The organism is Ruegeria sp. CDSA021 (assembly GCF_059612325.1).
On the sequence record NZ_JBXWQJ010000025.1, the window covers coordinates 1 to 40,973 of the forward strand.

Here is a 40,973-nt window from a genome sequence, read left to right on the forward strand (position 1 = left end):
GAAGCCGAAGCCGAAGCCGAAGCCGAAGCCGAAGCCGAAGCCGAAGCCGAAGCCGAAGCCGAAGCCGAAGCCGAAGCGCCAACGGAAGAGACCGTTTCGGTCGAAGACAAGACTGTTGAGCGTGTGGTGGAAAAACGCGGTGGCTTTGTGCCCGTTTTGCTGGGTGGAGCGATTGCGGCCGCTGTTGGGTTTGCGCTGGGCAATGGCGGGCTGTTGCCGGGTGGAACGGACAACTCGGAAGCCCTGGCCGCGCTGGAATCGAAACTGGCGGATCAGTCGGATCAAATCGCCAAGCTCTCACAAGCACTGACAAACAGCCCGGATACCTCTGGCTTGACGGATCAGATCAAAGCGCTGTCGGACAAACTGACCCCGGTCGAAGGTGACCTGAACGCGGTCAAGTCCTCGGTTGAGACGCTGTCTGGTCAAGTCTCGCCATTGTCGGATCGGATCGCAGCACTTGAGAAAGCCCCAATTGAATCCAATACGTCACCTGAAGCCACAGCCGCATTTGAGGCTGAACTAAAAAAGCTTCAAGACTCGCTAGCCGCGCAACGGGCTGAGGTTGAAAAGATGGTGTCGGATGCGCAGGCTCTTGAGGCGAAAGCATCCGCCGACGCGCAAGCTGCGACAAACGCCGCGGTTTTGTCTCGTCTGCGTGGGCAGTTGGACGCGGGCCAACCCTTTTCCGAACTGGTTGCTGAACTGAAAGCGGGCGGCGTAGATGTGCCGGATGCTTTGACTGGGCCGGCGGAAAAAGGCGTGGAAACCTTGTCTTCTTTGCGGGCGTCTTTTGACCCTGCAGCCCGGACTGCGCTGGCGAACGCGCGCGATGCGGATAAGGGCACGGGCCTGATCGCGTTCCTGCAAAGGCAAACGGGTGCACGTTCGGTCACGCCTCAAGATGGGGATGGGCCTGACGCTGTCCTGTCACGCGCGCAGTCTGCGCTGGCGGATGGAGATCTATCCAAGGCGCTGAACGAACTGAAATCACTTCCCGAAGCGGCGCAGACCGCGATGGCCGATTGGGAGCAGGCGGCCCAGACACGGGTCTCTGCCGTCGATGCGGCGAACTCATTGGCTTCCAGCCTGAACTCGAACTGAAGGACCTGCCATGCTGTGGTCACTGTTTAAGATCCTTGTTTTTGTTGCGATTATCGGCCTGCTGGCGCTGGGCGGTCACTTCCTGATGCAGACCAGCGGCGGGGTGCAGATCACCGTCGCAGGCACGGAATTTACGCTTGGGCCATTGCAGTCCGTGATTACGCTGGGTGTACTGGTGTTTGCGGTCTGGCTGTTCTTCAAGTTGCTCAGCCTGCTGGTCGCCACGTTGAAATTCCTCAATGGCGATGAAACGGCCCTGTCGCGGTATTTCGACCGCAGTCGCGAACAGCGCGGGTATCAGGCGCTGGCAGATGGTCTGATGGCATTGGCTTCGGGTGAAGGGCGCGCAGCGATGACCAAAGCCAACAAGGCCGAGAAGTTGCTGAACAAGCCGGATCTGACCAATCTGCTGGTGGCGCAAGCCGCTGAGATGACAGGGGACACCAAGAAAGCAGCTGACACTTACAAGAAACTCGTGACCAACAACGCGACTCGTTTTGTCGGCGTGCGCGGGATCATGAAGCAGAAACTGGCTGAAGGTGATGACGAAACCGCCCGCAAGCTGGCCGAAAAAGCGCTGGCGATCAAACCGCGCCATGAAGAAACGCAAGACGTTCTTTTGAACCTTCAGACCAAGGCGCAGGATTGGGCCGGGGCACGATCGACACTGACCTCTAAGTTGAAAGCGGGGTATCTGCCGCGCGACGTGTTCAAGCGTCGTGATGCGGTTCTGGCACTGTCCGAAGCAAAGGTCATTCTGGATGAAGACGCGAGCCTGGAACAACAAGAACACGCGATCGAAGCCAATCGTCTGTCGCCTGATCTGGTACCTGCCGCGGCCATGGCGGCCCGTGCGTATATTGCCAAAGGCAAACCCCGGCTGGCGACAAAGATCCTGAAAAAGGCATGGGAGGCGCAACCGCATCCTGACCTTGCCCACGCTTTCGCCGAGATTGCGCCGGATGAGACCCCGGACCAGCGGATCAAACGGTTCACCGCGCTGACCCGTATTCACCCTGAGAATATGGAAACCCGTTTGATTCTGGCCGAATTGAACATTGTGGCTGAAGACTTCCCCGAAGCCCGCCGCGCGCTGGGGGATGTGGTCGAAAAACAGGGTGATGCGCGGGCTTATACGTTGATGGCTGCGATTGAACGGGGTGAGGGTGCCTCGGACGCTGTTGTGCAGGGCTGGCTGGCCAAAGCGTTGAATGCGCCGCGCGGTCCGCAATGGGTATGCACCAATTGCCATGATATCCAACCTGAATGGGGGCCGGTCTGTCTGAATTGCGGCAGTTTCGATACGCTCATCTGGCAGACGCCTCAAACGCCCGAGATCGCAAGCGCGACTGGCGTACACATGCTGCCTTTGATCGTAGGTGCGCTTGAGGATCAATCAGAAGTGCCCGAGGTTGTGGAGCCTGCGGAAGAAGAAGACGTGGTCGAAGTGACAGCGGATGCTGTTGAGGTTGCGGAAGAGGCCGAGGCTCAAAAGCAGGCCTGAGGCCTGCAAAATCCAACTGTGAATTGTCCCAGCCGAATCCGTTTGCTAACGTCGCCTTCACGTCGGGGAGGGCGCTCAAACCGAAATGCTGGACTACTCGCATAACGCCTGGTTGGTGGCGGCATCGCTTGCCGTGGCCGTGATGGCCGGGTTCACCGGTCTGTACCTGACGCATGGCGCATCAAAGCTGGACAGTCAGCGGCGCAAGCTAGTGGTGGCCTTGGCCGCTGTCGTTCTCGGCGGTGGCATCTGGTCGATGCATTTTGTGGCGATGCTGGGTCTGCAACTGCCAATCCTGTTTTATTACGATGCCTTGATCACACTCATGTCGGCGCTGGTTGCGATCCTAATGGTCGGGTTGGCGCTTTTGCTGCTGCATTTCAGACCCCGATCGGTGCAAACGATGATTGGGTCCGGGGTGATTGTGGGGCTGGGTATCGTCGTGATGCATTATGTCGGCATGGCGGGAATGCAGCTGTGTCGTCCTGTGTACAATGTGTTCGACGTTGTTCTGTCCACTTTGGCATCGGTGATGTTGTCCGTGGCCGCTATTTGGGTCGCTTATGGCAACCGAACCCAACGCAACATACTTCTGGGCACGGTTTGTTTCGGGCTGGCAGTGTTTACCATGCATTTTGTCGCCACGGGCTTGACCGATTTTGTTGCAAGTGAAAGCCCAGGTGGTGCGGGCCCTGCGCTGGACAATCAGGTGTTGGCGATGGGGGTGACCGTATCGGTCTTCCTGATCTGTGGCGCCTTCTTGCTGACCGGTATCACGTTCATTGAACCAACACCCGAGGCCGAGCCTGCCGCTCCTGCCCCGGAACCCATGCCCGAACCAACGCAGATGCGCGCCGGTGTCCCGTTTGAGCGTGAAGGTCAAACTTTCTTTGCTGATCCTTCCCGGATTGCCGCCATTCGGGCCGAGGGGCATTACACCGTCCTTTATATGGGTGCAGAGAAACTGTTCTGCCCATGGTCGATCACCGATGCGGAAACGCGACTGCATCCCGAAGGGTTCTTGCGGGCGCATCGCAGCTATCTGGTGAATCCCAAACATGTCTCGAGTTTCGAGCGACACAAGGACAACGGCACCTGTTACTTCGATGGTGTGGATGCGCTGACCAAAGTGCCGGTCAGCCGATCCCGTCTAACGGACATTCGCGAGGCGCTGGGCCTTTGATCGCAACTCGTGCCGCCCATTCGCATTTCGTGAAACAAGCTGCGCGCCCCGTTTTCCTTAACTGGATCGGCTAGATCCGCCGCTCTTTCCTTCCCTCAGGTCCCCCAAGGCATACCGCTCGGACCCAGGGAGGAAAAACATGATACCAGCCGGTTTTGAGTATCACAGGCCAGGCGATATTGCCTCGGCCATTGGCATTCTACAGGAGCACGGAGACGAGGCCCGCGTGATTGCGGGCGGTCACAGCCTGATCCCCATGATGAAACTGCGCATGACTGACATGAGCCATCTGGTTGATCTTCAGGCTATCGAGGAACTCAAGGGGATCGAGATCGAGTCAGACACCGTGACTTTGGGCGCGATGGTGACGCAGCACGAGTTGATCACGCATGACGGGCTGGCCTCGGCGATTCCTCTGATCCGCGAAGCCGCGCTGCAAATCGCTGATCCTCAGGTGCGCTACGTGGGTACCGTTGGCGGCAATGTGGCCAATGGTGATCCGGGCAATGACATGCCGGGGCTGATGCAATGCCTGAATGCCACCTTCGAACTGTCGGGGCCGGACGGCAATCGCAGCGTAGCAGCGCGGGAATTCTACGAGGCGGCATATTTCACGGCCCGCGAGGAGGAGGAAATCCTGACACGGATTTCTATTCCAAAGCCGGGCGCGGGAATTGGCCAGGCTTATGAAAAGCAAAAGCGCAAGATTGGCGACTACGCTACTGCAGCTGCCGCGGTGATGGTCGGCAACGGCACTGCTTCGGTCGCAATGACCAATCTGGCCGACACGCCCATTTGGTCCGAAGACGCGAGCAATGCACTGGCTGGTGGGGACGTCGAAGGTTGCGTGGCCGCAATGCTCGATGCGATCGATCCGGTTGCTGACAATCGCGGACCCGTCGAATTCAAGAAACACGTGGCCGCCGTAATGTTGCGCCGCGCCATCGACCGCGCTCAGAACCGCGCGGGTTGAGGGGAGGACATCATGTCGAAAATGCACGTCAAACTCACCGTGAACGGCAAACAGGTCGAAGGTCTGGCCGAGCCGCGCACGTTGCTGATCCACTTCCTGCGGGAAGATCTGAAAATCACGGGTCCTCATATCGGATGCGAAACCAGCCATTGTGGCGCTTGCACCGTGGATATCGATGGCAAGTCCGTCAAATCCTGCACGACCTTCGTGGCGCAGGTGAATGGGGCCGATATCACAACCGTCGAAGGGTTGACCAATGACGATGGCAGCCTTGGTGTGCTGCAAGAGATGTTCCGCGAACATCACGGGCTGCAATGCGGTTTCTGCACGCCGGGTATGATCACCCGCGCGCATCGCCTGTTGCAGGAAAACCCGAACCCGACCGAAGAAGAAATCCGTTTCGGTATGGCCGGGAACTTGTGCCGCTGCACCGGATACCAGAACATCGTCAAAGCCATCTCGGCCTCGGCTGACATGATGAACGCTCAGAAGGAGGCTGCGGAATGAACGATCAGACTCTGACCCCCGAAGAACGCGCCGCCAATCTCAAAGGTATGGGCTGCGCCCGTAAACGCGTCGAAGACGTGCGCTTTACCCAGGGCAAGGGCAACTACGTTGATGACATCAAGCTGGATGGGATGCTGTTTGGCGACTTTGTGCGCTCCCCCTACGCACATGCCCGCGTTGTCAGTGTAAACAAAGAGGCGGCCTTGGCCGTACCCGGAGTGGTCGCCGTTCTGACCGCTGAGGATCTGGCCCCGCTGGGATTGCACTGGATGCCGACTTTGGCCGGTGACAAGCAGATGGTGCTGGCGGACGGCAAGGTGCTGTTCCAAGGCCAGGAGGTAGCTTATGTCGTGGCCGAAGACCGTTATATCGCAGCGGATGCTGTGGAACTAGTCGAGGTTGAATACGAAGAGCTGCCCGTCATCACTGACCCGTTCGAGGCGCTGAAATCCGACGTGGTGCTGCGCGAAGATCTCGAAGGTCAGACCGAAGGCGCGCATGGTCCCCGCAAGCATCACAATCATATTTTCACCTGGGAACAGGGCGACAAGGAAGCGACTGAGGCCATTCTGGCCGAAGCCGACGTGGTCGCTGAAGAGATGGTGTATTACCATCGCACCCACCCGTGCCCGCTGGAGACCTGCGGCTGCGTGGCTTCGATGGACAAGGTGACAGGCAAGCTGACGCTTTACGGCACGTTTCAGGCCCCTCATGCGATCCGAACTGTTGTGTCGCTGATCTCGGGTCTGGCCGAGCACAATATCCGCGTGATTAGCCCTGATATTGGCGGTGGATTCGGCAACAAGGTTGGGGCTTATGCAGGCTATGTCTGCTCGGTCGTGGCCTCGATTGTGACCGGCAAGCCGGTAAAATGGGTTGAGGATCGGATGGAGAACCTGATGTCCACCGCCTTTGCCCGCGATTACTGGATGCAGGGCAAGATCGCAGCCACCAAAGACGGCAAGATCACCGGACTGTGGTGTCACACAACTGCCGATCATGGTGGGTTCGACGCCTGTGCCGACCCGACCAAGTTTCCAGCTGGGTTCATGAACATCTGCACCGGGTCCTATGACATCCCCACCGCTTATCTGGCTGTTGATGGTGTCTACACAAACAAGGCTCCGGGTGGGGTGGCCTACCGTTGTTCCTTCCGCGTGACAGAGGCCGCCTATTTCATCGAACGGATGATCGAGGTTTTGGCCATCAAACTGAACATGGACGCGGCCGAGCTGCGCCGGATCAATTTCATCAAGGCCGATCAGTTCCCGTACCAGTCCGCGCTGGGCTGGGAATACGATTCAGGCGATTATCACACCGCTTGGGACAAGGCACTGAAGGCCGTGAACTATGAAGAGCTGCGGGCCGAACAGGCGCAGCGGCTCGAGGACTTCAAGGCTGGCAAAACCCGCAAGCTGCTGGGGATTGGTCTGACGCATTTCACCGAGATTGTCGGGGCAGGGCCAGTCAAGAATTGCGATATCCTCGGGCTTGGCATGTTTGACAGTTGCGAAATCCGCATTCACCCGACGGGATCTGCCATCGCGCGACTGGGGACGATCAGTCAGGGTCAGGGCCATGCCACGACCTTTGCCCAGATCATCGCCACCGAGATTGGCCTGCCTGCTGATGACATCACGCTGGAGGAAGGCGACACCGACACCGCGCCCTACGGTTTGGGCACCTATGGGTCCCGGTCAACGCCTGTGGCTGGTGCGGCGACCGCTATGGCCGCACGCAAAATCCGCGCCAAGGCGCAGATGATCGCGGCCTATTTGCTGGAGGTCCATGATAACGACGTTGAATGGGACGTGGACAGGTTCGCTGTAAAAGGCGCACCCGAGCGGTTCAAGACGATGAAGGAGATCGCCTTTGCAGCCTATAATCAGGCCATTCCCGGGTTGGAACCGGGTCTGGAGGCCGTCAGCTATTATGATCCGCCGAACATGACCTATCCGTTTGGGGCCTATATCTGCGTCATGGAAATCGACGTGGATACCGGCGAATGGGAGGTTCGGAAGTTCTACGCACTGGACGATTGCGGCACCCGGATCAACCCGATGATCATCGACGGGCAGGTCCATGGTGGTGTAACCGAAGCGCTTGCCATCGCGATGGGTCAGGAAATTGCCTATGATGAGATGGGTAATGTGAAGACAGGCACGCTGATGGACTTCTTCCTGCCGACCGCGTGGGAGACGCCGAACTATATCACCGACTTTACGGTGACGCCGTCTCCGCACCATCCGATTGGTGCAAAGGGGGTTGGGGAAAGTCCGAATGTTGGCGGCGTACCTGCGTTCTCGAACGCGGTGCATGATGCGTTCCGGCCCTTTGGCTTGGTGCAAAGCCACATGCCGCATGATCATTGGCGGATTTGGAAGATCGCCAATGGGTTGGGGATGCACGGGTAACCTGTTTCGAACCGGCTTTGCCGGTCCGACCAAACGGAGGGGGCTCTGCCCCCTCCGAACCTCCCCAGAGATATTTTTGGCCAGATGAAGATTGGATCCTGGTTTTGACTCTGAAGGACGTACAGAACGAATTGGCCGCGCAGGGCTATGTCGCCGATGATCGTTTGTCTATGGCGCTGCATCTGGCACAGACCTTGGGGCGGCCCTTGTTGCTGGAAGGTCCGGCCGGTGTTGGCAAGACCGAGGTCGCCAAAGCCATGGCGGGGTGGATGGACACGCGTTTGATCCGGCTGCAGTGTTACGAAGGGTTGGACGCCAGCCACGCGATCTATGAGTGGAATTACCAGCGGCAGTTGCTGGCGATCCGTGCGAGTGAGGCGCGGGGAGGAACCGATGAAACTCAGCTTTTTTCAGATGAATATTTGCTCAAAAGACCTTTGTTAGAAGCTATATCTGAAGAAAATCCACCGGTTTTATTGATTGATGAGATTGATCGTGCGGATGAGGAGTTCGAGGCGTATTTGCTGGAAATCCTCTCTGACTTTCAGATCACCATCCCGGAACTGGGAACCGTAAAAGCGCAGGTGAGGCCCATCGTAATCCTGACTGCCAACGGGACGCGGGATTTGTCGGATGCGCTGCGCAGGCGGTGCCTTTACAGTTTCCTTGATTATCCATCGAAGGAAACAGAGATGGCGATCTTGAGGGCGCGGATGCCTGAGGTTGAGGGTGTTTTGGCCCGTCAGATTATCGGCGTCGTCCAAGCGCTGCGGAGCGAAGACCTTGAGAAAACACCGGGCATTGCAGAAATGCTCGACTGGGCGGCTGCACTGTCTGGCTTGGGGGTCAATGACCTCGCCAAATCCCGCGATGAGGTTCAGTCCACTCTGGTTTGCTTGCTGAAGACTGCTGCCGATTATGACGCGGCCCCGCCCGAGGTCATGGACCGCCTAATCGGAAAGGTCGCGTGATGAGAGTAACGCACTTTCCCTCTCGGGCTGCGGGGCTGGCAGATCGCATGTCGGGGTTCGTCGAGCATTTGCGCATGAACGGGCTGCGGGTCGGGCCAAAGGAAACTGGGGATGCGTTAGTGGCCTTGTCAGCAGTGAAGGCGACGGATGCCGAGCGGGCGCGTCAGGCGTTGTGCGCGGTTTTGACCGGGGATGCTGAGGAATGGCGGCGATTTGATGAGTTGTTCGACGCGTACTGGTTCAACGCAGGAAAGCAGCGTGCGGGCGTTGCGCAAAATGCTCATGTTCAGGTGCAATCTGCGAAGCCCATGATCTGGCAGAGCCAAGATCAGGGAACAGGCACCTCGCAGAGTGATACCGGGAACGCCACCGCTCCGGATCCGGGTGATGGGGCGGCCGAGGGGATGGACGGGAAGCTGATCGCGACCCGAACGGCCAACCTGTCGCGCCGGGATTTGCGTGAGTTGATGGACGAAGAGGCTTTAAAACAAGCCGAAACGGCTGCATTGGCCTTGGCACGCGCCATACGCGATCGCCGGTCGCGCCGCCGTAAAAAAGCAATGAGAGGTCCCGCATTGGACATGCGCCGAATACAACGGGCCAGCCTGGCACGTGGTGGCGAGCCGTTGGATTTGTATCGCCGCGCGCGCCCCCCGCGTCCAATGAGAATTGTTGCGTTGTGCGATGTGAGCGGTTCGATGACCGTGTATTCCCGTGTGTTCCTGGCCTTTTTGAAAGGGTTGATCGGCAGCGGGACCGAAGCCGATGCCTATCTGTTTCATACGCGACTGATGCGCGTAACCGATGCCCTGCGGGATCATGATACACTGCGGGCGGCGGGACGCTTGTCATTGATGGCCGAAGGATTTGGTGGCGGCACCGATATTTCTGGCAGTCTTGATCGATTTCTTTCGGGTTATGGTGCGCGGGCGCTCAATGGGCGGACGGTGGTTCTGATCCTCTCGGATGGGTATTGCAGTTCCAACCCACAGGCGCTTGGTGATGTGCTGGCACGGATCAAGCGCAAGGCGCGGCGGATCGTGTGGCTGAACCCACTGAAAGGCTGGAAGGAATATCAGCCTATCGCGGCGGCGATGCGGGCGGCGGAACCTTATCTGGACGCCCATTTGCCCGCGAATACTCTTGACGCTTTGGCGGCATTGGAGCCGCAGTTCCGAAAGTTATGAAAGGAGTCTAACAATGGCGAATTTCGATATTTTTGACACAATAGAGCAGCTTCGCGGAACTGGTGAAGCCTTCTGTGTGGCGACGGTGCTGCGCACGGCGGACGCAACTTCGGCCAAGGCTGGCGGCAAGGCGGTCATCACGCGGGACGGTCAGATCCTGGGTCATCTTGGGGGGGCTTGTGTGCAACGCGCGGTTCGAATTTCGGCACAGCAGGCGTTGGTCAGCGGGGCGCCGCAGATGATCCGTGTCAAACCTTCGGAAAAGGTGGTGAACATGACGGACCCGGACGGGGTGCAAACCTTCAAAAGCGGTTGCCCCTCCGGTGGCACTGTCGATCTTTTGGTAGAACCCTATAAACACGCGCCACGGCTGGTCATTTTTGGTGACGGGCTGATTGCCACCGCCTTGGCAGCACATGGGGCGCTGGCGGGGTTCCGTACCGCTATCGAAAGCGGGGCTGAGGTCGCCGGTGATCACATACGATTCAATCCGGATCAGGTTGAGGCGCTGGGTGTCGAACCGCAGGATTTTGTGGTAGTGGCGGCACAGGGGCGCAAGGATGCGGCGGCACTGAACGCGGCGCTGGAAACCTCGGCAGCGCGCGTGTCGATGGTGGCCAGCCGCCGCAAAGCCGAAACGCTTACAGCAAAACTGATTACGCAAGGCATGGATCCCTCAAAAGTCGCGCGTCTGAAATCGCCAGCGGGGTTGGATATTCACGCCATCGACCCGCATGAAATCGCGTTGTCGATCTTGGCCGAGATCGTGATGTGGCGGAACAGCGACAAATCGACGGAGGTTTCTCATGATGAAAAGCTGGCTTGAACGCTTGCGCAGCAGAAAACATGCGCGCCCGGAACTCACTGCGCAGGAGGCGGCAGAGGTCGCACTTCGCGTATTCCCAAGATGTTGTTGATCAAAGGATAAACTGAATGGAACTGACCGACGAAATCCGCATCTCTGCGCCCCGTGACGTGGTCTATCGTGCTCTTAATGATCCCGATATTTTGAAAGATTGTATCCCTGGCTGTGAAGAGCTGACCCAGAAATCGCCAACCGAGCTTGAGGCAAAGGTGGTTCTTAAAATCGGCCCCGTCAAAGCGCGTTTTGCCGGAGAAGTCACGCTGGATACGGCGAATGCTCCGGAAGGGTTCTCACTGGCCGGTGAAGGCAAGGGTGGGGCGGCTGGATTTGCCAAGGGCGGTGCAGAAGTGACCTTGACCGAAGAGGGGACCGAGACGGTTTTGTCCTACACCGCCAAGGTCGATGTTGGCGGCAAGATCGCTCAGCTGGGCAGTCGACTGATCGCAGGCACGGCCAAGAAACTATCCGGCAAGTTTTTCACGCGCTTCGGAGAAATCGTTTCGGAACAACCTGTTGCCTGATTGGCGAGATTCGATAGAAGCGCTCATTGATGGCGCTTCACTTCTTTAAGAACGCGATCAGATGCAACCGCTTACGAGTCCGGCGGGGTGTCTGGCTGTTTGTGTCTGGAAAAAGTCAAAACCGTCAAACCATTTTGGCCTAAGGGATATGGTGCCCAGGAGAGGACTCGAACCTCCACGTCCATACGGACACTAGCACCTGAAGCTAGCGCGTCTACCAATTCCGCCACCTGGGCAGGTGTCGTGGAGGGGCGTTTAAGCCCAGTGGCGGAGGGCGTCAACCAGATTCGGGGAGATTTTTGAAAGTTTTTTGAATTTGCTCCCCGCCCCGCTTTTCACGCCTGAAAATTTCAACACCCTCGCGGCGAATTAGCGCCTTGTTTGGAGGGGCTGCGGGCGTTAGGTCTAGGGCGCAATTTCTCAGCAGGAGCCCTCTCATGTCGAAACTTGTGACGATTTATGGCGGATCGGGGTTTGTCGGTCGCTACATCGCGCGGCGCCTGGCGAGTGAGGGGTGGCGCGTTCGTGTGGCCGTGCGCCGCCCGAACGAGGCGATGTTCGTGAAACCCTATGGTGTGGTTGGTCAAGTTGAGCCGGTGCTGTGCAATATCCGCGATGATGCGTCCGTTGCGCAGGCCATGCACAGTGCAGATGTTGTAGTCAACTGTGTCGGCGTGCTGAACGAGATGGGTAAAAACGACTTTGGTGCCGTACAGGCCGAAGGGGCTGAGCGCATCGCGCGATTGGCGGCGGATCAGGGGATTGAACGGATGGTTCATATCTCGGCCATTGGCGCGGATGCCAATGCCGCCAGCGAATATTCTCAGACCAAGGCGCAGGGCGAAGCGGGCGTGCTGAAACATATGCCAAATGCAGTGATCCTGCGGCCATCTGTGGTTTTTGGCACAGAAGATCAATTCTTCAACCGCTTTGCCGGAATGACGCGCATGGGGCCGTTCCTGCCGTTGGTCGGGGCTCAAACAAAGTTCCAGCCGGTTTATGTGGATGATGTGGCCCATGCAGCGGTCAAAGGTGTTCTGGGACAGGCCGAACCCGGCGTGTATGAACTGGGCGGGCCCGAGGTCAAAACCTTCCGCGCTTTGATGCAGCAGATGCTGGAAGTGATCCACCGTCGTCGTGTCATCATCGGAATGCCGTTCTTCGCCGCGCGAGTCATGGCGGGTGTTCTGGATATCGTGAAGTTCGTCAGTTTTCAGTTGTTCCCGAACAACATTCTGACCCGCGATCAGCTCAAGAACTTGCGGAACGACAATGTTGTGTCCGATGGTGCCAGATCTTTTGCCGATCTCGGGATCACGCCGGCCACGCTGGAATCGGTGCTGCCGGAATACCTGTGGAAGTTCCGCCCCTCTGGTCAGTATGACGACATTCAGAATTCGGCCAAAAACCTGCGTACTGATCAGCTGTAGGCGATGAATAACAGGATCGCGCCAAGAATGACGCGGTAGATGACGTAGGGCGTGAAGCTAACGCTGCGCAGTAACCGCATCATCAGGCTGAGCGCCAGAAGGGCGGAAAAAAACGCAAACGCTGCGGCAATGGCGCCGTCGCGCGCCAGCTGCGCATCGGCGTCGCGTATCACATCCAATGCCAGCAATGTGCCAGATGCCAGAATCGTCGGAATCGACATCAGCATGGCAATCCGCGCGCCATCTTCTCGGGTGTAACCCAATTGACGTGCACCGGTGATAGTGATCCCGGATCTGGAAGTACCTGGGATCAAGGCAAGAATCTGCCACAACCCCATTATGAATGCATCGCGCACCCCCCAATCGGCGGCTTCTTTGGTTTGGGGGCCTTTCTGATCCATCCAATACAGCAACAGACCGAATCCCAGCATGGTCCAGCCGATTACAGAGATCGAACGCATGGCATCGCTCAACCCTGTCAGATGCAGGATCAAGCCTGCGATCACGGTCGGGATTGTAGCGATGATCAGGCCCAGGGCCAGGCGTGCTTGTGCGGTATCTGTCCGGCCGATCAGGGCATGCGGCAGGCCGGCAAGGGCGTGTTTGACGTCCGACCAGAAATACAGAACGACCGCGCCCAGGGTTCCTACATGAACCGCAACATCTATGGCTTGTCCCTGATCCTCAAGGCCCGTGAGGTTTGGCAGAAGGATCAGATGACCGGATGAAGAAATGGGCAAAAACTCAGTGATTCCCTGAATGATTGCTACGAGAATCAGGTGGAAAAGACTCATCTGCCCTGCCGATTTGCGGTCACATTATACTTGCGAATTATGGGTATAAGGGTGGTGGGGAAAAGGAAAGCGAACATATAGGTCCGATTCGGAGCTAAAAAATCAAGAATTTCTCAATAATTTAGCTCGCTGCAACCAACTTTCTCAATTTAGGTCAGTGTATTTGACTTTTAATCCCCTATCGTATCCCTTAGAGAAACCAGACCAAGCCAATTCATGGAGTCTGACCCGTGGCCAAGCAACCGATGCTGAAATTTGTGCAGATCGACCGTGTCATGCCGGAAAAGCGTGCTGCAAGCGACCGCAAGGAAGACTTTGACGAAATCTATGCAGAGTACGCCGCCGAGAAAGCCGCCGAACAAGCCAGTCGCTGCAGCCAATGCGGCGTGCCGTATTGCCAGTCACATTGCCCGTTGCACAACAATATTCCGGATTGGCTGCATCTGACCGCTACTGGTCGCCTGGAAGAAGCCTATGAGACAAGCCAGGCTACAAATACCTTCCCCGAGATCTGCGGACGCATCTGCCCACAAGACCGTTTGTGCGAAGGCAACTGTGTCATCGAGCAATCGGGTCACGGCACAGTCACCATTGGCACCATTGAGAAATACATCACGGACACTGCTTGGGACAAAGGCTGGGTGAAACCTGTCGCGCCCGCTGCAGAACGTAGCGAGAGCGTGGGCATCATCGGAGGTGGCCCCGGTGGGTTGGCTGCGGCGGATATGCTGCGCCGCGCCGGAATCCAGGTGACGGTTTATGATCGTCATGACCGTGCGGGTGGCCTGTTGATGTACGGCATTCCAGGTTTCAAGCTTGAAAAGGACATCGTGCAACGACGTAATGACCTTTTGGCTGACGGCGGTGTCCGGTTCGAGCTGAATTGTGACGTTGACGCCACCAAGTTTGATGAAATTCGTGCCCGGCACGACGCGGTAATTGTTGCAACCGGCGTGTATAAGTCCCGCGACCTGTCTATGCCGGGAAGCGGTCTGGCCGGGATCGAAAAGGCAATAGACTTCCTGACAGCTTCGAATCGCAAAAGTTTTGGTGATGTCGTCGAAGATTTCGACAATGGCCGCCTGAATGCCGAAGGTAAAAAGGTGGTCGTGGTCGGTGGCGGTGATACCGCCATGGACTGCGTGCGCACCTCGATCCGTCAGGGCGCGACCTCGGTCAAGTGCCTGTATCGCCGCGACCGGGTTAATATGCCGGGCTCGCAGCGTGAAACGCAAAATGCCGAGGAAGAAGGCGTTGTTTTTGAATGGCTCAGCGCGCCAAAAGGATTCACCGGTGATGATATGGTCACCGGCGTGATGGTGCAAAAGATGCGTCTGGGGCAGCCCGACGCGTCGGGTCGTCAGGCTCCCGAGGTCATCGAAGGTGCGGACTATGTGGAAGAGGCCGATCTGGTCATCAAGGCGCTGGGTTTTGAGCCCGAAGACCTGCCCGCTCTGTTCGGCCAACCAGATCTGCCCGTGACCCGCTGGGGCACTGTCAAGGCGGCGTTCCAAACTGGTGAAACCGAAATGGACGGCGTCTATGCCATCGGTGACATCGTGCGCGGGGCCTCTCTTGTGGTTTGGGCGATCCGGGACGGTCGCGACTGTGCCGACGCGATCATCGACCGTTTCAACGCCAAGGCGGCTATCGCTGCCGAGTAACCCAACGCCCAACGACAGGAGGGTTCGATGCCCGAATTGCAAGGCCAATGTATGTGCGGCGCGGTCACTGTAACCGCCACTCCGGCGAAGGACGCACTCGGTGCATGCCATTGCGACCAATGCCGTCGCTGGACCAGCTCGATGTTGGTGACATTTCCGGCGGAAGCGGGATACGCCGCGTTGGGACCGGTCAAAAACTATACCTCATCCGACTGGGCCGAGCGTGCCTTTTGTGCCGATTGTGGTTCGGCGCTTTGGTACCGGATCACCCTTCCGGGTGAGATGCACGGACATACTCAAATGGCAGCGGGCCTGTTCAACGACACAGGCCATCCGCTGAAACTGGAACTTTATATCGACAAAAAGCCCGACGGGTATGCGTTCGCAGGCGAACGCCGGCAGATGACCAAAGCCGAGGTCGAAGTCATGTACGCCCAGCCGGAAGAAGGAGACAGCCAATGACCAAATATGATGCCGATTGGGTGCGGGCCGAAGAAGCCAAGCGCAAATGGATGGCGGAAAACGGTCTCTATTCTGAGCAAGAAGAGCATTCTTCCTGCGGGGTAGGCCTTGTTGTATCCGTCGATGGCAAGCCTTCACGCAAGGTGGTGGACGCGGGGATCGATGCGCTCAAGGCGATTTGGCACCGGGGTGCGGTTGATGCCGATGGTAAAACCGGTGACGGCGCGGGCATCCACGTGCAGATCCCAGCTCCTTTCTTCTATGACCAGATACGCCGCACTGGTCACGAACCCAATATGGATGAGCTGATCGCCGTTGGACAGGTGTTCCTGCCGCGCACCGATTTTGGCGCACAGGAACAGTGCCGGACCATCGTGGAAACCGAAGTGCTGCGCATGGGCTATTACATCTATGGCTGGCGTCACGTGCCGGTCGATGTGACGTGTCTGGGCGACAAAGCCAACGCCACGCGACCCGAGATCGAGCAGATCCTGATTTCGAACTCAAAAGGCGTGGATGAAGAGACATTTGAGCGTGAGCTTTATGTGATCCGCCGTCGCATTGAAAAAGCCGCTGCTGCTGCGGGGATTTCGGGGCTTTATCTCGCGTCATTGTCTTGCCGCTCGATCATCTACAAGGGCATGATGCTGGCCGAGCAGGTGGCCGTGTTCTATCCCGACCTGATGGATGAACGTTTTGAATCGGCGTTTGCAATATATCACCAGCGCTATTCTACGAACACCTTCCCCCAATGGTGGCTGGCCCAGCCGTTTCGGATGTTGGCCCATAACGGCGAGATCAACACGCTGAGAGGTAACATCAACTGGATGAAAAGCCACGAGATCCGGATGACTTCGGACAGTTTTGGCGACTATGCGGAAGATATTAAACCGATCATCGCGAGCGGATCATCGGATTCGGCTGCATTAGACTCTGTTTTTGAGGTCCTGGTGCGTGCTGGCCGCTCGGCCCCGATGGCGAAAACCATGTTGGTGCCGGAAAGCTGGTCCAAACAGGCGGTCGAACTGCCGCAAGCCTGGCGTGACATGTATTCCTACTGCAACTCGGTGATGGAACCATGGGACGGCCCCGCCGCGCTGGCCATGACCGATGGTCGCTGGGTCTGCGCCGGTCTGGACCGGAACGGTCTGCGCCCGATGCGTTACGTGGTGACTGGCGATGGTCTGGTGATTGCGGGCTCTGAGGCCGGCATGGTCCCGATCGACGAAGCCTCCGTAACCGAAAAAGGCGCGCTTGGTCCTGGTCAGATGCTGGCTGTGGATATGAAGAAGGGCAAGCTGTATCGCGACACCCAGATCAAGAACAAACTGGCGCGAGCGTTGCCGTTTGGTGAATGGGTCGGCAAGATCAACGATCTGGACAACACGCTGGCGGGCGTAACTGAGGCTCCAATCTTCGCGGGTGAAGAGCTGCGCAAGCGTCAGATCGCGGCGGGTTATTCGGTTGAGGAGCTGGAGCAAATCCTGACTCCGATGGCTGAAGACGGCAAAGAAGCGCTGGCTTCCATGGGGGACGACACACCGTCTGCGGTTCTGTCCAAGCAATACCGCCCGCTCAGCCATTTCTTCCGCCAGAACTTCAGCCAGGTCACCAACCCTCCAATCGACAGCTTGCGTGAATACCGCGTGATGTCGCTGAAGACACGCTTTGCCAACCTCAAGAACGTGTTGGACGAAGACAGCAGCCAGACCGAGATCGTGGTTCTGGAAAGCCCCTTTGTCGGCAACGCGCAGTGGGACAAGCTGGTCGAGAGCTTTGATGCCCCGCTGGCGGAAATCGATTGCAGCTTTGAACCCGGTCGCGGCGCGCTGAGTACCGCTTTGGCTCGTGTTAGAGCCGAATCAGAAGAAGCCGTGCGGTCCGGTGCAGGGCATATCGTCCTGTCTGACATGAGCTCGGGCGCTGGTCGGATAGCAATGCCCATGATCCTGGCGACCAGCGCGGTTCACTCGCATCTGACTCGCCAGGGTCTGCGCACATTCTGTTCCCTGAGCGTACGTTCTGCAGAATGTGTCGACCCGCATTACTTTGCCGTCCTGATTGGATGCGGTGCGACTGTAGTGAACGCTTATCTGGCCGAGGATTCGCTTGCTGACCGCATTGGCCGCGGCCTGCTGGACGGCACCCTGACCGAAAACGTCGCACGGTATCGTGAAGCCATCGACCAGGGTTTGCTCAAGATCATGGCCAAGATGGGGATTTCGGTGATCTCGTCTTATCGTGGCGGTCTGAACTTTGAGGCCGTGGGCCTCAGCCGTGCGATGGTGGCCGAGTATTTCCCGGGCATGACCAGCCGGATCTCGGGAATCGGTGTGACCGGTATTCAGGCCAAGTTGGAGGAAACCCACGCCAAGGCTTGGGACGGCGGCTTGGATGTATTGCCCATCGGTGGTTTCTACAAAGCGCGGAAATCGGGTGAGACCCACGCGTGGGAAGCGACCTCGATGCACATGATGCAGATGGCCTGTAACCGCGCCTCTTACGAGTTGTGGAAGCAGTATTCGGCGAAGATGCAGTCAAACCCGCCGATCCACCTGCGCGATCTGATGGATTTCAAACCGCTTAGCAAGCCGGTGCCGATTGAAGAGGTCGAGTCGATTACCTCCATCCGCAAACGCTTTGTCACGCCGGGTATGTCGCTGGGGGCGCTGTCGCCTGAGGCGCATAAGACGCTGAACGTGGCGATGAACCGGATCGGCGCGAAATCGGACTCGGGCGAGGGCGGCGAAGACCCCGCGCATTTCGTGCCAGAGCCCAATGGCGATAACCCTTCTGCCAAGATCAAACAGGTGGCCTCGGGCCGGTTCGGTGTAACCGCCGAATACCTGAACCAGTGTGAAGAGCTTGAGATCAAGGTCGCCCAAGGCGCGAAACCCGGTGAGGGTGGCCAGTTGCCTGGCATGAAAGTTACCGACCTGATCGCGCGTCTGCGGCATTCGACAAAAGGCGTGACGCTGATCTCGCCGCCGCCGCACCACGACATCTACTCGATCGAGGATCTGGCGCAGCTGATCTATGACCTCAAGCAGATCAACCCGCGCTGCAAAGTGACGGTCAAGCTAGTAGCGTCCTCGGGCGTGGGCACGATTGCGGCCGGTGTGGCCAAGGCGAAAGCGGATATTATCCTTATTTCGGGTCACAATGGCGGTACGGGCGCGTCACCCGCGACCTCAATCAAATATGCCGGTCTTCCGTGGGAGATGGGCCTGACCGAAGCGCATCAGGTTCTGGCGATGAACAACCTGCGCGACCGTGTGACCCTTCGGACCGACGGTGGCCTGCGCACCGGACGTGACATTGTTATGGCCGCGATGATGGGGGCCGAAGAATACGGCATCGGCACCGCCGCCTTGATCGCTATGGGTTGTATCATGGTGCGTCAGTGCCAGTCGAATACCTGCCCGGTTGGCGTCTGCACACAGGACGAAAGCCTGCGCGCCAAGTTCACCGGTAACGCGGACAAGGTCGTCAACCTGATCACCTTCTACGCGCAGGAAGTGCGCGAACTGCTGGCCAGCCTCGGCGCGCGGTCGATTGACGAGATCATCGGCCGGGCTGATCTGCTGGCGCAGGTCAGCCGTGGTTCGGCGAATCTGGATGATCTGGATCTCAATCCGCTGCTGATCACGGTCGATGGTGCGCATGACATCGTCTACAACCGTGACAAAGATCGCAACGCGGTACCGGATACACTGGACGCCGAGATTGTCCGCGATGCGGCCCGGTTCCTGAAAGACGGTGAAAAGATGCAGCTGTCCTATGCGGTGCAGAACACGCATCGGACCGTTGGCACCCGTGTTTCCAGCCATATCGTGCAGAACTTTGGTATGCGGAACACGTTCCAGGACGACCACCTACATGTGAAGCTTCAGGGCTCCGCTGGTCAGTCTTTGGGGGCATTCGCTGCTCCGGGACTGAAACTGGAAGTGTCAGGCGACGCCAACGATTATGTTGGCAAGGGTCTGTCGGGCGGTACGATTGTTGTGCGCCCGCCGCAGGTCAGCCCGCTGAAGGCGGATGAGAACACGATCATCGGCAACACAGTCCTGTATGGGGCCACAGATGGACACCTGTTCGCGGCAGGTCGCGCAGGTGAGCGGTTCGCCGTGCGTAACTCGGGTGCAAAAGTTGTGGTCGAAGGCTGCGGTTCGAACGGGTGTGAATACATGACGGGCGGTGTGGCCGTGATTCTTGGTACTATCGGCGCCAACTTTGGTGCTGGTATGACCGGTGGCATGGCCTATCTTTACGATCCCGAAGGCAAAGCCGAAGCGTTGATGAACAATGAAACACTGGTCACCTGCCCGGTTTTAGTCGCGCATTGGGAGGAGCAGTTGAAAATGCTCATCACACGCCACGCTGAGGAGACCTATAGCCGGAAAGCCGCAGATATCCTGCAACACTGGGATGTGGAAAAAGGGAAATTCCTTCAGGTTTGTCCCAAAGAGATGCTGAACAAGCTGAGTCATCCGCTAACCACCGAAGCCACCGCAGTTCCGGCGGAATAAAGTCTTCCGCGAAGCTTCGCAGGCTGAAACGCACGAAAAACTAGCCCCGCGTGTCATTTCCACCACGCGGGGCTTGGTTTGTTTACGCTGTTTTTGCGCGATTCTTGCCTGAACACGTGAATTTCGCCAATCTCCCTCCACGTTCCAACGAAAGCCATCGACCGTTGAAGCGGCTGTATGGTGTGAAAATGGGGACAGTTTGATGCCAACAACGTATCGCGATCAGTTTTATACCTTCGATCCTGCGAATCCTCCTCCGGCGGGGACTGCGATCACGGTCACCAGTCTGGATCTGACAGATGTAAATGATGACGGCGAAATTGACGCGCCCAGTGGAGATACGGTCAACGGCCAGGATGTCACGAATTCCTGGCCCGGAGACACTGTAACAGTCAACGTGTCAGGCGTTGGGAATGTTACCTATGTAGGAACAACATTTTATCTGGCTGACGGATCTCGGGTTTTCACCCCGACGGACGGGCAGGTGTTGCAGCCAGGAACACTCGTATCAACCACGTTTGTTAACACACAAGGCCCGCTGCCGGTCGGAAGCCTTGGCCCTCCGTGTTTCACATCTGGAACTATGATCGCGACCCCCGAAGGCGAATGCGCGGTGGAAGATCTGAAAGCTGGCGACATGGTCATAACGGTGGATCACGGGCCGCAGCCTTTGATCTGGGTCGGACGCTCAGTGGTTGCTGCGGAAGGTAAACTGGCCCCAATCCGGTTGGACGCCGGTGTGTTTGGTCTGGATCGCCCTTTGCTGGTATCACCTCAGCATCGGATGCTGGTTGAAGACTGGCAGGCGTCATACCTGTTCGGCCATGCCGAAGCGCTGGTTCCGGCACACACCCTTGTCAATGGCGACACGGTAACACGGGTCGAAGGCGGTGAAATCGAGTATTTCCACCTCTTGTTCAAGCAACATGAGATCGTCTTCGCCAACGGAGCGAAAAGCGAAAGCTACTATCCTGGGCATGCGTTGTCGGCCTCGGATCGTGAAACGCAAAGCGAAGTGCTGCATCTGTTTCCCGAACTGGCCGGGACGGACCCGATGTCGCTGGAAACCGCGCGTCCGGTAATTCATCCGCGCGAGGCACGCGCCTTCGCAATTTAGGCCGTTTCAAACCCTGACGACGCGTCGTATAGCTGAAACATGGCGAAGAAAGCAGCCCGCACATCAGGCGGTAAGAAAAAAAAGGCATCCAGGAAGAAAACACCAGTGGCGCAGCAGATTCGCCGTTGGATGACACTCGCCGTTCTTGCGGTTGTGGGGGTCGTTCTGGCGCTGGTCTTGCTCTACTCAGTTGTGAACCCCCCGGTAACCCACACGATCTGGTCGGAATGGCGGCGGTTGGGCAAGGTTGAACGCGAGTGGGTCCAGATTGAAGACATCTCTCCAATTATGGCGCGATCAGTGGTTGCTGCGGAAGATGCGAATTTCTGTCTGCACTGGGGCTTCGATGTCGAGGCCATCCGTGACGCGCTTGAGGGTGGCGGCAATCGTGGTGCATCGACCATCACGCAACAGGTGGTGAAAAACGTGTTCCTATGGCAGGGGCGCAGTTGGGTCAGAAAAGCGATGGAAACCTCGATCACCCCGGTGGTTGAGATTTTCTGGAGCAAGCAGCGCATTCTTGAGGTCTATCTGAACGTTGCAGAAACCGGGAATGGCGTGTTTGGCGTCGAGGCTGCAGCGCAGCGTTACTTCAACAGAAGTGCTGCGCAGTTGACCTCGGTTCAGGCGGCGCGGATTGCTGCCATTCTGCCATCCCCGCGCAATCGTTCGGTCACGGATCCAAGCGTGCGCACGCGCAGGCGTGCGGCTGCGATTCTGGATGGGGCGGCCACCATCCGCGCAGATGGTCGCGCAAATTGTTTCGAGGATTGAAACCCGTCGCCCTCAAGGGCTAAATCAGTCGGGTACTCACTGGTTCGATTGGAAGCCCATGGCGCGTCTGTTTCACGTTCCCCTCTCACCGTATTGCCGCAAGGTCCGTTTGTCTCTGGGAGAGAAGAAGATCGAGGTTGAATTGGTCGAGGAGCGATACTGGGAACAGGATCCGGACTTTCTGCGCCGCAACCCGGCGGGTAAAGTGCCGGTGCTGCGTCTGGATGGGCAAATCATGTCGGAAAGCGCAGCAATCTGCGAGTACATCGAGGAAACCCGTCCTGAACCGCCTTTGATGCCGAAAAACCCCGAAGCCCGCTTTGAAGTCCGGCGGCTTGTGGGCTGGTTTGATGACAAGTTCCATCACGAGGTGACATCGAAGCTGCTGTATGAGCGGGTGAACAAGAAGGTGATGGGACAAGGATACCCGGACAGCAAGAATGTCAAACAGGGTGCCAAGGCGATCAAGTATCATCTGGATTACATGGCGTGGCTGCTGGATCACCGCCGTTGGCTGGCCGGGGATCAGATGACATTGGCTGATTTCGCGGCTGCGGCGCATTTGTCGGCGCTAGATTATATTTCGGATGTGGATTGGAATCGCAGTCACGTGGTCAAGGACTGGTACGCGAAAATCAAATCGCGCCCGGCGTTTCGGTCGATTCTAGCGGATCAGGTGCCAGGGTTTCGACCACCGGCTCATTACGCCGATCTGGATTTCTGATAGGGTGCAACTGGGGGGGCTTTCTGCCCCCCATCGCGCCGGTGCGCGATTCCCCCCGAGGATACTTTTGGCCAGATGAAGAGCGGACCGGATCTTAAGGAAAAGTTGGTGCTACAAGCTCTGGCAGAGGGGTTTGTGGCCTGTCGTGTGTGTCGTCCGTGGGATGTTCCACAAGTGCCCGAGCGCCTGGGGGCGTTTTTGGATGCTGGATATCATGGGCAGATGGGGTGGATGGCCGAGCGCGTGCATTGGCGCGCTGATCCGGCTGCCCTATGGCCCGAGGCGCGGTCAGTGATCATGTTGGCCGAAAGTTACACGCCAGAGCATGATCCGACAGGGGTTCTGAATCACCCGGACCGGGGTGCGATTTCGGTTTATGCGCAAAACAAGGATTACCATGATCTGGTCAAGAAACGGCTCAAGCGATTGGCGCGGTGGCTGATTTCTGAATCCGGGGGTGAGGTGAAGGTTTTTGTCGACACCGCGCCGGTCCCGGAAAAGGCTTTGGGGCACGCGGCAGGTCTTGGATGGCAGGGTAAACACACCAATCTTGTGAGTCGTGAATGGGGAAATTGGGCTTTTATAGGCTCTGTTTTTACAACAATTGAGCTACCGTCGGACGAACCGGAAGTAGACCACTGTGGCTCGTGTCGCGCTTGCTTGGACAGCTGCCCGACCGATGCATTTCCAGCCCCGTATCAGTTGGATGCGCGGCGGTGCATATCGTATCTGACCATTGAACATAAAGGTCCGGTGGAGACTGAGCTGCGTGAGAAGTTGGGCAACCGGATCTATGGTTGCGATGATTGCTTGGCGGCTTGTCCCTGGAACAAGTTTGCCGTTGCCGCAAGTGACATACGTTATGCCGCCCGGGACGATCTGAAAGCGCCTGCCCTGGCCGAATTGGCCGCGCTGGATGATGCGTGTTTTCGCGCGAAGTTTTCAGGTTCCCCCATCAAACGCATCGGACGTGATCGATTCGTGCGGAATGTGCTTTATGCCATTGGAAACTCGGGGCAGCCGGGTTTGAGGTCTGTCGCTCAGGCGCTGACGGAAGACCCGGACCCTACCGTGGCCGATGCGGCGCGCTGGGCGGTGGAACAGCTGTCATAAATGCCGCAAACAGGCTGGACGCGTCGCGCATAACCGCTACACCCATTCGCAGCGAACAGTAAGGAGGACCCGATGACGCTGTCTTTGGGGGTGGATACAGGCGGGACCTATACCGACGCGGTGTTGATCCGGGATGAGAAAGAGGTGATTGCTTCGGCCAAGTCTCTGACCACACGCGCGGATTTGGCAATTGGCGTAGGCAATGCGATTTCGTCTGTGCTGGAAGAGGCGCAGGTTGCACCGGATCAGATCGCTATGGCGTCATTGTCCACTACACTGGCCACAAATGCCCTGGTCGAGGGGCAGGGTGGGCGCGTGGCTCTGATCTATATCGGGTTCAAGGACAGCGATCTGCAAAAGCATGGCTTGAAGGACGCACTAAAGGACGACCCGGCCCTTGTGATTGCGGGTGGTCACACACATTCCGGAGGCGAGGCCGCGCCACTGGATGCCGCCGTTCTGGAGGCGTTTTTAGACACTCATAAAGGGATTTCGGGCTTTGCTATTGCGGCTCAGTTCGCAACCCGTAATCCGACGCATGAGCTGGAGGCGGCGCGGATCGTATCGGAAAAGACCGGCGCGCCGGTGACATGCTCGCACCACCTGTCGGCCAAGTTGAACGGTCCGAAACGCGCTGTGACGGCTGTTCTGAATGCGCGGCTGATCGGCATGATCGACCGTCTGATCGGTCGGGCGCAAGATCAATTGCGTGCCTTGGGGATCTCGGCCCCGATGATGGTGGTGCGCGGCGATGGCGCATTGATGAGCGCCGAGCAGGCGCGAGAACGTCCGATTGAGACGATTCTCAGTGGACCGGCGGCCTCGATTGTGGGCGCGCGGTGGCTGACCGGGGCCGACAATGCGCTGGTGTCCGACATTGGGGGAACCACAACCGATGTGGCGCTGATCCGGGATGGCAAGCCTGCAATTGATCCGGCCGGTGCGCAGGTTGGTGGGTTTCGAACCATGGTCGAGGCTGTGGCGATGCGCACCCATGGTCTGGGCGGCGACAGCCAGGTTCATGTGGTGGCTGAGGGGTTGCAGGGCGGTGTGTTTCTGGGGCCACGGCGTGTTCTGCCCGTGTCTTTGATCGCAGCAGAAGCCCCTGAGGTTGTTCACGCCATTCTGGACGAACAATTGCGGGCCACAACAGTGGGCGAGCATGACACCCGATTTGTGCGCCAAGTCCCCGGCATCCATGCCGATGGTATCGGCGCACGGGAAGAGATTCTGTTGGAGCGTCTGGGCGATCAGGTTCTGCCTCTTGGCGCATTGTTGCGGTCTCGGATGGAGAATGGCGCACTGAACCGCTTGGTCGATCGCGGGATCGTTCAGGTCTCGGGCGTGACGCCATCGGATGCGAGTCATGTGTTAGGGCGGGTCGATGCTTGGGACGTCGAGGCGGCGCGCAAGGCCTTGGAACTGGTGGCGCGTAAACGGGTCGGCTCCGGGGACATGCTGGCAAATTCGCCTGAAGCATTGGCGCAGATGATCGTGGATCAATTGACGGAACAGACCAGTTTGACCTTGTTAGAGGCTGCTTTTGACGAAGAGCAGGACGGGTTTGGCCTGCCGCCACATGACTTGGCGCGCCATGTGCTGACCCAACGCGGACTGGCTCAGCATCGTGGTTTGCTGTCGCTGAGTGCTGCTTTGAATGTAGATGTAGTCGGTCTTGGGGCGTCAGCCCCCAGCTATTACCCTGCAGTTGGTGAGCGCTTGCATTGTCGCATGATCCTGCCGGAACACGCGGGTGTGGCCAATGCAATCGGAGCTGTTGTTGGCCGGCTGACCATGCGGCGTTCGGGGACTGTCACATCTCCGTCTGAGGGTCGGTATCGTGTGCATCTGGGGGACGGACCGCAGGATTTCGCGGCGTCTGAGGAGGCCCTGGATTTGTTGGAGCGTGTTCTCAGATCCGAGGCTGAGGGCGCGGTAAGAGAAGCTGGCGCGGAAGATATCCGGGTGATCGTTGAGCGTGATATCAAAACGGCGCGGGTCGAGGCCAAGGATGTTTTTGTCGAGGCCATGATTACGGTCGAGGCAAGTGGGCGACCGCGGGTGGCGGCAGGCTAGCCCCTCTGAAATGTTCAGAGGGGCCGGGTAGGTGGTGCATTACTCTGCAGCGCTGGCACGCTTGGGCAGGACCCAATCTTGACGCGGGAAATGGCAGGTATAGCCGTTCGGGATGCGCTCCAGATAATCCTGATGCTCTGGCTCTGCCTCCCAGAAGTCTCCGACGGGTTCGACTTCGGTTACGACTTTGCCGGGCCACAATCCGCTGGCGTTCACATCGGCAATGGTATCGACAGCGACCTGTTTTTGCGTGTCGTCCACGTAATAGATCGCGGATCGATAACTCATGCCGCGGTCATTGCCCTGACGGTTCACTGTTGTTGGGTCATGGATCTGGAAGAAGAACTCCAGCAGGTCGCGATAGCTGGTTTGCGACGGATCGAACCAAATCTCAATCCCTTCGGCGTGGGTGCCGTGGTTGCGATAGGTCGCGTTGGGCACATCGCCACCGGTGTAGCCGACACGGGTGCGTGAAACGCCTGGTAGTTTGCGGATCAGGTCCTGCATCCCCCAAAAGCAGCCTCCGGCCAGTACAGCGCGTTGTTCGGTCATCAGATGTCCTCCACATGAATCAAATATTCGCCATAGCCTTCTGCTTCCATCTCGTCTCGATGGATGAATCTGAGCGAGGCTGAGTTGATGCAGTAGCGCAGTCCGCCATGTTCACGTGGGCCGTCGGGGAAGACATGTCCCAGATGGCTGTCGCCGTGTTTCGAGCGAACCTCGGTCCGGATCATACCATGCGTTGTATCACGAAACTCTTCCACATGCTCATGGATGATCGGTTTGGTGAAACTGGGCCAGCCGCAACCGGACTCGTACTTGTGGGCCGAGGCAAAAAGCGGCTCACCTGATACGATGTCCACGTAGATGCCTGGTTCCTTGTTATTCAGATATTTCCCGGTGCCCGGACGTTCGGTACCATTGCGTTGCGTGACGTGAAACTCTTCGGGCGAAAGCGCAGCGATGGCCGTGGGGTCTTTGGTAAAGCGTGTCATGAATCCTCCGGCTGAATTTTTTGTTTGCGCCATTATCTGGGGGCTTAAGAGTGGAATGCAAAGTGATATTTCAAACCGCTCTCGCACTCGTGCAAGTGATCTGATGAGTGCCGATCCGCGTATCAGACTTAAAGGGAGAACAAGACATGATCAGATTGCTGTTTTTGACTGCCTTGGTTTTATTGGGTCGTGCCGTTCAAGCCGCGCCGCTGACCGGCGAGTTCAACTCGATCGACGGAGGCACATTGGCCATCGAAGATTGGCACGGCCAGCCTGTACTGGTGGTCAACACCGCGTCGCATTGTGGATTCACGGGACAATACGCGGCTCTGCAAAAGGTGCATGAGACCTATTCCGGCAAAGGTCTGGTCGTTCTTGCGGTGCCGTCGGATTCATTCAATCAGGAGCTGGAATCGGCAGATGAGGTTAAACAGTTTTGTGAGATGAACTATGGGCTGACCCTGCCGATGACGGACATCACTCCGGTGAAAGGCGCAGACGCCCATCCGTTCTACAAAGCCGTTGCCGCCCGGACCGGTTTCACGCCCAAATGGAACTTCAACAAGATCCTGATCGATTCTGAAGGGGAAGTGGTTGCGACCTATGGGTCGAACGCCAAACCCGATTCCCGTAAACTGTTGTCTCAGGTCGAGGCCTTGCTGCCCTGAGCGCCCTGTCGTGAAATCTGAACCGCAAGAATGCCAAGGGTCGTGACGGCAACGCCGACCGCGTCCATCGCACCCAGCTTTTCGCCCAGCAGGATCGCCGCGATCGTGACCCCGAATACAGGGTTCAAAAAGTGGAAAGTGGCGGCCCGAATGGCTCCGATCCGATCCAATAGTAGGAACCAGATCAATGTGGCCAGCAATCCGGGGAAAAGGGTTGTGTAGATGAACGCCAGCGCCAGCGGAAGTGTCGGGTGAATGTAGATGGTCTCAAAGATCGGAGCGGCCAGGAACAGCGCGACTGAGCCTACCAGCATCTGCAAGCCAACGACCATCATGAAGTTACCGCCAGACGTCGCACCGCGAACCGCAAGCGTAGCAAAAGTCAAAGCAAGCGCCCCCGCACCGCATAGTGCAACCCCGAACATATCGACGCCCGCGCTGATCCGGCTGCTCATAATAAGGGCGACTCCGGCGAAACCGGCGAACAGACCCAATACACCAAGCGGGCGCAGCTTATCCCCGAACATCAGCCAACCTGCCAGTGCCACCAACAAGGGCATAGTGGATGCGATAATGGACGCGACCGAGGCTTCGACCGTTTGCATCGCGTAGAAGTTCAGGCCCAAATACAGGGCATTTTGGCAGATTCCGAACAGGATCGTGGCACGCCATTGATTTCGGGTCAGGTTCCAACTTTGCCCCATCGCGCGGGCAATCATGACCCCCAGAACACCGGAGATCAGAAACCGCAAGGCCAGCGAAAACAAAGGAGAGGCATCTGCCACGATGATCCGCGCCGATGTAAAGGCAGAGGACCAGATCAGGGCAAATGTCAGCCCCATGGCTATTGCGCGCAGATCCATGAAGACCCCCTGTCAGTTTGCGCGGACTGTTCCCGATTTTCCGATGGGTCGCAAGCGCCGCGCGTCAAAAAAGAAACATCCGTGATGCAAGGAAAGGCGTCGGTATGTTTTTATTGATTGACTGACCAATAAAAGTTATCCGCTCTTCGATCTGACCAAACAAGGGAGGTTTGTCGGTGCTTCTGGAGTACATTCTATCTTTTGGCGTCCTGCTGGCATTAGGCCTGGTCGCTTTCTTCGTCGTGAAATGGTGGAACTTGCGCTGTGTTGGCGTGACACCGGTTCATCTATTCACGTTCATCGCGATCCTGTTCACATCCGGTCTGGATGTTGGCTTGATCATGTTCCCACTGACTGAATTCGGCGGCTATACCGAGGATCCGGCCTATGCCTTTGCCAACCCGCTGGCGATCGAATTCGGGTTCTGGGGTTTCCTGATCTGGGCATTCTACTTCCTGACAGCCTTCTATTTCTGCGTCATCGAACCGCGCGTGAAGTTCTTTGAAATCCCGCTGGTCAAGCTGATCAACAACGTGGTCATCATCGGCACCTGCGCCTTCACCGCCAGCCTGTTCCTGATCTACCTGCCCGGTTACCTGCCTGAGGTCGGAGACGGGGAGTCCGTTGTAACCACCTTCTACATCATTGTTTTCGTTGTCATTCTGGCAGCAGCCTACTCATCCACTGACTTGAAGTACGTGCGCATCCTGTCGGTTGGATCGACGTTCCTGTTCCTGGCATTGATCCTGGGCATGTGGGCCGCTGCAGGCATGGGCGTGACTGGCTTTGTGGAAACCGGCAGCAATATCGGGGCCTATTTCGCCAACCTGCACAAATTTGTCCTGCCGCTGACCGACTATCACGCATTCTACCTGTTCTGGTGGTTTGCTTGGTCGATCATGATCGGCCAATTCACCTCGCGCTTCGTAGGCGGTTTGACCACGTGGCAGTTGCTGGCCGCGCTGCTGATCTTCCCGTCGATCCCGCTGGGGATCTGGTTCACCGTTCTTTATTATTACCATCTGAACGGCATCAGCACCGCAGGTATTACCAACATTGCCATGGTAATCGTGGGCGTGACTTTTGTGATCAACTCGTTGGACTCGCTGATCCGTCTGTACACTGACAACCTGAACCTGACGGTCGAACGGTTTGGTAAGGCGGTGTACGTGGCGGGCAATGTTGCAATGTTGTTCATGCTGACGCTGCTGTTCCAAAGCCAGTGGCTGCAGATCCAGTGGATCGGGGCCATTGTTGTCGGGCTTTATCTGGCCTGCGTGGTCTATATCCTGATCACCAAACGCAATGAGGTGCTGAGCATCGACTCCATGCCTGAAGGTCAGGATATGGATTTCCATAAGATCGAAACGGTTCACTGATTTGACCGTTGAATAAAGTAAACGGGCGCCCATGCTGGTGCCCGTTTTGTGACAAGGATGCCTTCCGACTCGGCCTTTCGGGTTTGCCTTTGGAACCTTGCTTGTCGCAGAAGAATGAGTGCTAGGAATGTTCTGTTATGCGTTTGCTGAACATGTCAGTTTCCGGATCGGAACAGTCTTTCATCCTTTCAAAGCCGTTCTTTTGCAGCACTCTGGCCGATGCTGCATTCCCTTTTTCGACCCCGCCGATAATCAGGACAGAGGTCCGCGTGTCACGGTACCAATCGATCAAACCGGCAATCAGTTCCGTCGCGTATCCCCGTCCCCAAGCGGCTTCGGAAAAAAGATATCCGACATGCACCGTTACCAAAGTCTCCTGCTCTGGAAGTTGGGCCAGGATCAGAAGGCCGATCAGTATTCCTTTGCTGTCGCGGACGGTTAGTAGATCAGATTCCACCACCCTTTCTTCCAGCCAGCGCTCAATCGCGTTTTCAGAATCCGAGAGCTGCAAGGCATTGGGCAGGTGTTTTAGAACTGCTGGTGAAAGTAGCGGCGAAAATTCCTCGCGAAACTCAAGCGTGCCGATTGAAGGCAACGATGATGGACTCCAAGCTTGAACACGTAGTCTTTTGGTTTCAAACGTGTAAGCGGAGGCCAAAATTTGTTCCTTCCCGTTTTGAAAACAAAAAGTGAGTCAGCCCCTCAAAAGCACATGATTCCGTGATCGTGCCAGACAAGGCAATCCGATGATAGTATATATGTTGCGCAAGCAGTGACACTTCCGCCTGCGTTTCTGAGTGATTTAGCTGGATTGATTTGGCGAATAAAGAAAAAGGGCCCCCGAACGGCGGCCCTTGATCATGTCGAAAAGACGGAACTTAGCCGTTCACGCTGTCCTTCAACGCTTTCGCGATGGTCATTTTCACAACCTTGTCGGCTTCTTTGGTGAAGGTCTCACCAGTGGCCGGGTTGCGGACTTGACGCTCGGGGCGCTCGCGGCAGTAGATTTTGCCGACACCGGGCAGGGTGACTGCGCCACCGGCAGAAACTTCGCGTGTGATCAGGCCGGTTACGGCCTCAAGCGCGGCGTTCGCCGACTTCTTGTCGGTTCCCATTTCCTCAGCGAGAGCAGCAACCAGCTGAGTCTTAGTCATAGGCTTTGCCATTTCTTGGTCTCCTTAACGTGCCCGATCTATAGGGCCTCACCGCGTAACTGTAACGGGATATTGTGGTCGAACACAACGAATAGTAGCGCTGAAACCCCTAAAAATATGGGGAAAACGTTGCTTTTTTGCGTCAGAGGAAGGCTGTTTCGTCAAACGAACGCAATTTCCGGCTGTGTAACCGCTCTAGTGGCATACCGCGCAAGTGTTCCATCGCCTTGATGCCGATGGCCAGATGACGGCTGACCTGAGTGGTATAAAAGGACGACGCCATACCCGGCAACTTCAATTCTCCATGCAGCGGTTTGTCTGAAACACACAGCAAAGTGCCGTAGGGTACGCGGAAGCGATAGCCATTTGCGGCGATGGTGGCGCTTTCCATATCAAGCGCAATCGCCCGGGATTGGCTGAGGCGCTGGACCGGGCCTGTTTGATCGCGCAATTCCCAGTTGCGATTATCGACCGAGGCTACGGTGCCTGTCCGCATGATCCGCTTCAGTTCATAACCTTCCAGCTTGGTCACTTCGGCCACGGCCCGTTCCAGTGCTACCTGTATCTCGGCCAGCGGCGGGATCGGAACCCAGACCGGCAGATCGTCATCCAGAACCTTGTCGTCACGCAGATAGGCATGGGCCAGTACGAAATCCCCCAGAGCCTGCGTGTTGCGCAAACCCGCGCAATGGCCAACCATCAACCAGGCATGTGGGCGCAACACCGCGATATGGTCTGTTGCGGTTTTTGCATTGGACGGGCCAACACCGATATTCACCAGGGTAATTCCGGAGCCGTCTTTACGCTTGAGGTGATAGGTCGGCATCTGCGGCAGTTTCAGCGGCTGTTCAATCGTCGCTTTGGAGTCCGTGATCTCGGCATTTTCGGTTGAGACAAAGCTGGTATAGCCGCTGGCGGGGTCTGCCAATTGCTCGCGGGCGTAGTTTTCGAACTCCGAGACATAGAACTGGTAGTTCGTGAACAGCACGTGATTCTGGAAGTGGCTCGCATCCGTCGCCGTGTAGTGCGCCAGGCGGGCCAGCGAATAGTCCACGCGCTGGGCGGTAAACAGGGACAAGGGCCCAACAGTGTCCTCGTGATCATGCACACCATTGACGATATCGTCGTTGGTGGTGCTCAGATCAGGAACGTCAAACACATCGCGCAGGGTGAACGCGGCCGCACCCTGATGTGGCACAACCAGATCAGAATTGTTCGCCACGGCGAAATGTACGGGGATAGGCGTATCTGACGCCGCAATTGTCACCGGCTGGCCGTGATTCTTGATCAACAAAGCAATCTGCTGGGTCAGGTAAGACCGGAACAAATCGGGCCGTGTCACGGTGGTGGCATGGACGCCGGGCTCTGAGACGTGACCAAAACTCAGGCGGCTGTCGACCTGTGCGTAGGTCGAGGTTCGAATGCGAATTTCAGGGTAATAGGCTCTGTATCGCGCGGATGGCGCACCTTCCTGCATCGCTTTTGAAAAGCTGTCGCACAGGAATTCTGTGGCTTGCGTGTAAAGTTCTTCCAACCGGGCGACGGCGGCTGCCGGATCGGTAAATTGCTCTGGCGCTAGTGTTTCGGGGGTCAGGAGTGTCGTCATGCCAAAGGTTCCAGAAGATCGATTTTTTCGAAAGTTCGCACGTCTACCAGCCCGAGATCCGAGATCCTGAGCTCGGGGATCACGACCAGTGCCAGCAAAGAGTGCTGCATATAGGCGTTGTTCAGGTTGCACCCGCAGTCTTGCATGGCTTGCACCATTTTGTCGGCCTTGGCTGCTACCTCCGCGGCGGGGCTGTCAGACATCAGGCCCGCAATCGGCAATTCCACCAGCGCCAGTTCTTGCCCGTCACGGAAGAGGGTGATGCCGCCGCCCACTTCGGCCAGACGGTTGGCGGCCAGCGCCATCTGTTCCCGATCCGTGCCGACAACGATCATATGGTGGCTGTCATGCGCCACGGTTGAGGCCATGGCCATCTTGCCCTGATAGCCAAAACCCGAGACAAAAGCATTCGTTACACCGCCCGTCGCGCGATGCCGCTCGACCAGAGCGATCTGACAGACATCTCCTTCGCCTTCGACCAGCCCGCCAATGATTGGCAGTTCGGCTTTCAGCGCTTTGGTCGGGGCCTGGTTCTCCACCACGCCTATGACATTGGCCTGCACCCGGTTCGCCCCGTTCGGCGCCTTGATCTCAAAATCGGCCGAGCTCAGGTCGTGCCCCAAGTGAACGGTGTTGCGAGCTTTTTCGGGCCAGTTAAAATGCGGGCAGTCTACAGCGATCACGCCGTTTTCTGCGACCACGTTCCCACGGGCAATCACTATCTCGATCGGCAACTCGGTCAGGTCAGAGCTGAGAACGATATCCGCCCTCCGTCCCGGCGTGACCGATCCGATTTCGCGTTCCAGCCCGAAATGTGTGGCTGTATTGATCGTTGCCATTTGCAGAGCGATCAGCGGGTCGCATCCGCAAGCAATCGCGTGGCGCACCACGCGGTTCATATGCCCTTCGTTGACCAAGGTTCCCGAGTGACAGTCATCGGTACACAGAATGAAGTTGCGCGGGTCCAGCCCCTTCTCGGTCACAGCAGTGATCTGGCTTTCGACATCGTACCAGGCCGAGCCCAGGCGCATCATCGACCGCATTCCCTGCCGTACACGTGCGATCGCGTCAGCTTCGCACGTGCCTTCATGATCATCCGCCGGGCCGCCAGCCACATAAGCTGCAAAATCAGACCCTAAATCAGGCGAAGCGTAATGTCCGCCCACGGTTTTGCCCGCCCTTTGCGTGGCTGCAATCTCAGCCAGCATTTTGGGATCGCCATGGATCACGCCGTGGAAGTTCATCATTTCACCCAACCCGATGACGCCTGGCCAGCTCATCGCTTCAGTCACATCTTCGGGCGTGATTTCATACCCCGTCGTTTCCAACCCCGGCGCGGATGGCGCGCAGGAGGGCATTTGGGTGAAGATATTGACCGGCTGCATCATCGCTTCGTCATGCATCATGCGCACGCCTTCAAGACCAAGCACATTGGCAATCTCATGCGGGTCGGTGAACATGCTCGTGGTACCGTGAGGGATAACGGCACGGGCGAATTCGGCGGGGGTGAGCATGCCGGATTCGATATGCATATGTGCGTCGCATAGTCCGGGCAGGATATAACGCCCACGGGCGTCGATGATCTGTGTGTTTGGTCCCATGCAATGCGATGCGTCTGGCCCGACAAATGCAATCCGCCCTTCTGCAATCGCAACAGAATGATCCGGCAGCAACTCGCGGCTATGTACGTTTACCCACACGCCGCCCTGAATGATCGTGTCTGCAGACTCGCGTCCGGCTGCAACTGCTATCAATTTGGGGGCGACATCGGGCCAACTTGGGAAAGGTGTGTATTCCATGGCTCAACTTTCACGAATGCGCCAGCGGGTGCAACCCCGGTTCTACGCTGTCACTAACAGATCACAAACCCAAACTCAGGCATGTACGCGCCAGCGCTGCCTGGTCCAACCATCGGATTGGCCCGGAATGGCCTTGACGATGAGTGGGAGCTTGCCCGTTTACGTGCCTGACCCAATCTCGCGCCGAACCCAATTTGCAAAGGCCACTGCGCCGGGTGTGTCCTCGGCCTGGGGTGAAAGAAGCAGATAATATGCTTCGGGCATCCGGGCACGATGTTCAAATGGCGCCACCAGCTGACCTCGTTCGATCAGATTCTGTGCGATGGCGTCATGCGCCAGGCACAGCCCCCCACCGGCCATCGCTGCGGATAGGCAAACCAGATAGGTTGTCGCATAGGTTATCGACGGATTTCCCCAAGTTAGATCCTGTTCTTCTGCCCAACTTGACCAATTGGACAGCAGGTTGGAACAATCGAACAAGGGCTTTTCCTGAAGATCTTCCAAGTTTACCTGATACCCCGGGGCACAGACCGGATAATAGTGTTCGGTGCGCAGAATCTCGGTCCGGGTGGTGTCCGATGGGCGCAGCGAGAAGCGAATCTCTACCGCTGCGCCTTCAGCCATCTCTCGTGGTTCCCAAAGTTCGGTGAAGATGTTCAGTTGTACATCGGGATGTTCGGCCTGAAACGCCGGTAGGCGCGGGGCCAGCCAGTTGACGGCAAAACTGATATTGCACTGTACCTGAACCGCATTTTGCTGCGCACCGGTGACGGCTTGGGTGCCGCGCACCAATGTTCGAAAGGCATCTCGGACCACCGGCAGATAGGTGATTCCGGCCTCGGTCAGTTCTAACGCCTTGGGGCGACGCAGGAACAAGGGCTGCCCCAGATGGCCTTCCAGCGATTTGATCTGCTGGCTGACGGCGCTTTGCGTCATGTTCAGATCCCGCGCGGCGCCGGTGAATGAAAGATGCCGTGCTGCGGCCTCAAACGTGCGCAGCCAGCCCAGCGGAGGCAGCTTTTTCTGCATCGACATAACCTTGGCATAAGTTCAGCTAATGGGATAGCGCTGTTTTTTTCGTTGGTCAAACGGGCAGGTCAAATGCAGGCTTTTTTCACGTTCAGCCGCAAGAGGAGCCATCGTATGAGTGTCACCAACCTTCGCCCCAATATTGATCACTGGTCCGAGCGCGTGGATATGGCTGCCGCGTTCCGCTGGACTGCACGACTGAATATGCATGAGGCTGTCGCCAATCATTTCAGCCTTGCTGTGAACGAAGACGGCACGCAGTTCCTGATGAACCCCAACCAGACGCATTTCTCGCGCATCCGCGCATCTGACTTGCTGTTGCTGGACGCCAATGATCCTGAGGTGATGTCCCAACCCGGCGCGCCGGACCCGACGGCATGGGGGTTGCATGGTTCAATCCATCGCCACTGTCCGCACGCGCGGTGTGTCATGCATGTGCATTCGATCTTTGCGACTGTTTTGGCCTCGCTGGCCGATAGCACCTTGCCACCGATCGATCAGAACACTGCAACTTTCTACAATCGCTATGTGATTGACCAAGAGTTTGGCGGATTGGCCTTCGAAAGCGAAGGCGAACGCTGTGCCGAAATGCTGACCGACCCGAAGAAAAAGGTCATGATCATGGGCAACCATGGCGTTTTGATCATAGGCAGCGACCCTGCAGATACGTTCAACAGGTTGTATTACTTTGAACGCGCCGCCGAGACGTATATCCGCGCGTTGCAAACGGGCCTGCCCCTGCGTGTGCTGTCGGATGAGATTGCCGAGAAAACCGCACAGGAACTGGACGATTACCCCGATCAGGCCGAAGCCCATCTGCGCGAGATCAAGGCGATTCTCGACGCAGAGGACTCGGACTACGCAACCTGACTGAATATCCCAGAGAGAACCTCATGACAGATATCGCCCCGGATCCCGAAACCGCCCGCTGGCACTATCACCCCGAAGGTCCTGTGGGCCTGAACCCTCTGTTCTGCTGGCCACCGCACCCCGCGGCCGTGCTGAAATGGTACAGCGGCGCGTGGTTACAGATCACATCCCTGACCCTGTGCATGGTTCTTGCGATAACCGCTTATGTACTCTTTTTCCCTGCATTAGAGACAATGCAAACCTTTGCGCCCGGTTGGATGTTTCGGATCTGGCTATTGAATATGGTGCCGCAAATCCTGGTGGCCGGGGGTCTGCATTGGTGGCTTTACATGCGCAAAGGGCAGGGCATGTATAAAAAGTTCGACCGCCGGGATCTGACACGGAACAACGGAACGTTCACCTTCCGCAATCAGGTCTGGGACAATGTCTGGTGGACGCTGGGTAGCGCCATGACAGTTGCCACCATTTATCAATGGATAATCTACTGGGCGATGGCCAATGGCTGGGCGCCGACGATCACCTGGGCCGAGGCTCCGGTTTGGTTTGTCTTATGGATGATGTTTATTCCGATGTGGTCCGGCTTGCACTTCTATGGGGTGCACCGGTTGGAGCATCACCCAAAGCTCTACAAACACGTCCACGCGGTGCATCACCGCAATGTCAATATCGGGCCATGGTCTGCTATTTCGAACCACTGGTATGAAAACCTGCTGTATTTCACCACTTATTTCATACATCTGATCGTGCCGTCCCACCCGCTGCATCTGTTGTTTCACAGTTCCTTCCAGCAGATCAGCCCGGTTCTGTCACATTCAGGGTTCGAAAAGTTGAAGGCAGGAGAAACCGAGGCCGCGCGGGCCGGGGATTTCTTCCATCAGCTTCACCATCGGTATTTCGAGTGCAACTATGGCACCTCCGAAATCCCGTTCGACAAGTGGTTTGGCACCTACCACGATGGGTCGGCTGAGGCGACAACGCGCACGCGCGCATACAAAAAGCAGATGTATACCTGATGGATCCGAATTGGTTGCTTTGGGTTAAATCCGTTCAAACAAAGCAATGAATGCCGTGTCATCTTTGTTGAGGCCTGCAGCGAGATCACCATAAATACGAACCTCGGACAGGGTCAGACTGCGAATCTGAACCTCCTCCAATTGGCGCAGCGTGTCTGCGAAACCCAGTTTTTCGAAATGACGGGCATTGATCGAAATGGCGAACTGTGCTCCAGGCCGTGCGACGCGCAAAAGTGCGGGAAAGACCTCGGGGCCGAGATGGCCATGGGTGAAGGTCCCGGATGAAACGATGCCGGAATAGCTTTCACGCGGCACCGGGATACCCTGGGTCAGGTCTGCTTCGATCGCGTCGCGGTAGATATCCTTGCGCATGGCCTGATCCAGCATTTCCGCGCTGATATCGGTCGCATCAGTCGGCCCGACGCCCAGTCCAGACAACACCGCGCCGCAAAGACCTGTGCCCGCGCCGACATCCAGAACCGGACCCTGACCGCCCGCACCCACAAACGCCCGCGCCGTACGAGTGTGCAGCTGGTAATCTTCGCGCGCGGCGAAGCTGTCATCATAATCTCCGGCCCACTCCGCATAGAGGCGTTTGTGTTCATCAGGAGAGTTCAGCGCATAGGCCGAATTCAAATCGGGTTTTTTGTCGCTCATACCCAACAGAAAGCCGCATCCAAAGATTCGATTCAAGTGCGTCCATGCAGCGCTTGCATCCCGGTGTACTGAAGCCCATCAAAGGGATATGACTCAGACGCTTTTTTCTTTTGGCCATGGTTATTCCGCACAGGCCCTGTCCCGACGTGTCGCTCCAAAAAGCTGGCGCATTATTGGAACCACACGAGACAACGATGGCATGGAAGCCATCCGTGACTCGGGTGCAGAACCGTTGATCTGGCCAGGACAGGAACCGAACCTGGATGGTGTGACGCATCTGCTGATTTCGACCGCCCCGAATGCAGAGGGTGATCCGGTCCTGGCGGTGTTGGGTGATGAAATCGCCCGCCGTGCAGCCCAGTTCACGTGGGTCGGGTATTTGTCGACAACAGCGGTCTATGGGGATCATCAGGGCGGATGGGTTGACGAAAACACGCCTCCGGCACCAACCGCCAAACGCGGCAAGTGGCGCATGCTGGCCGAGCAGCAGTGGTCGTCTATTCCCGACCTGCCGGTTCATATCTTCCGGCTGGCGGGTATCTATGGCCCGGGCCGAGGTCCCTTTTCCAAGCTTAAACGCGGTGGGCAGCGGCGTATTATCAAGCCGGGGCAGGTGTTTTCGCGCATTCATGTGGATGACATCGCGCAAATCCTAGAAGCCTCGATGACCAAGCCCAATCCGGGCCGCGTCTACAATGTATGTGACGATGAACCCGTCCCGCCGCAGGACGTCATTGGTTACGCAGCTGAATTGCAAGGTCTTCCGCTGCCACCGGCGGTGTCGTTTGATGAAGCGGACCTGACGCCAATGGCCCGTAGCTTCTATAATGAAAACAAGCGTGTGCGGAACAATCGGATCAAGGACGAGCTGGGCGTGACTTTGATCTACTCAGACTATCGGGCCGGACTAGACGCCTTGATGAAAGGCCAATAGCGCCTAGCCCGCGGCTGCCTTGATCATGTCCGCCGCTTTTTCAGCGATCATGATGGTCGGGGCATTCGTGTTGCCGGACACCAGCGTCGGCATGACTGACGCATCGACAATGCGCAGCCCCTCCAACCCGTACACACGCAGTTGGGGATCAACAACTGCCATCTGATCGACGCCCATTTTGCAGGTGCCGACCGGGTGATAAATAGTGTCGGCGCGGGCGCGGATGTGCTTTTCCCAATCCGCGTCGGTTCGGGCGGTATCTGTTCCGAACATCTCTTTGTGCCGGTATTTCGCCAACGCTGGCGCTTCGAGGATATCCTGCGTCATCCGCGCACCTTTGATCATGGTCTCAATATCCCTGTCGTCTGACAGAAAGGCCGGGTCAATGACGGGTGTGTCCATCGGGTCAGCACTGCGTAGCCCAACTGTTCCGCGGCTGTCCGGGCGCAACTTGCAAATATGGCAACCATAACCGTATCCGTAATGCAGTTTGCGTGCGTGATCATCGACCATTGCGATTGTGAAATGCAGCTGAATATCCGGACGCTTCAGATCAGGGCTGGTTTTCAGAAAAGCTGCGCCTTCGGCAAACGGGGTGGCGGCCATGGAAACACCTGTCCTGCACCATCTGTAAATATGTCCAAGCAGTCGGGCGGCCCCAACAGGACCAATGCCGAATGTGTTTGTGTCTTTGCTGCGGTACGTTAGAACGAAGTCCAGATGGTCTTGTAGGTTTTGCCCAACGCCCGGCAACTCATGACGTACTGTGATTCCATGCGGTTTCAGATCAGCTGTCGCACCAATTCCTGATAATTGTAGTAGTTGTGGTGACTTCAGTGCACCAGCGCACAGCAAGACTTCGCGTGTAGCTGTCACAGTGATGTCTGCACCTTTGCCTTTTGTCTGGTAGGTCACACCGCTGGCACGTCTTCCTTCGAACGCCAGCTCTTTGACATGGGCGTGTGTGATGACGGTCAGGTTGGGGCGGCTCATTGCTGGAAACAGATACGCGGCCGCTGTAGAGCAACGCTCACCATTTTTCGCCGGATCGTGGAACTGTGTGACCTGATAAAGGCCAACTCCTTCATTGTCACCGCAATTGAAGTCGTCTGTGCCGCGGTGTTGCAATTGCTTAGCGGCTTCAACAAAGGCGCGGGTGATCGGGCGCGGTTCCTTTTGGTGCGAGACATGCAGAGGTCCGCTATCTCCATGCATGTCATCTGCGCCCTGCTCATTGTTCTCGGCGCGTTTGAAATAGGGCAGTACACCGGTCCAATCCCACCCATCGCATCCCAGGTCTGCCCAACCATCAAAGTCCTGTCGTTGTCCTCGGACATAAAGCATCGCATTGATTGCGCTTGAACCGCCCAGGGCCTTGCCGCGCGGTTGATAGCCCCTGCGCCCGTTCAAGCCCGGCTGCGGGACGGTCTCAAAGGCCCAGTTGTTAATGCGTGGTCGCCCTGGCAAAGCCGCAACAACGGCAGATGGCACCCGGACAACCATGCCATTGCCATGACCGCCAGCCTCCAGCACACATACGCGTATGCTGGGATCTTCGCTGAGGCGGTGTGCCAGGACTGATCCCGCCGAACCTCCGCCAACGATGACATAGTCAAATTGCAATTCTGTGCTCCCAACTACTTTCAGCAGTGACCAGCGGGTCTTTGGCGTCCTGATGTACCGGTTTCGGAAACACTGCGGTATTTAAGTAAAAAAACAATTGTAACCCCAAGTCAGTTTCCGATGCTTTCAAGCTTCTAATCTAAAGTCCGGCGGGCGCAGACCGAAGGTCCGCTGGTGCTTTTGGCGCAGCCATGATCCTCTGAGCGCCGCGATTCCGCCTCTGAATTGTGTTTCGCCTTGTTTCTCAGGTGTTCGGCACGTTCAAAGCGTACCCGCGAGATTGATTTATTAACGTAACATGTTGTTTTTATTAACTGACGGAAGAATTCCATGAGAAATGTGAAGTTTTTTCAAAATGGGGGTTGCAGGTCCCAGACCTAATCCGTAAATACCCCTTCACCGGCGCTGCTGAGGCGGTGCTGACGGGTCGGAGAGACGGCCTGACGGACTGGAAAGACGGTTAGACGC

Annotated in this window: 35 protein-coding genes and 1 tRNA gene; 24 read left to right on the top strand and 12 right to left on the bottom strand. The window is 57.2% G+C overall.

Features of this window, described 5'->3' with window-relative positions:
- From AC2FLD_RS21010 to AC2FLD_RS21055, 10 genes are all read left to right on the top strand, one after another.
- Positions 1-1,104, top strand: a 1,104-nt coding sequence (locus AC2FLD_RS21010) for a COG4223 family protein (protein WP_496673896.1), incomplete at its 5' end; no start/stop codon positions are given.
- A gap of 10 nt (positions 1,105-1,114) precedes the next feature.
- Complete coding sequence (locus tag AC2FLD_RS21015; protein ID WP_496673899.1) at positions 1,115-2,608, top strand: heme biosynthesis protein HemY; 1,494 nt, start codon at positions 1,115-1,117, stop codon at positions 2,606-2,608.
- Positions 2,609-2,693: 85 nt separating this feature from the next.
- A complete protein-coding gene (locus AC2FLD_RS21020) occupies positions 2,694-3,791 on the top strand; it encodes an MHYT domain-containing protein (RefSeq protein WP_496673902.1) in 1,098 nt (365 codons plus the stop codon).
- A gap of 139 nt (positions 3,792-3,930) precedes the next feature.
- Positions 3,931-4,764: an FAD binding domain-containing protein gene (locus tag AC2FLD_RS21025; protein WP_496673905.1), complete on the top strand. Its 834-nt coding sequence runs from the start codon at positions 3,931-3,933 to the stop codon at positions 4,762-4,764.
- 12 nt (positions 4,765-4,776) lie between these two features.
- Positions 4,777-5,271 carry a (2Fe-2S)-binding protein gene (locus tag AC2FLD_RS21030; RefSeq protein ID WP_050605914.1) on the top strand — a complete coding sequence of 165 codons (495 nt, stop codon included), beginning with the start codon at positions 4,777-4,779 and terminating at the stop codon, positions 5,269-5,271.
- Positions 5,268-7,685: an aerobic carbon-monoxide dehydrogenase large subunit gene (locus tag AC2FLD_RS21035; protein WP_496673908.1), complete on the top strand. Its 2,418-nt coding sequence runs from the start codon at positions 5,268-5,270 to the stop codon at positions 7,683-7,685. The genes AC2FLD_RS21030 and AC2FLD_RS21035 overlap by 4 nt, the downstream gene beginning before the upstream one ends.
- 104 nt (positions 7,686-7,789) lie before the next feature.
- A complete protein-coding gene (locus AC2FLD_RS21040; RefSeq protein ID WP_496673911.1) occupies positions 7,790-8,656 on the top strand; it encodes an AAA family ATPase in 867 nt (288 codons plus the stop codon).
- Entirely contained in the window at positions 8,656-9,843 is a 1,188-nt protein-coding gene (locus tag AC2FLD_RS21045) for a vWA domain-containing protein (RefSeq protein WP_496673978.1), read from the top strand. The genes AC2FLD_RS21040 and AC2FLD_RS21045 overlap by 1 nt, the downstream gene beginning before the upstream one ends.
- A gap of 13 nt (positions 9,844-9,856) precedes the next feature.
- The gene (locus tag AC2FLD_RS21050; protein ID WP_496673914.1) at positions 9,857-10,669 is read left to right on the top strand and encodes an XdhC family protein; all 813 of its coding nucleotides are present in this window, start codon (positions 9,857-9,859) and stop codon (positions 10,667-10,669) included.
- Positions 10,670-10,776: 107 nt separating this feature from the next.
- Positions 10,777-11,229, top strand: a complete 453-nt coding sequence (locus AC2FLD_RS21055; RefSeq protein ID WP_496673917.1) for an SRPBCC family protein — start codon at positions 10,777-10,779, stop codon at positions 11,227-11,229.
- 149 nt (positions 11,230-11,378) lie between these two features.
- On the opposite strand, the gene AC2FLD_RS21060 is transcribed toward AC2FLD_RS21055, so the two are convergent.
- A tRNA-Leu gene (locus AC2FLD_RS21060) sits at positions 11,379-11,465 on the bottom strand.
- Positions 11,466-11,666: 201 nt separating this feature from the next.
- Between AC2FLD_RS21060 and AC2FLD_RS21065 the strand changes: the two genes are divergently transcribed.
- Entirely contained in the window at positions 11,667-12,659 is a 993-nt protein-coding gene (locus AC2FLD_RS21065) for a complex I NDUFA9 subunit family protein (protein ID WP_496673920.1), read from the top strand.
- Here the strand turns inward: AC2FLD_RS21065 and AC2FLD_RS21070 are convergent.
- Entirely contained in the window at positions 12,650-13,453 is an 804-nt protein-coding gene (locus AC2FLD_RS21070) for an undecaprenyl-diphosphate phosphatase (RefSeq protein WP_496673923.1), read from the bottom strand. The two genes, AC2FLD_RS21065 and AC2FLD_RS21070, sit on opposite strands and share 10 nt — an antisense overlap.
- Before the next feature lie 230 nt (positions 13,454-13,683).
- Between AC2FLD_RS21070 and AC2FLD_RS21075 the strand changes: the two genes are divergently transcribed.
- The 8 genes from AC2FLD_RS21075 to AC2FLD_RS21110 all read left to right on the top strand — a co-directional run bounded on the left by AC2FLD_RS21075 (position 13,684) and on the right by AC2FLD_RS21110 (position 25,912).
- Complete coding sequence (locus tag AC2FLD_RS21075) at positions 13,684-15,117, top strand: NAD(P)-dependent oxidoreductase (protein WP_496673926.1); 1,434 nt, start codon at positions 13,684-13,686, stop codon at positions 15,115-15,117.
- A gap of 27 nt (positions 15,118-15,144) precedes the next feature.
- Complete coding sequence (locus tag AC2FLD_RS21080) at positions 15,145-15,579, top strand: GFA family protein (protein WP_496673929.1); 435 nt, start codon at positions 15,145-15,147, stop codon at positions 15,577-15,579.
- Positions 15,576-20,108 (top strand): glutamate synthase large subunit, encoded by a 4,533-nt coding sequence (gene gltB, locus AC2FLD_RS21085; RefSeq protein WP_496673931.1) that lies wholly within the window; start codon positions 15,576-15,578, stop codon positions 20,106-20,108. Before AC2FLD_RS21080 ends, gltB begins: the two co-directional genes overlap by 4 nt.
- A 202-nt stretch (positions 20,109-20,310) precedes the next feature.
- Positions 20,311-21,225 (top strand): Hint domain-containing protein, encoded by a 915-nt coding sequence (locus tag AC2FLD_RS21090; protein WP_496673934.1) that lies wholly within the window; start codon positions 20,311-20,313, stop codon positions 21,223-21,225.
- A 39-nt stretch (positions 21,226-21,264) separates the two neighbouring features.
- Positions 21,265-21,999 carry a monofunctional biosynthetic peptidoglycan transglycosylase gene (gene mtgA, locus AC2FLD_RS21095; protein WP_050605928.1) on the top strand — a complete coding sequence of 245 codons (735 nt, stop codon included), beginning with the start codon at positions 21,265-21,267 and terminating at the stop codon, positions 21,997-21,999.
- Between the two features lie 58 nt (positions 22,000-22,057).
- Entirely contained in the window at positions 22,058-22,723 is a 666-nt protein-coding gene (gene fzlA / locus AC2FLD_RS21100) for an FtsZ-binding protein FzlA (protein ID WP_496673937.1), read from the top strand.
- Between the two features lie 75 nt (positions 22,724-22,798).
- Positions 22,799-23,836 (top strand): tRNA epoxyqueuosine(34) reductase QueG, encoded by a 1,038-nt coding sequence (queG, locus tag AC2FLD_RS21105; RefSeq protein WP_496673939.1) that lies wholly within the window; start codon positions 22,799-22,801, stop codon positions 23,834-23,836.
- 72 nt (positions 23,837-23,908) lie between these two features.
- Complete coding sequence (locus AC2FLD_RS21110; RefSeq protein ID WP_496673941.1) at positions 23,909-25,912, top strand: hydantoinase/oxoprolinase family protein; 2,004 nt, start codon at positions 23,909-23,911, stop codon at positions 25,910-25,912.
- A gap of 39 nt (positions 25,913-25,951) precedes the next feature.
- Here the strand turns inward: AC2FLD_RS21110 and msrA are convergent, their stop codons facing one another.
- Positions 25,952-26,464, bottom strand: a complete 513-nt coding sequence (msrA, locus tag AC2FLD_RS21115; protein WP_050605932.1) for a peptide-methionine (S)-S-oxide reductase MsrA — start codon at positions 26,462-26,464, stop codon at positions 25,952-25,954.
- Positions 26,464-26,910 carry a peptide-methionine (R)-S-oxide reductase MsrB gene (gene msrB / locus AC2FLD_RS21120; RefSeq protein WP_496673944.1) on the bottom strand — a complete coding sequence of 149 codons (447 nt, stop codon included), beginning with the start codon at positions 26,908-26,910 and terminating at the stop codon, positions 26,464-26,466. Before msrB ends, msrA begins: the two co-directional genes overlap by 1 nt.
- A 146-nt stretch (positions 26,911-27,056) precedes the next feature.
- Here msrB and AC2FLD_RS21125 point away from each other — a divergent pair, with 146 nt between their 5' ends.
- A complete protein-coding gene (locus AC2FLD_RS21125) occupies positions 27,057-27,578 on the top strand; it encodes a glutathione peroxidase (RefSeq protein WP_496673946.1) in 522 nt (173 codons plus the stop codon).
- Here the strand turns inward: AC2FLD_RS21125 and AC2FLD_RS21130 are convergent.
- A complete protein-coding gene (locus AC2FLD_RS21130; protein WP_496673949.1) occupies positions 27,554-28,441 on the bottom strand; it encodes a DMT family transporter in 888 nt (295 codons plus the stop codon). The two genes, AC2FLD_RS21125 and AC2FLD_RS21130, sit on opposite strands and share 25 nt — an antisense overlap.
- Before the next feature lie 182 nt (positions 28,442-28,623).
- On the opposite strand from AC2FLD_RS21130, the gene AC2FLD_RS21135 reads away from it, so the two are divergent.
- Positions 28,624-29,820: a BCCT family transporter gene (locus AC2FLD_RS21135; RefSeq protein ID WP_496673980.1), complete on the top strand. Its 1,197-nt coding sequence runs from the start codon at positions 28,624-28,626 to the stop codon at positions 29,818-29,820.
- 121 nt (positions 29,821-29,941) lie between these two features.
- On the opposite strand, the gene AC2FLD_RS21140 is transcribed toward AC2FLD_RS21135, so the two are convergent.
- The 5 genes from AC2FLD_RS21140 to AC2FLD_RS21160 form a co-directional block, all read right to left on the bottom strand.
- Positions 29,942-30,478 carry a GNAT family N-acetyltransferase gene (locus AC2FLD_RS21140; RefSeq protein ID WP_496673952.1) on the bottom strand — a complete coding sequence of 179 codons (537 nt, stop codon included), beginning with the start codon at positions 30,476-30,478 and terminating at the stop codon, positions 29,942-29,944.
- 220 nt (positions 30,479-30,698) lie between these two features.
- Positions 30,699-30,986, bottom strand: coding sequence for an HU family DNA-binding protein (locus tag AC2FLD_RS21145; protein ID WP_050605937.1), 288 nt, complete (start codon positions 30,984-30,986; stop codon positions 30,699-30,701).
- Positions 30,987-31,116: 130 nt separating this feature from the next.
- Positions 31,117-32,580 carry an AMP nucleosidase gene (locus AC2FLD_RS21150; protein ID WP_496673955.1) on the bottom strand — a complete coding sequence of 488 codons (1,464 nt, stop codon included), beginning with the start codon at positions 32,578-32,580 and terminating at the stop codon, positions 31,117-31,119.
- Positions 32,577-34,379 (bottom strand): adenine deaminase, encoded by a 1,803-nt coding sequence (gene ade / locus AC2FLD_RS21155; protein WP_496673958.1) that lies wholly within the window; start codon positions 34,377-34,379, stop codon positions 32,577-32,579. The genes AC2FLD_RS21150 and ade overlap by 4 nt, the downstream gene beginning before the upstream one ends.
- Positions 34,380-34,538: 159 nt before the next feature.
- Complete coding sequence (locus AC2FLD_RS21160) at positions 34,539-35,408, bottom strand: LysR family transcriptional regulator (RefSeq protein ID WP_496673961.1); 870 nt, start codon at positions 35,406-35,408, stop codon at positions 34,539-34,541.
- 114 nt (positions 35,409-35,522) lie between these two features.
- Between AC2FLD_RS21160 and AC2FLD_RS21165 the strand changes: the two genes are divergently transcribed.
- Complete coding sequence (locus AC2FLD_RS21165; RefSeq protein ID WP_496673964.1) at positions 35,523-36,278, top strand: class II aldolase and adducin N-terminal domain-containing protein; 756 nt, start codon at positions 35,523-35,525, stop codon at positions 36,276-36,278.
- Between the two features lie 23 nt (positions 36,279-36,301).
- On the top strand, positions 36,302-37,291 hold the full coding sequence (locus AC2FLD_RS21170) for a sterol desaturase family protein (protein WP_496673967.1): 990 nt from the start codon (positions 36,302-36,304) through the stop codon (positions 37,289-37,291).
- Between the two features lie 24 nt (positions 37,292-37,315).
- On the opposite strand, the gene AC2FLD_RS21175 is transcribed toward AC2FLD_RS21170, so the two are convergent.
- Positions 37,316-37,948, bottom strand: coding sequence for a class I SAM-dependent DNA methyltransferase (locus tag AC2FLD_RS21175; protein ID WP_496673970.1), 633 nt, complete (start codon positions 37,946-37,948; stop codon positions 37,316-37,318).
- A gap of 88 nt (positions 37,949-38,036) precedes the next feature.
- Between AC2FLD_RS21175 and AC2FLD_RS21180 the strand changes: the two genes are divergently transcribed.
- On the top strand, positions 38,037-38,882 hold the full coding sequence (locus AC2FLD_RS21180) for an SDR family oxidoreductase (RefSeq protein ID WP_496673972.1): 846 nt from the start codon (positions 38,037-38,039) through the stop codon (positions 38,880-38,882).
- 3 nt (positions 38,883-38,885) lie between these two features.
- Here AC2FLD_RS21180 and AC2FLD_RS21185 read toward each other — a convergent pair whose 3' ends face one another.
- On the bottom strand, positions 38,886-40,505 hold the full coding sequence (locus tag AC2FLD_RS21185; RefSeq protein WP_496673975.1) for a GMC family oxidoreductase: 1,620 nt from the start codon (positions 40,503-40,505) through the stop codon (positions 38,886-38,888).
- Positions 40,506-40,973 lie beyond the last annotated feature (468 nt).

Excerpts from the sequence above, each read along its gene's own strand:
- msrA (WP_050605932.1), bottom strand. The coding sequence starts at position 26,464 with ATGACCGAACAACGCGCTGTACTGGCCGGAGGCTGCTTTTGGGGGATG.
- AC2FLD_RS21110 (WP_496673941.1), top strand. The coding sequence starts at position 23,909 with ATGACGCTGTCTTTGGGGGTGGATACAGGCGGGACCTATACCGACGCG.
- AC2FLD_RS21015 (WP_496673899.1), top strand. The coding sequence starts at position 1,115 with ATGCTGTGGTCACTGTTTAAGATCCTTGTTTTTGTTGCGATTATCGGC.
- AC2FLD_RS21055 (WP_496673917.1), top strand. The coding sequence starts at position 10,777 with ATGGAACTGACCGACGAAATCCGCATCTCTGCGCCCCGTGACGTGGTC.
- AC2FLD_RS21150 (WP_496673955.1), bottom strand. The coding sequence starts at position 32,580 with ATGACGACACTCCTGACCCCCGAAACACTAGCGCCAGAGCAATTTACC.
- AC2FLD_RS21180 (WP_496673972.1), top strand. The coding sequence starts at position 38,037 with ATGACTCAGACGCTTTTTTCTTTTGGCCATGGTTATTCCGCACAGGCC.
- AC2FLD_RS21170 (WP_496673967.1), top strand. The coding sequence starts at position 36,302 with ATGACAGATATCGCCCCGGATCCCGAAACCGCCCGCTGGCACTATCAC.
- AC2FLD_RS21130 (WP_496673949.1), bottom strand. The coding sequence starts at position 28,441 with ATGGATCTGCGCGCAATAGCCATGGGGCTGACATTTGCCCTGATCTGG.
- queG (WP_496673939.1), top strand. The coding sequence starts at position 22,799 with ATGAAGAGCGGACCGGATCTTAAGGAAAAGTTGGTGCTACAAGCTCTG.
- AC2FLD_RS21070 (WP_496673923.1), bottom strand. The coding sequence starts at position 13,453 with ATGAGTCTTTTCCACCTGATTCTCGTAGCAATCATTCAGGGAATCACT.
- AC2FLD_RS21175 (WP_496673970.1), bottom strand. The coding sequence starts at position 37,948 with ATGAGCGACAAAAAACCCGATTTGAATTCGGCCTATGCGCTGAACTCT.
- msrB (WP_496673944.1), bottom strand. The coding sequence starts at position 26,910 with ATGACACGCTTTACCAAAGACCCCACGGCCATCGCTGCGCTTTCGCCC.
- gltB (WP_496673931.1), top strand. The coding sequence starts at position 15,576 with ATGACCAAATATGATGCCGATTGGGTGCGGGCCGAAGAAGCCAAGCGC.
- AC2FLD_RS21080 (WP_496673929.1), top strand. The coding sequence starts at position 15,145 with ATGCCCGAATTGCAAGGCCAATGTATGTGCGGCGCGGTCACTGTAACC.
- AC2FLD_RS21165 (WP_496673964.1), top strand. The coding sequence starts at position 35,523 with ATGAGTGTCACCAACCTTCGCCCCAATATTGATCACTGGTCCGAGCGC.
- mtgA (WP_050605928.1), top strand. The coding sequence starts at position 21,265 with ATGGCGAAGAAAGCAGCCCGCACATCAGGCGGTAAGAAAAAAAAGGCA.
- AC2FLD_RS21050 (WP_496673914.1), top strand. The coding sequence starts at position 9,857 with ATGGCGAATTTCGATATTTTTGACACAATAGAGCAGCTTCGCGGAACT.
- AC2FLD_RS21030 (WP_050605914.1), top strand. The coding sequence starts at position 4,777 with ATGTCGAAAATGCACGTCAAACTCACCGTGAACGGCAAACAGGTCGAA.
- ade (WP_496673958.1), bottom strand. The coding sequence starts at position 34,379 with ATGGAATACACACCTTTCCCAAGTTGGCCCGATGTCGCCCCCAAATTG.
- AC2FLD_RS21160 (WP_496673961.1), bottom strand. The coding sequence starts at position 35,408 with ATGCAGAAAAAGCTGCCTCCGCTGGGCTGGCTGCGCACGTTTGAGGCC.
- AC2FLD_RS21045 (WP_496673978.1), top strand. The coding sequence starts at position 8,656 with ATGAGAGTAACGCACTTTCCCTCTCGGGCTGCGGGGCTGGCAGATCGC.
- fzlA (WP_496673937.1), top strand. The coding sequence starts at position 22,058 with ATGGCGCGTCTGTTTCACGTTCCCCTCTCACCGTATTGCCGCAAGGTC.
- AC2FLD_RS21145 (WP_050605937.1), bottom strand. The coding sequence starts at position 30,986 with ATGGCAAAGCCTATGACTAAGACTCAGCTGGTTGCTGCTCTCGCTGAG.
- AC2FLD_RS21020 (WP_496673902.1), top strand. The coding sequence starts at position 2,694 with ATGCTGGACTACTCGCATAACGCCTGGTTGGTGGCGGCATCGCTTGCC.
- AC2FLD_RS21090 (WP_496673934.1), top strand. The coding sequence starts at position 20,311 with ATGCCAACAACGTATCGCGATCAGTTTTATACCTTCGATCCTGCGAAT.
- AC2FLD_RS21065 (WP_496673920.1), top strand. The coding sequence starts at position 11,667 with ATGTCGAAACTTGTGACGATTTATGGCGGATCGGGGTTTGTCGGTCGC.
- AC2FLD_RS21025 (WP_496673905.1), top strand. The coding sequence starts at position 3,931 with ATGATACCAGCCGGTTTTGAGTATCACAGGCCAGGCGATATTGCCTCG.
- AC2FLD_RS21035 (WP_496673908.1), top strand. The coding sequence starts at position 5,268 with ATGAACGATCAGACTCTGACCCCCGAAGAACGCGCCGCCAATCTCAAA.
- AC2FLD_RS21125 (WP_496673946.1), top strand. The coding sequence starts at position 27,057 with ATGATCAGATTGCTGTTTTTGACTGCCTTGGTTTTATTGGGTCGTGCC.